This is a genomic window from Streptomyces sp. NPDC003300, from assembly GCF_040610915.1.
Lineage (GTDB): Bacteria > Actinomycetota > Actinomycetes > Streptomycetales > Streptomycetaceae > Actinacidiphila.
In genome coordinates this window covers 57672-115342 of the sequence record NZ_JBEXNE010000008.1, presented here as the reverse complement: position 1 = coordinate 115342, position 57671 = coordinate 57672, and the positions used below count along the sequence as shown (strand labels likewise).

At 69.2% G+C, this 57671-nt stretch carries 46 protein-coding genes (2 of these 46 cut by a window edge); 13 read left to right on the top strand and 33 right to left on the bottom strand.

What is annotated here, in order from left to right:
- Positions 1–2813 carry the start of a polymorphic toxin-type HINT domain-containing protein gene (locus ABZX65_RS14560; protein ID WP_355338340.1) on the bottom strand. Its footprint begins 4198 nt before the window's first position, so the window shows 2813 of its 7011 coding nt (coding positions 1–2813); its start codon is at positions 2811–2813; its stop codon lies off the left edge, out of view.
- A gap of 503 nt (positions 2814–3316) precedes the next feature.
- Between ABZX65_RS14560 and ABZX65_RS14555 the strand changes: the two genes are divergently transcribed.
- A complete protein-coding gene (locus tag ABZX65_RS14555; RefSeq protein ID WP_355338337.1) occupies positions 3317–6436 on the top strand; it encodes a hypothetical protein in 3120 nt (1039 codons plus the stop codon).
- Between the two features lie 190 nt (positions 6437–6626).
- Positions 6627–7448, top strand: a complete 822-nt coding sequence (locus ABZX65_RS14550; protein ID WP_355338334.1) for a hypothetical protein — start codon at positions 6627–6629, stop codon at positions 7446–7448.
- Here ABZX65_RS14550 and ABZX65_RS14545 read toward each other — a convergent pair.
- From ABZX65_RS14545 to ABZX65_RS14530, 4 genes are all read right to left on the bottom strand, one after another.
- Positions 7432–7776 (bottom strand): hypothetical protein, encoded by a 345-nt coding sequence (locus ABZX65_RS14545; RefSeq protein WP_355338331.1) that lies wholly within the window; start codon positions 7774–7776, stop codon positions 7432–7434. The genes ABZX65_RS14550 and ABZX65_RS14545 overlap by 17 nt on opposite strands.
- Positions 7777–7793: 17 nt before the next feature.
- Entirely contained in the window at positions 7794–8345 is a 552-nt protein-coding gene (locus ABZX65_RS14540) for a hypothetical protein (protein WP_355338328.1), read from the bottom strand.
- A 65-nt stretch (positions 8346–8410) separates the two neighbouring features.
- Positions 8411–8791 (bottom strand): hypothetical protein, encoded by a 381-nt coding sequence (locus ABZX65_RS14535; protein WP_355338325.1) that lies wholly within the window; start codon positions 8789–8791, stop codon positions 8411–8413.
- A gap of 116 nt (positions 8792–8907) precedes the next feature.
- On the bottom strand, positions 8908–9435 hold the full coding sequence (locus ABZX65_RS14530) for an ATP-binding protein (protein WP_355338322.1): 528 nt from the start codon (positions 9433–9435) through the stop codon (positions 8908–8910).
- Positions 9436–9668: 233 nt separating this feature from the next.
- Between ABZX65_RS14530 and ABZX65_RS14525 the strand changes: the two genes are divergently transcribed.
- Positions 9669–11042, top strand: a complete 1374-nt coding sequence (locus tag ABZX65_RS14525; protein WP_355338319.1) for a sporulation protein — start codon at positions 9669–9671, stop codon at positions 11040–11042.
- Positions 11043–11050: 8 nt separating this feature from the next.
- On the opposite strand, the gene ABZX65_RS14520 is transcribed toward ABZX65_RS14525, so the two are convergent.
- From ABZX65_RS14520 to ABZX65_RS14495, 6 genes are all read right to left on the bottom strand, one after another.
- On the bottom strand, positions 11051–11971 hold the full coding sequence (locus ABZX65_RS14520; RefSeq protein ID WP_355338316.1) for an aminoglycoside phosphotransferase family protein: 921 nt from the start codon (positions 11969–11971) through the stop codon (positions 11051–11053).
- Between the two features lie 162 nt (positions 11972–12133).
- Positions 12134–13864 (bottom strand): mobilization protein, encoded by a 1731-nt coding sequence (locus tag ABZX65_RS14515; RefSeq protein WP_355338313.1) that lies wholly within the window; start codon positions 13862–13864, stop codon positions 12134–12136.
- The gene (mobC, locus tag ABZX65_RS14510; RefSeq protein WP_355338310.1) at positions 13861–14529 is read right to left on the bottom strand and encodes a plasmid mobilization relaxosome protein MobC; all 669 of its coding nucleotides are present in this window, start codon (positions 14527–14529) and stop codon (positions 13861–13863) included. The genes ABZX65_RS14515 and mobC overlap by 4 nt, the downstream gene beginning before the upstream one ends.
- A gap of 381 nt (positions 14530–14910) precedes the next feature.
- Entirely contained in the window at positions 14911–15729 is an 819-nt protein-coding gene (locus ABZX65_RS14505) for a DUF2637 domain-containing protein (protein WP_355338307.1), read from the bottom strand.
- 396 nt (positions 15730–16125) lie between these two features.
- On the bottom strand, positions 16126–17280 hold the full coding sequence (locus ABZX65_RS14500) for a DUF3631 domain-containing protein (RefSeq protein ID WP_355338304.1): 1155 nt from the start codon (positions 17278–17280) through the stop codon (positions 16126–16128).
- 262 nt (positions 17281–17542) lie between these two features.
- Entirely contained in the window at positions 17543–17749 is a 207-nt protein-coding gene (locus ABZX65_RS14495; RefSeq protein ID WP_355338301.1) for a helix-turn-helix domain-containing protein, read from the bottom strand.
- Between the two features lie 137 nt (positions 17750–17886).
- Here ABZX65_RS14495 and ABZX65_RS14490 point away from each other — a divergent pair, with 137 nt between their 5' ends.
- The gene (locus ABZX65_RS14490; RefSeq protein ID WP_355338298.1) at positions 17887–18384 is read left to right on the top strand and encodes a helix-turn-helix transcriptional regulator; all 498 of its coding nucleotides are present in this window, start codon (positions 17887–17889) and stop codon (positions 18382–18384) included.
- Between the two features lie 21 nt (positions 18385–18405).
- Positions 18406–19545, top strand: coding sequence for a tyrosine-type recombinase/integrase (locus tag ABZX65_RS14485; protein WP_355338295.1), 1140 nt, complete (start codon positions 18406–18408; stop codon positions 19543–19545).
- On the opposite strand, the gene ABZX65_RS14480 is transcribed toward ABZX65_RS14485, so the two are convergent.
- From ABZX65_RS14480 to ABZX65_RS14470, 3 genes are all read right to left on the bottom strand, one after another.
- Positions 19528–22179, bottom strand: a complete 2652-nt coding sequence (locus tag ABZX65_RS14480) for a transcriptional regulator (protein WP_355338292.1) — start codon at positions 22177–22179, stop codon at positions 19528–19530. The genes ABZX65_RS14485 and ABZX65_RS14480 overlap by 18 nt on opposite strands.
- A gap of 71 nt (positions 22180–22250) precedes the next feature.
- Positions 22251–22658 carry a hypothetical protein gene (locus ABZX65_RS14475; protein WP_355338289.1) on the bottom strand — a complete coding sequence of 136 codons (408 nt, stop codon included), beginning with the start codon at positions 22656–22658 and terminating at the stop codon, positions 22251–22253.
- Between the two features lie 470 nt (positions 22659–23128).
- Entirely contained in the window at positions 23129–25249 is a 2121-nt protein-coding gene (locus ABZX65_RS14470) for a DNA topoisomerase IV subunit B (RefSeq protein WP_355338286.1), read from the bottom strand.
- 441 nt (positions 25250–25690) lie between these two features.
- Here ABZX65_RS14470 and ABZX65_RS14465 point away from each other — a divergent pair, with 441 nt between their 5' ends.
- Entirely contained in the window at positions 25691–25921 is a 231-nt protein-coding gene (locus ABZX65_RS14465; RefSeq protein WP_188286081.1) for a hypothetical protein, read from the top strand.
- A gap of 138 nt (positions 25922–26059) precedes the next feature.
- Here the strand turns inward: ABZX65_RS14465 and ABZX65_RS14460 are convergent, their stop codons facing one another.
- The 6 genes from ABZX65_RS14460 to ABZX65_RS14435 all read right to left on the bottom strand — a co-directional run bounded on the left by ABZX65_RS14460 (position 26060) and on the right by ABZX65_RS14435 (position 34670).
- Positions 26060–26923, bottom strand: a complete 864-nt coding sequence (locus ABZX65_RS14460; RefSeq protein ID WP_355338283.1) for a serine protease — start codon at positions 26921–26923, stop codon at positions 26060–26062.
- A 195-nt stretch (positions 26924–27118) separates the two neighbouring features.
- Positions 27119–28681, bottom strand: a complete 1563-nt coding sequence (locus ABZX65_RS14455) for an RNA polymerase sigma factor (protein WP_355338280.1) — start codon at positions 28679–28681, stop codon at positions 27119–27121.
- A 306-nt stretch (positions 28682–28987) separates the two neighbouring features.
- Positions 28988–29896: a FadR/GntR family transcriptional regulator gene (locus ABZX65_RS14450; protein ID WP_355338277.1), complete on the bottom strand. Its 909-nt coding sequence runs from the start codon at positions 29894–29896 to the stop codon at positions 28988–28990.
- A gap of 105 nt (positions 29897–30001) precedes the next feature.
- Positions 30002–31780 carry an ATP-binding cassette domain-containing protein gene (locus ABZX65_RS14445; RefSeq protein WP_355338274.1) on the bottom strand — a complete coding sequence of 593 codons (1779 nt, stop codon included), beginning with the start codon at positions 31778–31780 and terminating at the stop codon, positions 30002–30004.
- Positions 31781–31828: 48 nt separating this feature from the next.
- Positions 31829–32563, bottom strand: a complete 735-nt coding sequence (locus tag ABZX65_RS14440) for an NUDIX domain-containing protein (RefSeq protein WP_188286086.1) — start codon at positions 32561–32563, stop codon at positions 31829–31831.
- Positions 32564–32681: 118 nt separating this feature from the next.
- Complete coding sequence (locus ABZX65_RS14435) at positions 32682–34670, bottom strand: glycogen debranching N-terminal domain-containing protein (RefSeq protein ID WP_355338271.1); 1989 nt, start codon at positions 34668–34670, stop codon at positions 32682–32684.
- Positions 34671–34865: 195 nt separating this feature from the next.
- Here ABZX65_RS14435 and ABZX65_RS14430 point away from each other — a divergent pair, with 195 nt between their 5' ends.
- Positions 34866–36176, top strand: coding sequence for an alpha/beta fold hydrolase (locus ABZX65_RS14430; RefSeq protein WP_355338268.1), 1311 nt, complete (start codon positions 34866–34868; stop codon positions 36174–36176).
- Here the strand turns inward: ABZX65_RS14430 and ABZX65_RS14425 are convergent.
- A complete protein-coding gene (locus tag ABZX65_RS14425) occupies positions 36088–37326 on the bottom strand; it encodes a DUF4192 domain-containing protein (RefSeq protein WP_355338265.1) in 1239 nt (412 codons plus the stop codon). The two genes, ABZX65_RS14430 and ABZX65_RS14425, sit on opposite strands and share 89 nt — an antisense overlap.
- A gap of 133 nt (positions 37327–37459) precedes the next feature.
- Here ABZX65_RS14425 and ABZX65_RS14420 point away from each other — a divergent pair, with 133 nt between their 5' ends.
- On the top strand, positions 37460–39640 hold the full coding sequence (locus ABZX65_RS14420) for a DEAD/DEAH box helicase (RefSeq protein ID WP_355338262.1): 2181 nt from the start codon (positions 37460–37462) through the stop codon (positions 39638–39640).
- Between the two features lie 196 nt (positions 39641–39836).
- Positions 39837–40427, top strand: coding sequence for a hypothetical protein (locus ABZX65_RS14415; protein WP_355338259.1), 591 nt, complete (start codon positions 39837–39839; stop codon positions 40425–40427).
- A 3-nt stretch (positions 40428–40430) separates the two neighbouring features.
- On the opposite strand, the gene ABZX65_RS14410 is transcribed toward ABZX65_RS14415, so the two are convergent.
- The 5 genes from ABZX65_RS14410 to ABZX65_RS14390 all read right to left on the bottom strand — a co-directional run bounded on the left by ABZX65_RS14410 (position 40431) and on the right by ABZX65_RS14390 (position 44464).
- Positions 40431–41108 (bottom strand): hypothetical protein, encoded by a 678-nt coding sequence (locus ABZX65_RS14410; protein WP_355338257.1) that lies wholly within the window; start codon positions 41106–41108, stop codon positions 40431–40433.
- A 54-nt stretch (positions 41109–41162) separates the two neighbouring features.
- A complete protein-coding gene (locus ABZX65_RS14405; RefSeq protein ID WP_355338254.1) occupies positions 41163–41849 on the bottom strand; it encodes a ribonuclease HII in 687 nt (228 codons plus the stop codon).
- A 49-nt stretch (positions 41850–41898) separates the two neighbouring features.
- On the bottom strand, positions 41899–42804 hold the full coding sequence (locus ABZX65_RS14400; RefSeq protein WP_355338251.1) for an ADP-ribosylglycohydrolase family protein: 906 nt from the start codon (positions 42802–42804) through the stop codon (positions 41899–41901).
- Positions 42805–42873: 69 nt separating this feature from the next.
- Positions 42874–43536, bottom strand: coding sequence for a histidine phosphatase family protein (locus ABZX65_RS14395; RefSeq protein ID WP_355338248.1), 663 nt, complete (start codon positions 43534–43536; stop codon positions 42874–42876).
- 58 nt (positions 43537–43594) lie between these two features.
- The gene (locus ABZX65_RS14390; RefSeq protein ID WP_355338245.1) at positions 43595–44464 is read right to left on the bottom strand and encodes an SDR family NAD(P)-dependent oxidoreductase; all 870 of its coding nucleotides are present in this window, start codon (positions 44462–44464) and stop codon (positions 43595–43597) included.
- Between the two features lie 72 nt (positions 44465–44536).
- Here ABZX65_RS14390 and ABZX65_RS14385 point away from each other — a divergent pair, with 72 nt between their 5' ends.
- The gene (locus ABZX65_RS14385; protein ID WP_355338242.1) at positions 44537–45268 is read left to right on the top strand and encodes a TetR/AcrR family transcriptional regulator; all 732 of its coding nucleotides are present in this window, start codon (positions 44537–44539) and stop codon (positions 45266–45268) included.
- On the opposite strand, the gene ABZX65_RS14380 is transcribed toward ABZX65_RS14385, so the two are convergent.
- The 4 genes from ABZX65_RS14380 to nrdR form a co-directional block, all read right to left on the bottom strand.
- On the bottom strand, positions 45231–46067 hold the full coding sequence (locus ABZX65_RS14380; protein ID WP_355338239.1) for a sigma factor-like helix-turn-helix DNA-binding protein: 837 nt from the start codon (positions 46065–46067) through the stop codon (positions 45231–45233). The two genes, ABZX65_RS14385 and ABZX65_RS14380, sit on opposite strands and share 38 nt — an antisense overlap.
- A 161-nt stretch (positions 46068–46228) precedes the next feature.
- Positions 46229–46834, bottom strand: a complete 606-nt coding sequence (locus ABZX65_RS14375; RefSeq protein ID WP_355338236.1) for a YdbC family protein — start codon at positions 46832–46834, stop codon at positions 46229–46231.
- A 156-nt stretch (positions 46835–46990) separates the two neighbouring features.
- Entirely contained in the window at positions 46991–49888 is a 2898-nt protein-coding gene (locus ABZX65_RS14370; RefSeq protein ID WP_355338233.1) for a vitamin B12-dependent ribonucleotide reductase, read from the bottom strand.
- Between the two features lie 120 nt (positions 49889–50008).
- Positions 50009–50521 (bottom strand): transcriptional regulator NrdR, encoded by a 513-nt coding sequence (nrdR, locus tag ABZX65_RS14365; protein WP_355338230.1) that lies wholly within the window; start codon positions 50519–50521, stop codon positions 50009–50011.
- A 505-nt stretch (positions 50522–51026) separates the two neighbouring features.
- Here nrdR and lexA point away from each other — a divergent pair.
- On the top strand, positions 51027–51800 hold the full coding sequence (gene lexA, locus ABZX65_RS14360) for a transcriptional repressor LexA (protein WP_355338227.1): 774 nt from the start codon (positions 51027–51029) through the stop codon (positions 51798–51800).
- Positions 51801–51986: 186 nt separating this feature from the next.
- Here the strand turns inward: lexA and ABZX65_RS14355 are convergent, their stop codons facing one another.
- Complete coding sequence (locus ABZX65_RS14355; RefSeq protein ID WP_355338224.1) at positions 51987–53969, bottom strand: ATP-dependent DNA helicase; 1983 nt, start codon at positions 53967–53969, stop codon at positions 51987–51989.
- A gap of 103 nt (positions 53970–54072) precedes the next feature.
- Between ABZX65_RS14355 and ABZX65_RS14350 the strand changes: the two genes are divergently transcribed.
- Together ABZX65_RS14350 and ABZX65_RS14345 are read left to right on the top strand one after the other, a co-directional pair.
- The gene (locus tag ABZX65_RS14350; RefSeq protein ID WP_355338221.1) at positions 54073–55242 is read left to right on the top strand and encodes an FHA domain-containing protein; all 1170 of its coding nucleotides are present in this window, start codon (positions 54073–54075) and stop codon (positions 55240–55242) included.
- Positions 55243–55281: 39 nt separating this feature from the next.
- Positions 55282–56481 (top strand): serine/threonine-protein kinase, encoded by a 1200-nt coding sequence (locus ABZX65_RS14345; protein ID WP_355338218.1) that lies wholly within the window; start codon positions 55282–55284, stop codon positions 56479–56481.
- Here the strand turns inward: ABZX65_RS14345 and ABZX65_RS14340 are convergent.
- Positions 56459–57040, bottom strand: a complete 582-nt coding sequence (locus ABZX65_RS14340) for an FHA domain-containing protein (protein ID WP_355338215.1) — start codon at positions 57038–57040, stop codon at positions 56459–56461. The two genes, ABZX65_RS14345 and ABZX65_RS14340, sit on opposite strands and share 23 nt — an antisense overlap.
- 101 nt (positions 57041–57141) lie before the next feature.
- Positions 57142–57671, bottom strand: partial view of an IucA/IucC family siderophore biosynthesis protein gene (locus ABZX65_RS14335; protein ID WP_355338212.1) — the 3' end only. 1237 nt of this gene lie beyond the right edge of the window; 530 of the gene's 1767 nt are visible here — the last part of the coding sequence; its start codon lies off the right edge, out of view; the stop codon is at positions 57142–57144.

Below are 57671 nucleotides of genomic sequence, written 5' to 3'. Positions count from 1 at the left end.
ACACGGTTGGTCGTCAGGGTGCGCCAGCTCGTGCCGTCGTCCGTCAACGTGCTGGCCTTCTCGGTGACGGTTCCCGAGTGGCGGGCGAGAGCGGCAGGCAGGGAGGGCCCGGGGACACTGGGTTTGTCGGGGTCGGTGACGCCAGTGACCGGCTGAGTGGCGGTGGGGTCGGACTCCCACGGCAGGTAAGTGGATTTGGCGACGACCTTGCCGCCGGTTCCGTCCTTGTCGAAGGTGCGGGCTTCGGCGATACGGCCGGAGAAGTCGTTGCGGTCGGCGATGCCGTTGACCGTGTGGACCGTTCTGGGGCTGCCGTTGGCGAGGGTGTCGCCGGACATACCGAGGAAGTAACTGGTCTCGGTCTTTGTGCGGTTTGTCGCGCCAGTGAGGGTGCGAACCAGACCGTAGCCGCGGAAGTCACTCCAACTGCGGTGCTTGTCGACAGTGAACTCGGAGGTGTCACGCCGCCAGTTCGGGCCGCTCTCGTACTGGTATGTGGTGGTCGTCGATGGCGAACCACTGCCGGCGGTGGTGTCGTCCTCGACGATCTGGGTGACCACGTACTTGTGGAACCAGTCCTTGACCGGGTCAATCGCACCGTCCGGCGTCCACCAGGACGGATAGCAGCGCTTGGTGTTCTGGTCAGGCGTGGGCAGGTCGGTCGGGGTGCACTCGGTGGGGCTGTAGGTAATCAGGATCTGACCGCCGGTCTCATTGGTGACCTGCCCGAGGCGGTACTTGTTCAGCGGAGGGCGGCCTTCGGCAGCGTTCACCCGGTTGGGCATCGGCCCATTCCCGAAGCCGAAGGTCGTCTTCGGCAGCGTGATGTCGGGCAGTGATCCGGCCTTGGCGGTGTGCTGGATCGAGTCCAGCCACAGTGTGGGAGTCGAGACATCCCCGGTGGGCGGGAAGGACTGAGCAAGCGTCCAGGTGTCGACCGGTTGCAGAGTGCTGCCTTGCAGCGCGAAGGTGTTGATGTCCGTCAGTCGCTTACGGGACCAGAACGAGGGTCCGGTTTGCAGACACTGTGTGCCCGCAGTGCAATTCAGGTCGACCGGCACGTCCGGCCAGTTTGTGGAGTGGGCGGCGTCGAAGGTTCCGCAACTGGCCAGGCAACGTTCGGTGGTTCCGAAGGTGACCCGGCCAGCGGGGTTGGTGGTGGAGTAGACGGCACCGACCCGCAGACCGTAGTCGATGCGGTTCAGATACCCGCCGCGGATGTAGGAGACCGGTGTGGCGATCTTGCCGTTCTGTGCGTAGTAGCCGGTCTCCTTGGCGTAGTAGAGGGCCATGGCGTCGTTGTGCGGGTCCACCACATAGTCGAGGTTCCAGCGCCAGCCCTGCGTTTCGGCCGACGAGGCGAAGTCCGCGCCGTGACCAGGCTCCCCGGTGTGGTTGCCGTAGACCGGAACGGTGAAGACGGAGTTCGTCTCCTCCTTGCCGCTGGTCCAGTTCGGCAGGCGGTTCTTCCCGAACCAGTACTGCGTGCCGTCGAGCGCGGTGACCTTCCAGTACTCGTTGTCCGCATCCCCGTTGACGTCTCCGGGTGAACTGCCGAAGACCTGCTCGACACGGGAGCCGTCGTCGTTGGCCAGTTTCCAGGTGTTCTTGCCCGCGTCCCAGACGAGGGCGCTGGACTTGCCGTTCAGCGAGAGTGTCGCGTTCGGCGATTTCCAGCACAAGTCGCCGACCTTGGCCGTGTTGTTGCCGCCCTGTTTGTCGTTCTCGCACGAGGCATAAGTGCGCTCGATGAACCCCGGTGAGTACTCCCAGCCCTCACCGATCCACGAGGTCTGATTGTTGGTCGAAGAGGTGCGACCGTCCACAGAGGAGGAGCTGTACGACAAGGCCACGTTCGGCTCCAAGGAGCCGGGCACGGGCGGAACGGCCAGCGGCATGTCCCAGCCGAACGCGCCGGAGTTACCGCCTGCCGACCACGATCCGGCCTGAGCCAGCGACGTCGCCTTGAACGACCCCTCGTCGCCGCTCGTTCCGGCGGTGGCGGCCAGCACCACCATGCCGCTGTCGGCGGCGGTGCGCTCAGCACCTGACTGGTTCGGTGGGAACGAAACTGTCGAGGTCAGGGTCCGGGCCGCGCTGTCGTTGTCGGTCGGCAGGGGGAGGCTGGTGAGGCATCCGACCTTACTTGGCGTGGTCAGCGCGCAGGCAGGCATCTGGACCAGCCGCAGCCGAGACGACCATCCTGCGGCGAACGCCGACTCCACATCGGAGTAGTCGACTTGGACATCGGCCGCGGCGGTCGCCGGGACACTGCCCACGGGCTGAAGTGAGAGCAGCAAGCCCTGGACACCGGCCCGTTCCGCGGTCCCGTGGTCGGCGAGGGTGACGTGGACGCGGTCCGGTGCGGCGGTGGCGCTGCCGAGGGTGCGTGCGGACCGGGCATCGGCCTTGGCTCCCGCGGCAGGTTGGGTGGGGCGGCCGACGCTGATAGGTAGCGTCCCGGCCCGAGCCCGCTGGCTGCCGACTCCCTTAGCGGTGCCAGTCGCCACCACGGGCACCGTGACATCTGCCACGCCGCCGACTGGCCAGTCGGCCTTCTTCAGCGGTTTCCATGATTCGTGCTGCGGCGGCACGGTGGGGGCAGGCGGGACAAGGTCTTTGCCCGAGACCGATGCGGTCTTCGGTACGGGCCGGACCGTGAACCCGTCGCCAGGTTTGGCCCACGCAGGGGCGGCGAGCAGTGACAGCCCGAGAGCGGCGGAAAGCGGACCGACCATAACGGAGCGAAAGCTGAATCGTCCGACCGGCGAATGAGCCGAAAACGGCATGCCAAAGCCACGGCGGAACATCATGGAATCCCCACCCCTAGAGCCACACCCGTAAAGAACCTGTAAAGCAAAGCGGATTCAATGGTGTCTACGCAAGACCCAGAGAGCCAATGCCCGAATCATGATGATTTTTTCGCAGGATCAACTGCCGTAGACCGAACAAATAACCCTGGACGGCCATTTATGCCTACCTGCTAATTAATCGGACAAGTCACCCCAAAATATCACCTCCACTGGAAGGGCAAAGTGGAATTTTTCATTCCGTTGTCTCGGCATTCACTACCCTGGAGCACTTTAAAAATGTGGGGAGTTCCGAATAACCTGCGGGTCCCACGTATTCTGCGTGCGCTCCAGAAAGGCGCCTCATGAGAGACCCCCGACCGAAGGCCCAAAGAAGAGGGCGCCCGGTAGCGTTCCTTCTCGCCCTTGGACTATCGCTGACTGCCGTCGCCACGCTGGCACTGCCTGCCGCAACCGTCGCTGCCGCCGACGACGGACCCCCGGCAAATCCGCCGGCCTCCGAGGCCATGGCGTTCGACACCGCGGCGGAGACCGGACAGCGCGTCGAGATCGAGGATCTACGGGAAGCGTCATCCGAGGTCTTCGCCAACCCAGACGGCACGGTCACCCGACGCGAGTACTCCACTCCGATGTGGTCGCGATACGAGGGCGAGTGGAAGAGGGCAGACGCCACCGTGATCCAGCACCCCGACGGAACCGTGGGCCCCGTCTCACCAGCCTTCGGTATCACCTTCTCCGGCGGCGGCACCACAGCGTTGGCAACCATGACCAAGGACGACAAGGTCCTGTCCTTGTCCTGGCCCACCGCGCTGCCGCAGCCCGAGCTCAGCGACAACACCGCCTTGTACCGGTCGGTTCTTCCCGACGTGGACCTCCAGGTCATCGCCGAAGTCGACGGGTTCACCGAACACCTGATCATCAACACGCCCCAGGCCGCTGCGAACCCCGAGGTGCAGAGCATCAAACTCGGCGTCGCCACGAACGGGGTCACCCTGACCAGCGACGCCGAGAACAACCTGACCGCCACCGACACAGACGGCAACACCGTCTTCAGCGCTCCGCCCCCCAAAATGTGGGAGCAGCCCGCCAGTACCGACGAACGGCCCGCCGGAGCAGCTCCGCACACCAACGACATTGCCCGCACGACCACGTCCGACGCGGATGTTGATCAGCCACGAACCGCTCCGGTGGGCGCCACGGTCAGCGACGGCACTCTGGTCTTGACCCCGGATCCCACATTGTTGGCCACGGCCGGCCAATTCCCACTCGTCGTCGACCCAGTGTTCACCGGTGGGCAACGCACAAAGTGGGCAGTTGTGTACTCCGCCACCCCGAGCGACTCCTACCCGAACGGTTCCGGCTGGCACTCCGGCACGCCGAGTGACGAGCCGCGGGTCGGTTTCAACGGAACTGGCCGCACACGGTCGTTCTTTGCTGTGAACACCGATGGCCTGGCCGGTGCGAACATCCTCGACGCGACCTTCGCCGTGGTCGAAACCCACTCATGGGGGTGCGACAAGTCCGTCGCCGGACCAACCGAACTGTGGTCAACCGGCAGTATTGACACCACCCCGACCTGGAACAGCCAGCCTGGATGGGCGGCCAAACTGGACTCCGCCTCCTACGCCCACGGCAACCCCACATACTGCCCAGGCAACCTAGGGCATGACTACCACTCCACAGCGCTCACCAACTACGTTCAGCAGGCGGCCAACAACGGCTGGAAGGCGTTGGCCTTCGGTATGCGTGCCGGTGACGGCTACGAGGACAACCAGAACAGCTTCAAGCGTTTCAAGAACAACCCCGCGCTCGAAATCACCTACAACTACAAGCCGACCGTCGACAGCCACGCCGCGTGGGAAGGCTCATGGAGTCCGGGAGGCGACGGCAACAAGGTAGTCGCGTGTGGCAGCCTTATCGGAAACAGCGGCATCACGCTGACCGCGAAACTTACCGACAAGGACCGCGGAACGGTCACCGGCGAATTCTCCGTGGCCACATCGGGCGGCGCCGCAGTGTCCTTCAGCCCCTCCACCGACACCGTCTCCAGCGGCCAGACAGCTTCCGTCACCGTTCCCGCGTCAAAACTAACCAACGGGTCCTACACCTGGAAAGTCCGTGCCAAGGACCAGGAGAACACCTATAGCGCCTATACGGCCTCCTGTGGGTTCCAGGTCGACCGTATCGGCCCCGCAGCAACCGTTGTCGTCACCAACACCGACGGCACCGCAGCCGACGAGCCCACCGACAAATACCCGGCCCGCAAGGCCGTACAGCTCAAGCTCTACCACTCCGCTAACGACGTTGCCGGTTTCTGCTGGAGTATGGACCAGTACCTGTCGGCCGCCAGCGATCGCTGCTCGAACGGCGCCTGGGTGAACGTCGGTACCGACCATCACACCGCCACCATTTCCGTGGTCCCCAGCGGCTGGCCGGTCAGCATTCTCCATGCTCTGGCCTACGACCTCGCTGGCAACCATTCTCCTCTCGACAAGATAACCGACGCGACAGTCCTCAGCACTACACAGCCCGAGTTCGTCTACGGTCCCGGGAAGGACCCCGGTTCCGGTCTGGCGACCGGTGACCTCGCAGGGGACCTCGACGGGGACGGCTACCCCGACCTGATCGCCACAGACAGCGAGGGCAAACTACTGCTGTACTCAGGAGATGGCACCGGCAAGGTCGCCGCAGCCAAGACAGTCGGACTCTCCGGCTGGAGCGGCGCCCTCATCGCCCACCGCGGCGACCTGCGCGGCTTCGCCAGCTCGACCGCAGCGCCAGACGGCTACGAAGACTTCGTCGTGCGCCTGAGCAACAACAGACTCTACGTCTACGGCAGTAACGGCCTGGGCTCTCCCAACTACGACACCCGCCGCGAACTCGTCCACACGAATGTCGACGACGCCGCGGACTGGATCCGTATCCGGCAGGTCATCATGCCCGGCGACATAGACCTGAACACTACGCAGGGCCACGAAAGAGGAAACGACCTCATCACCATCGAGTGCACAAGCGCCGCCTGCAGTAACGCCAATCTGTACCTCTACACCGGAAACACCGTCGGCAGTGGAACCGCCGCATCGCAGAACCAAGTCGAGCCCTTCGAACTGGGCAATCGCGTGACCATCGGAAACGGCGGCTGGAAGGATTACACCAACCTCGCTGTCGGCGATCAAAACGGCGACGGCATCCAGGATATTATCGCCCGGGACCCTAGTACCGGCCAGCTCTACCTGTATCCCGGCCAGCTCATCAACGGGAGTTACTCACTGGGCGCTCGCACCGTCTACGGCACCGCAAGCTGGCAGCTACGTCCGTATCTGGCCTCCCCCGGAAACGTCCAGGGGACCGTCACCACCGCCACCTACAGCGACCCTGACGCCGGCGCCGACATCGCCTATCGCCAGTTCCAACCCACCGACGGCGAAACCTACGGCGACCTGTGGGCCACCACGCCAGCCGATGCCAACGCCACCATCAACTACGTCGACGACGCCGGCGCGGCCATGAGTACCAACTGCCCCACCGGCTGTCTCCTGTTCTACCCAGGAGGACCCACCGCCCACCGCAGTCCCCACCTCGTGGGCACCGCCGCCTGGGCCACCCGCATCACCGGCATCTTCTGACCTGCCAGGAGCATGAACCACAGTGCACGGGCTGAACAGAGCTGACTGCAGAGCCTGTTCAACCACTGTTCAGCCCGTGCAGTCAGCGACACCAGGTCGATACCTGCCGCAAACGGCCCTAAGATCCGTACGGCCGTTTACAACGGCAGCCGGGGCACAGCTGTCTTAGAGCAAGAATGAGACATTGAGCATGAGAACAGAGAACACAGTGAGCATTGGCAGAGCAAGGCCCAGCCTGGCAACGATAGGAGTGCTCGCCGTATTGGCTGCGGTCTCCAGTTGCGGATCGAATGGCACCCCTCGCGGCGACAACGCCACGAAGGGCGAGGAGACTTCATCGGCAGCAGCGCCTTCCGGAGCGACACGTGCCCCTTCGTCGGTACTTCCGCCGAAAGCGCCCGGCGGCGTCCTCGATCAACACGGCCTGGACACGGCTGCTTTGGATCCCTCGGATCTCATCGGCTACGAGATCCTGACCATCGGCGGCAAAGGAAAACCTGTCGGCCTGCTCGACACAAGCCAGCGCATCCCCATCGCACCGGCCGCCTGCCAGCCTGTCTGGGACGTGATCAGGTATCGAACGGCTTACCCCGCTACCGGCCGCGTCGTCCAAACCGCCGAGGACACGTCACAGGACAACGGTCAACAGACCTCCATCATCCTCGCCTCCTACACCCCGACAACCGCGAGCCAGGCGATCTCCGACCTCCGCCAAGCGCTCCGCAAGTGCACAGCCTTCAAGGGAATACCAGGAGACACCGAATACACCTATAACAACCTCAAGGAACTACCTGACCCGCACCTCGGCGACGAGGCGATCTCTTACCGAATGACACGGACACTCCGCGGAAAAGCAGCCACTATGGTGCCACCGACACAACACTCCTACATCGTCGTCCGCATCGGAGCGACCCTGATCACCTTCTCCTCGTTCGGAGTCTCGAAAGAAAACGATAAAGACACCCAAATCCCTCTGCCAGTCCTTGCTGCACAGATCAAGAAATTGACCTGACGCCCCCGACCGGCGCTTCGTGCTTCACGCCGGCCATCGTCAGGGTCGGCGTCCGGCAGTCGTACGTCTCGGCCGCGGACCAGGCGACGCAGCGCAGGGCGTTGCCGCACATGCTGGCCGCGGAGCCATCGGCGTTGAAGCACGCCACGTCGAGGATCAGGGGATCAGTGCTCGTCACGGCGGTGAGTACGAGGCCGTCCGCTCCGATACCCGTGCGCCGGGCGCATAACTGCCGCGCCATCGCGGACCAGTCCTTGTGTACGTCGGGGTGAGGGCGCGCGAGCAGGACGAAGTCGTTGCCGGCGCCATGGAGTTTCTGGAAAGACACGGGGGTACCTCTCTCCTTCAACTGCGGACAGGCGAGGCGTGGTGGGCCGCCCAGTCGGTGCGGGCGCTGAGCAGGAGGGGCCGCACATCGTTCTCGATGCGACTGGCGAGCGTCCGAAGGGTGGCGGCGAGGGCGGCGAGCGCGTCCGGGTCGAGTCCGGTCATCCAGCAGTCGGGGGTGATCTGGACCTCGGCGAAGGGGAGGTGCGGCTCGGAGGAGTCCGGGAAGGGGTGGCACATGATGCTGCTGGCGAAGACCATGACCTCCTCCGGCAGGCTCATCGCTCCGCCCGTCCCGGCGGTGTGCGCACGGACGGAGGCCCCCTCGAAGTCCGCCCAGTGCGTGATGTCGGCCATGCGGGCCGGAAGTTGATCGGCGGGGATACCGTGGGTGGTGGGGTCCTCCTGCGCCCAGTCGGGCAAGTGGCCCGCGACGACGGAGCCGTCGTCCGCGGTGATCATCCAACGGTTGGAGATCGTGATCGTCTCCGATGCGGGGGGTGAAGTGGGAGCGTCGAGCGCTTTGGGTGCGGAGCTACGGCTCAGCGTGGCCGTGGCAGCAGAAGGCATGGCAGTGAGTCCTTCGTGGGGTGGGAATCATGAGAGCCGAGTCAGGCGTCGGGCTCTGCCAGCGATCAGGCGGAGCGCTCGGGCGCTAGGAGGCGCGAGTCAGCCAACTCCCAGCTGTGGCCGCCCGGGTGGCCCTCGAACTCGCTGCACGCTTCCCCGAGCCGTACGGCCGGGCAGTCCGGCAACTCGACGACGGTGCTCGGCTCCGCGCCGTCACACCACACCGTCCACAGAGACCCTGCGTGCGGACCCCGGAGGCCCAGAACAAGCGCCTGGTGCTCCGAGTTGTCGTGGTCGATCGCGCATACGAGTTCCTGCTGGGCGTCGTCGTCCGAATACGTCCCCGGCGTGAGGGCGTTGGCCATGGTGAGCGCGGCCTTTACCAGCGCCGGCGGTGAGACCACCCGCCGGCCGCAGATGAGCCGTTCCTCCTGGGCACCGGGCATGAATTCGTGTTCCTTCGGTGAGTGGAGCCGCTTTCGGCGGCATACGGGCGGGCGGCTGCCGACTCGCGGTCATGGCGACCGGCACGCGTCGGGTGCGGCGCGGTGGGTCAACGGCGTCATGTCCCAGCTCCGACAGCAACGACGGACCGCGGCAACTGGTCAGCTTGATCGGCGGCAGGCACGCTGTCCGGCGCCACCCCGTCCGTTGCCGCGCGTGGCAGGGAGAGTCGGGCCCAGACGAGCTTCCCTGCGCCGTGAGTGGCGTAGACGAAGCCCCAGGCACCTTCAGTCAGAGCCGCGACGAGCAACAGCCCGCGTCCGTTCTCGGCGTCCTCGGACAGAGGCCGGAGGATCGGTGCCCGCCGACTTGCGTCGTGCACCACCACGTAGAGGTGGCCAACGACGACCCGCAGTTCCAGAACGGAAGACAGCGGCGAGTGACGCGGACGCGACTCCCCGGTCTCGGCGTGCCGGATGGCGTTGGCGACCAACTCCGTCACGATGCTCAGCGCGTCGTCCAACACCTCTTCGGGCATCCCCCACTCGCCGAGGACATCCCGCGCGTGACGCCGGGCGTCGCTGACGCCAACCAGCTCGTGCCCGAGATCGAGTCGACTGTGAAGAACCGCCGTTGCGGAAATCATCGCTTCACCTCCCTGCTGCGACATGCACCACGGAGCCGGCCTGTCAGCCGCTCCACCGGGTGTGCTCGCCAGTCAACGGCGACGGCAAGGAGAGCGGCAGCGTTCACCGGGGAGTTCGCGAGTACGAGAGGTTCACCGCGCGTCGAGGGGGTTCACTCATGAACCCCCTGCCCCAGCCGACCGGAGCGTGACAGGATTGCCACTCGCCGTCACCACCCGATGGCAGGGGGACCATGGACAGAGAACCCAACCGCCGCCTCGCCGCGTTGATGGCCGAGGGGGGAGCGTCCAACAAGGGCCTAGCCCGCCGCGTCCGCGACGTTGCGCTGCGGCACGGCGTCCGCGTCGGCACCACCCACGTGTCAGTACAGCGGTGGCTCGACGGCGCCGGCATCCAGGCCGAGAACGCGGCGTTCGTGGCAGAAGCGCTCGGCGCCAAGTTAGGCCGCAGGATCACAACCGCCGACTGCGGCTTCTCCAGCCCGACGCTCAGCCCCGCTCCGAACGGTACGACCTACGCGGCGACTCTCGCCGCGGCCCTGGGCGTACTCGACGGACTGACGCAGCTGCGGCCCGAGGACAAGCCACCGGCAGTCGAGTTGCTGCACGACAACGAGGTCAACTCCGCCGTGCTGTCCTGGCTCGTCACACGACCCGACGGGATTCCCTCTGACCGGGCCGCGTCCCGTCGCATCGGAATGCGAGATGTCGCCGCCGTCCGGACCGCAGCGGAGATGTTCATGCACCTGGACTTTCTCTACGGGGGAGGTCACGGTCACAAGGCGCTGCGTCACTACTTCCGGCACGAGGTCCTGCCATTGCTGGACGCCGGTTACAGCGAGCGCGTCGGCTTCGCCCTCTTCAACGCCGCTGCCGAGATATCCCAACTCCTCGCGTGGACCGCCTACGACAGCGGCCACCACCACCTCGCGGATCGGTACCTCCTGTCGACGCTCAGGCTCACGCAGGTGACCGGCGACCGGATGATGGGGTCGCGCATCCTCGCCAACATGAGCCACCAGGCCAATTACCTCGGGCAGGTGCCGCGAGCGGTTCGGCTGGCCAGGGCCGCGGTCGAAGGCGGCGGCAACGGTCGGGCAACTCCGCGCGCGATGGCAATGTATTCGGCTCACGAGGCACGCGCCCTTGCGACGGCCCGGGACGTGAAAGGCGCGCAGCGCGCCATGCTCGACGCCGAGAACCATCTGGCTCACGTGGGTGACGCAGGTGATCCGCCCTGGCTTGCCTACATGGACGAAGCCGAGCTCGTGGGCGAGTTCTGCCACTGCTTCCGTGACCTCGGCGCATCGGCCCAGTCCGTCAACTATGCCGAGCATGCGGTCGCGCTCACCGATCCGAAGTACGCCCGGTCGCTGGGTTTCTGCCGGATGGTGCTCGCACAGAGCCAACTCCTGGACGGGCAGTTGGAAGCGGCCGTCACGACCGCCGGCCTCGCGGTGACCGCAGGAGACGCACTTCAGTCGGCTCGCTTCCAGCGCTATGTCCTGGACTTCCAGCGCGAGGTCTCGGTGCACGCCGACAACCCAGAAGTGCAGCAGTTCAACGACCACGTACGGACGGCGCTCTCCGGCCTGGACGACCAGTAGCGGCGACGTCAGCCCGGATGCCAGTCCCGGGGCGCCTGATCGTCGCGGAGCGAGGCGATACGGCGCGCGTACTCACTGGCGACCTCGTCGCTCTCGCCGACGTTCTGCATGAGCCAGGTGGTCATCTTGAATTCCTGGACTGCCCGCAGCGTCGGAAAGCTTGGCCAGTCGCGCAGATCGCGCCCGTACGCGCCGACGAACTCCGCGTACTGGTCGGACGTCTGCCAACCCAGGCTGTCGTACTCCGTGGCCGTCACCATCAGATCCCATTCGGGATGATCGCGGCAGAAGACTTCGAAGTCGATGAGGATCACGCGGTCGGAGCGGTCCACCATCAAGTTCTGGACGTGTGCGTCGCCGTGGACGGGACCGACCGGGGAGGCGAACGACAACTGCCCGATCTCACGTTCCAGTTGCCGGTGGCGTTCCCGCAGGAATTCCCGGTCGGACTCGGAAATGCCGGTCGCCTTCTCGATCCTCAGGACCGACCGGCCCATCGGCTCGAACCTCGGAAGGACCAGCGTCTCCGGCATCCGCAGCGCGTGCAGTTCGCGCAGGATCGAACCGAGCTCGCCGTACGTCGCCGCCCGACCACTCTCCTCGATCCGACGCCAGAATGTCACCGGGTGACCGGACACAACGACCGCCTGCTCAATGTCCTCCACGACCTGTGCCGCCGGGAAACCCTCGTCCGCCAGCCACCGCGACACTCCTACTTCCCGGCGCGCGGAATCCAGGTACCCCTCCGAGCGCGCGATCCGTACGATCACGGGCTGGCGTTCCAGCCGGAACAAGGCGTTCTCGCCGAGGCGGATCAGCCGCGCTCCCCCGGAGTCCAAGCCCGCCGCTCCACATGCCTCCACCATGACCTGGCGGGCGCGCGACGAGGTGAAGCCCTCGTGACCGCGCCCAGCACCGGACATCGGCATTACGCGACCACTCCCCAGCTTCGATCAAAGGCATACCACGGACGGCAGCCAAGCCGCCATGCCATACACGGCGGACTGCGCCTGCCATCCCGACGGTATAGAAGCGCGAGCCCAGGCTCGTACTTGGACGGGCGTCGGATGGTCATGGTCGTGGCTGTGCGACTACCGATGAGACCGGGCGCGGTCCGGAGACGGGGCGGGAGGTGAGGAGATCGGTGGAGCGGCCGTCACCGAAGGGAACCCTGGAGACACCGCTTGAGAGCGGAGGCGGGCTGCTTCGGCGCGGGGGTTGGGTGCGGGGTTGCGGGTGGTGTGTTGGATGCGGCCGAGGAGGACTTGGGCGGGGTGGTGGGCTGAGTCAAGTTCGCGGCGGGCGGCGGCTTCGGTCAGGAGGGTGCGGGGTGGGTGGCCGGCGGCTTGGGCGTCGGCGAGGACGGTTGCGAGGGCGGGCCAGGTGGGGTCGGTGAGGATGCGGTCTGCGTGGTCGGGGACGGCGGTGCGGACCTGTGCGGCGAGGGTGTGGGTGATCTCCATGGTGGGCTGTCGGTGGGCGAGGGCGGCGAGGTGGGGGGCGGCGGCCTGGTCGTAGGCGGCTTGGAGGTGGGTGACGGTGGCGCGGGCTGCTTCGGCTTGCTGCTGATGGCCACGGGCTTGGTGCCAGCGGGCCGCCAGGATCGCTGACCAGACCAGGGCGGTGAGGAGGACGGCGAAGGTGCTGCCGTCGGGGCCGTCGCCGGCGTGGACGATGTCGCGGGCAGCTTGGCGCAGTCCTGCTGCGGTGTGGTGGTCGGCGCGGATGCGGGAGCGCTGGGCGCGGGCGAACTCCCGGCTGGCGGAGCGTAGTTGGTTGCGCAGTTCGGCGGGTCCGGTCTGGGCGGTGGCGTCGATGATCTCGCCGAGCGCGGTGATCTGCGCCTGCGCCCGCGCGTCGTCCCAGGCGTCCGGGTGCTGGGTGAGACGGTCATGGAGGGTGTCGAGAGCGCTGGTGGTGCGCTGCCAACAGGTAGCGGGCCGGTCGCGGCGGGCCGTCGGCTGCTCCTCAGGCGCGCTCCCCGCGAGGCGGTCACGGAGCTTGGGGAGGGTCAGGTCGGGGGCGATTTTCCCGCCGGGGATGTAGAGCTGGGTGCCGTCGGCTTTCAGGTCGCCGGGGCGGCCGACGCTGTAGCCCTGGAGGTCGCCCGACGGCAGCCGGCGGACCTTGACCTCGACACCGTCGGACTCCAGATAGGCGAACAGCTCCTCCACGCTCGCGGCGTGCGGGATGGCGGCCCGGATGCGCTCCTGCAGCCAGGCACGGCTGGTCTGCTCCCAGCCGAGCCGGTCGGCCTTGTGCATCTCGGCCTGGGTCGGGCGGCGCTCCCCGGTCCGGTCGCCGGGCACGACCTGGTGCAGGCCGAGTTCGGTCTCGATCAGGCGGGCTTCGGCCTGGGCGCGCATGCCGCAGTTGTGGATTTTAGGGCGGCGGCCGTCCTCGCGGACAGTGGTGGCCAGGATGTGGATGTGGTCATCCGCGTGGCGCACGGCGATCCACCGGCAGGCCAGCGGGTCACCGTCGGGGGCGATGCCCGCGGCGTGGACGATACGGCGGGCGATCTCGCCCCACTCGGCGTCCGACAGGTAGCGGTCGCCGGGCGCGGCGCGCACGGGGCAGTGCCACACGTGATCGGTGACGGACTTGCCGAAACCTTCGTTGCGGAGGCGGACGGGGGCATCGAGGACCTGGCCAAGCTGGGTGAGGGTGGCGTCGGGGTCGCGGCCGGGGTCGGGCAGGCCCAGGGGGCTGAAGGAGGCCACGATGTGCGGGTCGTAGTGCTCGTCGTGCCGGCCGGGCCCGTAGAGGTAGGCCAGCAGCCCACGGGTGTTCCCGCCGGGCTTCTTCACCGACGGGATCACGCGTCCTCCCCGTCCGTGCGGCCGGCGGCCTCGGCGGGCAGGAGCAGGGCGCGGGCGATGTGGGTGAGGAGGCGGTCGAGGCGTTCCAGGCGTTCGCGGATGTCCGGCTCGATCCGGTCGTCGCGGTGCAGCACGTGCACCATCTGGTTGATGTTGACCCCGATCCGGTTGATCTCGTACCGGATCTGCGCGCGGAACTCCTGCGCCGCCTGCCGTTCGGTGTGCAGCGGAAGATCGACGGTGAACGCACCCCGGATGAACGCCAGCGCGATATCCGCCAGATACCCCGACAGGGTGCCCTCGTAGCCGTGCCGCCCGGCCGCGTCCAGCAGCTCGGCGTGCTCGAACTCGGTGAAGCCCACCGGCCCGACCCGCAGCCTGCGGCGCTTGCCGTTGAACCGGCGGATCTTACCCTTGGGCATCGTTTGGGTGCCGGCGGGTACGGCGAGCGGCGGCACATCGAGCGCGGGAACGTTGGCGTGGATGAACGCTGTGTCCACCTCACCGGGCTGACCGGCGGCGCTGGTCGGCGCGGTGGCGTGTTCGCCGGCGCGCGCGGCAGTTAGGACGTTGCGCTGTACGGCGTCGAGCTGGTCCGTGTCGGGGCCGCTGGCGGCGCCTGCTTCTCCGCCCGGCGCGCCCTCGCGCCGGGCCTCCTCCGCCACCCCCGGGGCGGAGGACCCCAGACTCCGGCCAACAGTCGGAGACTGGGTACAACTGGCTCCGCCCGGGGCCGTGCTGGTGAAAGGCCCGCCGCCACAGACCAGCCAGTTTACGGGACTTGGCGGCGGGTCCGGGGCTTTCCTCGGCGGCCGTGCCGGTGTCAGGGGTGGGCTTCACGGTGGGCTCCAGCCGGGCGTTTTCGGTATGACGGATGACGGTGCGGGTCCTCTCGTTGCACGGGTCATGGTCCGGACGGGTGGCGGTTTGGCCGAGCCGCGTTCGGGGTGTACGGGGAGCGGCGTCCGGATGTGCGGAAGTCCCATCCGGGACTTCCGCACATCCGGATCGCGGACATGCGCGAGCGCTGCTCGCCGGAGCTTTGGTCAGGCGTCCGCAGGATGCGTCCGCGCCGGTTCCATCGCTTCGGCGGCGGGGGCGTGTTCGTCCTTGAGGTGCTTCATCAGCTGGGTCAGCCGGGAGCTGGCGACCGGTGTACCGGTGTCGCTTATCGCCTGCTTGACCACGGCCAGACTGACGCCGTGCTCGGCGACAGCGGGGCGGGCTATCGCGAGGAGCTGGCCCATGGTTGCCGCCGGCGGTCGGCCGGTGCGTTTGCCGGTCGGGGCGCGCTTGGCGTTCTCCGGTCGGCTACGGGCGGGTGCCGGTTGTCGGTCCGGGGCTGTGGCCTGTGCACGCTCCGGCTGCCGGACCGTAGCCGCGACCGCTGCGTCGGGTGCGCGACCGGCACTGGTCAGAGTCGTGTCCGTGACGGTGGGTGTGTGGAGGTGGCGGAGCAGAGTGGGGCCGACGGCACCCCAGCCGAGAAGCAGTGCCGGGGCGACGGTGTCCAGGGCGGCGCGGCCGTAGTGCCTGGCCAGCAGGGGTTCGGCGGTGTTCAGCGCGACGGTCAGGAGCCCGCACAGGTGCATGAGGCGTGTCGCTGAGCGCAGGTGGACGGGGTCGGTGCCGTGGGCGGCCAGGTGGTGCAGGGCGACGAGCAGGCCGACGACGGACAGGTCGACCATCGGGGCGATCAGCGGGGCGATCGGGCGCGGTATGCCGAGCCGGAGTGCGAGGGTCCAGACGTTGCCGAAGGAGAACACGAAGGCGAGTGCGGCGATGACCGCCATCACGACGGTGATCGTCGTGCGGGCGAACGCACCCGTGGCGACCGGGTCGGCGTTCGGTGGTGTGCTGGGCATGCGGAAGAACATCCTTACGGACGTGGGCTTGCTGGAAGATCCGTCTTGCCGTCTTGGCCGTTGCAGCCGCAGGTCAGGACGGTCACGGCAGTGGGCCGACGGTGCCGTCCTGGGAACGGCAGACTGCCGTCACGGAGCTGCCCGCCGGGACGGCGGCGTGCTGGGACGGCGAGGTGCGGTGCTGCCGTCCCAGCCTCACCCTGTGTGACCTGCGGCGGTACGGCGGAGACGGCCAAGACGGCACGGGACGGGTATCGGCGCCGTCCCAGGGCGGCAACGCGACCGGGCGATGATCGCGTTGCCGTCTTGGACCCGGTTGCCGTCTCGCAAAGACCCTTGTTGGCCTGCGGTGTTACGGCAGGGACGGCAAGGACGGCAACCGGGGGGCGGCTGGGCTCAGCCCGTACCGGATGCTGGGCTGCCAGCGCCGGGGTGGACGGTGGGGCAGTAACGGCGCCATGGGTCGAGGAACTTGCCGCGCGTGTAGCCCTTGCGCTGGGTGCCGTCGGCGATGCGGACGTTGCCCGAGACGATCCCGAACTCCCGCAGCAGCGAGCCGAGGTCTCGTGCGGACAGTCCGGCCCTCCCCCACTCCCCCCATGGCGCCTCAGGATCTGCGCGGAGTTCAGCGAGGAGGTCGGTGGTGGTCAGGCTGTCCGGCTCGCGGCGGGCGAAGAAGATCCGCCGGATGTCCGCGAGGACCCTCGCGCCGCCGGGGTTGTCCTCCTCCGCCTGGGCTTCGGCGGCGACCATCCGCACGCATGCCTGCCGGGCCAGATCCGGCCACGGGCCGCCCGCGAGGTCAGCGACGATGACCAGCGGCTCCCAGGTGTCGGCGGCGCGGTCCTCCACCGGCAGCTCCGGCTCCAGGTCCGCGGCCGTGTCCACCAGCGGTCCGGACCACGAGACGATGCGCTCCCGCAGGGCGTGGAGAGCGGGGGTGTCGCGCCTGGACCGGAACGGGTGGACCCACTCGCCCTCGGCCCGGCGGCGCATCCGGATCACCACCGACCGGTCCATGATCGTGTCGGGGAGGTCGCCGATCCCGGCGAGCGCGGCCATGGCGAAGGTGGCGAACCGGTGCGGGGTGTGGTCATTGCCGACCACGCGGGTGACGTAACGGTTGCGCTGGTGACCGGCGTTGAGCAGGCCGCGCAGCTCCTCGTTCTTCTCCGCGACCTTCACGCTGCCGAATATCGTGTCGGCTTCGTCCACCAGTAGTGTCGGCGGCTGGTCACCGATGGACCGGAAGACCGCGGCCGGCGTCGTGTTGACCGTCAGCATCGGCTCGTGAACCGTCTCGGTCAGCACGTCCAGCAGACGGGACTTGCCGCACCGCTTGGCCGGGCCGACCACTGCCAGGCGTGGGGCGTGCTGCCAGGCGGCCTGCAGGTGTGTGGCCGCTACCCACAGCGTGGCCGCGTCCAGAGCGTGCGTGGAAGGCAGGATGACGAAGCGGGCTATCTGCGAGCGCAGTGCGCCCAGCAGCCGCGAGCCCTCGGCAGTACCCCAGTCCAGGGGCTTCGGCGCTGCGAGAGGCGGTACCTCCACCTGCGCTTCGGCCCGCTCGACTGTCTCGGTGGGCGTCTGTCGGATCTGCTGGCCCGGCACGGCGACCGGTGGCCATGGAGGCAGCGGGGATGCGCCGTCGTGAGTCGGGGGCGTAGCATTCACGCTGAACTCCTCTCTGTGAGGCTGTGGCTGGCAGGCCCGCCTTCACTGTGGTGAATCGATAGCTCGGTTGCTGGGACGTTCACGAGGCCCTCGGCGTTGGTAGCGCCGGGGGTCGTTTCGTTTTCCGGGGCTGTGCGCATCAGGCCCCCAGGGTCCAGTCGTCGCGGCTGGGGCTCTGCTGGGCCAGGCGCTGCTCGAACCGGGTGAGTTCGGCCTCGCTGTACAGGACGCGGCGGCCGATCCTCACCCCCTTGGGCCCGTATCCGATGTGGCGCCAGTAGCGCACGGTGCTGTCGGCCGTGCGGTAGCGCTGGGCCACCTCGGCGGTGGTCAGGTAGCGGTCCATCTCTCCTCTTCGACTAGGTAGCTAGCGGTTTTGAATAATGGTCCCACACAAAGTGCCGTTATGCAAACCGCATAATCCGTGGTACATTTTGACTAGACCCTGGGGAACCCGACCACACCGGAGAGGAGACACGAACGATGGCCGCGACCGACCACGGCAGCGCCCCGCTGCTGTACAGCGAGGGCAACGCCGCCGCACGCATCGCCCTGGAACGCGAAACGAGAGGCTGGAGCACCACCGAACTGGCCGCCCGCATGACCAAGGCCGGCGTCCCGATGAACCAGACCGCCGTCTGGCGCATGGAGAACGGCAAGCCCCGCCGCAAGATCACCCTGGACGAAGCCCTCGGCTTCGCCCGGGTCTTCGAACTGCCGCTGGAGGAGCTGATGTCGCCGCCGCTGGACGGCATCGACCTCGAAGGGCGGCGGTTCGTCCAGGAGGCCGTCGAAGCCTTCTACGAGTCCCGCGACGCCCAGGACCGGCTGCACAGAGCCGTCGTCACCATCGCCGCCTACCTGAAAGCCCACCCCGACAGCTCCACCGCCATCCACCAACAAGCCCTCCGTCTCATGGGCGAAGAGCGCGACGCACGCGCCCTGACCGAGTACATCGACGACGGGGGCTACTACCACTGACCCACAGGAAGAGAACCTGACTTGGCCAACATCCAAAAGCGCCCCAACGGCAAGTGGCGCGCCCGATACCGCGATCCCAACGGCAAGGAGCACTCCCGCCACTTCGACCGCAAGGTCGACGCCCAGCGCTGGCTCGACGAGGTCACCGCAAGCGTCCTCACCGGCCACTACGTCGACCCGAAGTCGGCGAAGAAGCCGTTCAAGGAGTACGCCGAGCAGTGGCGCGCCGGCCAGCCGCACCGCCCCTCAACCGCACGAGCCGTTGAGCAGCACCTCCGGTGTCACGCCTATCCCGCCTGGGAGGGACGGACCTTGGGAGGCATCAAGCCCGGCGACGTCCAGAGCTGGATCACCGGCCTGACGACGACCCACGGTCTCGCTGCCAGCACGGCACGCACCGTCTTCAACACCGTCAACGCCGTCTTCACCGCGGCTGTCCGCGACCGCATGATCCCCATCAACCCCTGCACCGGCGCCAGGCTGCCGACAGTGCCGAGGAAGCGGATCGTGCCACTGACTGTCCCCCAGGTGCGCAACCTCGCCGGGCAGATAGCCCCGCCCTATAAGGGCCTCGTCCTCCTGACGGCAGCCACCGGGCTGCGGCCAGGCGAGGTGTTCGGTCTCCAGCGTCGGCACCTGGACCTGCCCCAGGCGGCCCTCACTGTCGACCAGCAGGTCCAGCAGACCAAGCACGGGGTGTTCGTGGGCCCGCCCAAGACCGACCGCTCCTACCGTGTCGTGCCGCTTCCGAGGATGGCTACCGAGGCCATGAAGGCGCATCTCAAGATGTTCCCGGCACCGGCGCCGCAGGACTGGCTGTTCACGGCACCCCAAGGCGGCGCCGTGGCGTACAACGAGTTCATGAAGCGGGTCTGGCGCCCCGCGTGCCGGAAGGCAGGCATACCGGACGGGATTGGCCCGCACGCGCTCCGACATCATTACGCCAGCCTGCTGATCAAGCACGGCGAATCCGTGAAGACCGTCTCCGAGCGCCTCGGCCACACCAACGCGGCCATGACGCTGAACATCTACACCCACCTGTGGCCCGACTCCGAAGAGCGCACCCGGGCCGCCGTCGACACCGCCTACGCGGACAGCCCCGACGAGTGGGAAGCGGAGTCCACCGAAGCACATAGAGGCCGTTCAGTCTTGGCCGGGTGAGCGCTCGTGGTCTGTGCTTCCGGGCCACGGAGGTGAGGGGCTGCCGTCGGGCTCGAGACCGTGGGGCCACAGCGTTCGCCAGACTTCAGGCGAGTTGCGGCGCTTGCCGTCGTTTCCTCGGTCTGCCGATAGGTGTGCGAGGCGCTCGGCTATGTCCAAGCGTCCGTCCTCGAGGTAGTACCTCGCCAGTGTGTCCAGAGCAGTGAATTCTCCGTGCCGAGTCGCTTCGATGGTGAGGCGTTCAGCAGCAGCGTGGTCTTCGCCTTCTTTACGCAGCATTGCGAGTGCAACCAATGCCTGGGGGTTCCTGTACCGCGCCGCGTCGAAGGCAAGACGTTCTGCTTCGGCAAAGCGTCCGGCTTCCTCATACTTCTCAGCGAGAGCTCCCAAAGTTGCAGCGTCGCCGTGGCGAGCTGCTTCTCTTCCGAAAACCTCGGCCTCGTCGTTATGTCCTGTTGCGGAGCGCAGCCGAGCAAGCGTGCCCAGTGCGGTGCCGCTTCTGCGGATTTGAAGAGCCGTGTGCGCCAGTCGTTCAGCTGTGCTCGCATCGCCGTCGGCAAGCATCATACGGCCCAAGTAGTCCAGCCCTTCGGTGTCACCATGTTCGGCAGCTTTGAGGGCGAGACGCTCGGCCTCAGCTGTCTCGCCAGCGGCATGCCGCTGGCGAGACAGGCTGCACAGCGCCTTGGTTGCGCCGCTATCGGCCGCTTTCGCAGCGAGGTGTTCGGCATCGACCCGTTGTCCGGCTCTGTCACGCAGTTCTGCCAGATCGACAAGCACTTGTGTCTGAACCTCTGTCCCCGAGGCCAAACGCTCTGCGTCTTCCTGACGCCCGCTCTTCTCATAGCTGGTCGCCAAGGTGATCAGCGCCCAGGGAGCTCCATGCTCAGCTGCTGTGAGTGCGAGACGTTCGGCTTCTGCGAAATGGCCAGCCTCTGCCTGCTCGCCAGCCAAGGTCGCCAATACATATGGGCTGCCATATTTTGCCGCTTCGAGCGCCAAGCGCTCGGCCTCCTGACGATGTCCGGCGCTGCTCAAGCCTGAAGCTAGCCTCGACAGTCCGTACGGAGCACCCTGGTCGGCGGCCTTCAGAGCGAGGTGTTCCGCGTCCTGGAATCGGCCGGCTTCCACACGTATCTTGACGAGGTCGGAGACGAGATGGCTGTCGACACGGAGCGCTTCCAAAGCAACCTTGTCAGCTTCGGTTGCGCGCCCGGCCTCCTCGTGGCCCAGACAAAGTCGGTGAAGAGCCGGGCCGTGCCCGCGAGCGACTGCCTCTGCCTCAACCTCTTCGGCCTCCAGGGTCTGCCCAGCCGCATGAAAAGTGGCTTGCCTTGCGATGAGCTGGCGATCTGGGTCCTGCTGGTCAGCGGCAAGACGGAGCAAGTGGGCATGACGCAGCCTCCACCTCGTCCTGGCTGAACGCTCAAGAGCCGTAAGGGTTTGAGCATCGTCGATATGTGCCAGGGCGGCCCCCCAGAAGGCCTCGGGTGGGCAGATGTCCTGGCGAACCTGGTGACCGTGCTGCTCAAGGTAGTCCGCAAGCCGGTAGGTGGGGCCGTTTGCAGGACTTGGCTGGCCAGGGCGATGACGGATTCGCCGAAGAGGTGCTGTTCCGCCGTGCACGGGGCGGGCGGTGTAAGAGAGCGCCTGTTCAAACCAGTCGTCATCGAGTGCGTGGAATTGCTCATCGGTCATGTAGCCCGTTGCGGCCTGCTCGAGAAACCCGATCGGCAGGTCGGCACTGGCCCGAAGACGGCGGGCGTCAACTGCGGCGTCGAGCACGGCTCGTGCCGCGACGGGCGCATGCTCGTAGCGCTTGGCCAGCTCCTGCGCTCCAGCAAGAAACTGCGCAATCCTGCCGCTGCCCGCGTGGGACAGTGCAAGAGCAAGGCGGTTGTCCCCCCGGGCCTTCTCCTCTGCGACCTTCAGCTCGTCACCGGTGAAGGCGTCGGGCACGCGCAGATCCCGCCCGGCCAACAGCTCGCGTGCCTGTGCGTATGCGTCAAATTCATGGGCAGCGGGCAGAGCGGTGATTGTGTCCCAGTACCGCGGCCACAGAGTACCAAGCACGAGAATGGGAGCTCTCTCAGAGGCGCTGAGGAGAGATCGAAGGGCCGCAGAGATACGCTCGCCCATGCCGTCGGGCATGAGGTAATGCTGTGCCTCGTTCAGCCAGACCACTGTCTTGGAGCCTACAGATTCCAGTCCAGCAAGGGCGGCACCAGCACGAGTCGGATCAAAGGGATGCCACAAAACCCAGCCGTCGGCTGCGAGGGCTTGAATCGCCTCCCAACACGAGCGTGTCTTTCCAGTTGATGACTCGCCCACCAACATGAGGAGACGGCTCTGGCCGGCAACTGCTGCTACTACTGCGTTGCCAAGGGCCTCGTCGTGTGGGCGCGCGACATACGAGGGCAGCACGGTAGCCGGCGGGAACGAAGGATCGGCAACGTTGATTGCGTGGTGGACTTCCAGCTCGAATGGGTCGCACTCACTAATCAGTCGAACGTGGGGCGCCCCGTCAGCGGGGCTGGTTGGGACCCTCTGGCCGTTGACGTACACCGTATTGTTGCTGCCTTCGACGTACGCCCCGAAGTCACCACCAGCCACCACTGAATCACTTGCAGTCACCACCGTCGCCTCGCGCTGCGCCCGGTTCGGCGGAATCGACTTTCCTCCGCCCTGCCACCATCTCCGCGCAGTCATGTGGTGTTGCCGTCGCCCGTAATGACGTCACCGACATTTCCTGCGGCGGCTGCACTGCCGCTTCCATCCGCGCGGACGGAGCCAATGCTCGGCGTGTGGCTGGCGGGAGGCGGCTGGGCAGTCGGCGACGAAGTGAGACTGTTGTTGTTGCCTCGCACGACGCGCCCGATGCTGCCGCCCGCGGCCACGCCCCCGTCCGACGCCTCCACGGCCGTTACGGGCGAGTGCAGCAAGGCCCAGACAGATACCGTGAATCCAGCCAGGCTGACCACCGCTCCGATGAGGCTGCCTACCTGGTTCGCGGTTGCCGTATCCACGGCTACGGCCAAAACGGTCAGTCCCACAGCAGCTACAGCACACACGACGGTGCACATGATGACCGCGGTCTTCTTCCACCCCTGCATGGTTCTATCCAACACCCTGGCCGGCACTCTGTCCTGCGCTGCGCTTATACCTCGGATCCGAACTGGTCCTGGTGGCAGACGCACGCTCCTAAAGCGGAGGCCACAAGAAACAGCGGCAGGCCGGATCCCGTCCAGTCAGGAACTTCTCGTGATCATCACGGGCTGACAGCGTTGATAACAAAACGCAATCGGTTCAGTGCACTGCGGGCACCAAGTTCGTCAAGCGTGACGCGATGGAGCCTGGCCCGATCGGTTCCGGTTGTGTTGGGGCAACCGCCGGTGGACCGGGGGACAGCCGGACCAAGGTACGGCGCGAGCTGCCACCAGGTGTGGCCCGTAGTCGTACGGAGAGGAATGCCCCGCAGACCTGGTGGCTTCAGCGCTCCGACCTGACCTCACGTCAGTTTGGTTGCGCACTGTGTGCGGACCGCAGAGGTCCTCCTGAGCCCACCCGCCCGCTCCGCCGCAGGTCAGACGTCGATCCGCGACCGGTCCAGGGTCGTGGCGGAGTTGGTGATGAACTCCTTGCGGGGGGCGACCTCGTTGCCCATCAGGAGGTCGAAGGCCTGCTCGGCGGATTCGAGGTCGCTGATGTTGATGCGGCGCAGGGTCCGGTGGCGGGGGTCCATGGTGGTTTCGGCCAACTGGTTCGCGTCCATCTCACCGAGGCCCTTGTAGCGCTGGATGCTGTCCTTGTAGCGGACGTTGCGGCGCTGGAGGTCGAGGAGGGTCTGGCGCAGCTCGTTGTCCGAGTAGGTGTAGACGTACTTGTCCTGGCCCTTCTTGGGCTGGACGAGTTCGATGCGGTGGAGCGGGGGGACGGCGGAGAAGACCCGGCCCTGCTCGACCATCGGACGCATATAGCGCTGGAAAAGGGTGAGCAGGAGGCAGCGGATGTGGGCGCCGTCGACGTCGGCGTCGGCCAGGAAGATGACCTTGCCGTAGCGGGCCTGGTCGATGTCGAAGGTGCGGCCGGACCCGGCTCCTATGACCTGGATGATCGCGCCGCACTCGGCGTTCTTGAGCATGTCCGAGATGGACGACTTCTGGACGTTGAGGATCTTGCCGCGGATCGGCAGCAGTGCCTGGAACTCGGAGTTGCGGGCCAGTTTGGCGGTGCCGAGTGCCGAGTCGCCCTCGACGATGAACAGTTCGCTGCGGTCGACGGCGTCGCTGCGGCAGTCGGCCAGCTTGGCGGGGAGCGAGGAGGTCTCCAGCGCGGTCTTCCTGCGCTGCGCCTCTTTGTGCTGCCTGGCCGCGATGCGGGTCCTGGCGGCGGCGACGGTCTTCTCCAGGACGGCGCGCGCCTGGGCCTTGGCGTCCCGCTTGGTGGAGGTCAGGAACTCGCGCAGTTCGGTGGCGACGACATTGGCCACGATGCGGTTGGCGGCGGAGGTGCCGAGCACTTCCTTGGTCTGGCCCTCGAACTGCGGCTCGGCCAGACGCACGGTGATCACCGACGTCAGGCCCTCCATGGCGTCGTCCTTGACGATGTCGTCCTCGGCGACGCGCAGCAGTTTGGCCGAGCGCAGCACCTCGTTCATCGTCTTGGTGACGGAGCGCTCGAATCCGGTCACATGGGTGCCGCCCTTGGGGGTGGCGATGATGTTCACGAAGGACCTGGCGGTCGTCTCGTAGCCGGTGCCCCAGCGCAGCGCGATGTCGACGCCCAGCTCGCGGGTGACCTCGGTGGGGGTCATGTGGCCGCGGTCGTCGAGGACGGGCACGGTCTCCTTGAAGGTGCCGCTGCCGGACAGACGCAGGACGTCGCAGATCGGCTTGTCGGGGGCGAGGAACTCGCAGAATTCGCTGATGCCGCCGTCGAAGTGAAAGACCTCCTCGACGGGCTTGTCGGTCTCGATGCCGCGCTCGTCGCGCACCACGATGGTCAGGCCGGGCACCAGGAAGGCGGTCTGGCGGGCGCGCTGGTGCAGGTGGTCCAGGGAGAGCTTGGCGTCCTTGAGGAAGATCTGCCGGTCGGCCCAGTAACGCACGCGGGTGCCGGTGCGGGTCTTGGGGACCCGCTTGGCCTTGGTGAGCCCGCTGGCGGGGTCGAAGGGCGCCTCGGCGCCGGATTCGGTGAAGATTCCGGGGACCCCGCGGCGGAAGCTGATGGCGTGCGTGGCGCCGTTGCGGTCGACCTCGACGTCCAGCCGGGCCGACAGCGCGTTCACCACGGACGCGCCGACGCCGTGCAGACCGCCGGAGGCCGCGTACGAGCCGCCGCCGAACTTCCCGCCGGCGTGCAGCTTGGTCATGACGACCTCGACGCCGGACAGGCCCGTCTTGGGCTCCACGTCCACCGGGATGCCGCGGCCGTTGTCCCGGACCTCGACCGAGCCGTCCTCGTGCAGGATGACCTCGATGCGGTCGCCGTGACCGCCGAGCGCCTCGTCGACGGAGTTGTCGATGATCTCCCAGACGCAGTGCATCAGACCGCGACTGTCTGTTGACCCGATGTACATACCGGGCCGCTTGCGAACCGCTTCCAGCCCTTCGAGGACGAGCAGGTGCCGCGCGGTGTAGTTGGAGCCGTCGCGATCTGCACCCGTCAGCAGCGCAGAGGACGGCACGGATGTTTCGGCGGTCACGCGGGCAGCTCCTCGATCAGGAATGTTCTGAAGTTTTTTCAGCCGTGTCGGTGAGAGGGTACCGATGCCGGGAGGGGTGACAGCGCCGCGACCCGGTATCCGGGCCTCAACACGGCCCTCGTCCCCGCTTCCATGCTAGCCCTCTTCGAGCATGCGTTCGATAACCCGCGCGAGTGATACACATGTCACGTTCCCAAAGAGGCATGAACCATTTAGGCTCCGGGCACGTCCTCAGCAACAACCGGCAAGCCAGCCGGGAGCAAGTCCGGACAACAGCTCCATAAGCGACATCTGACGCAACTGACTCCTATTCGCCGCCAATCGGTAACATCCAGTCACCCCGAGGTCGGTTTTCGAGGAAAAGCTGAGAGCGGGAACGTTTTCGGCCTGGTTGGATGTTGACCCTGGTACGACAGCTCGTCGAGCTAGAGAAGAGGCGACGTGACTACTGTTCTGACCCCCGCGAGTCCGCTGACAGCGGCAGACCGCTGCGACCGCTGCGGCGCTCAGGCATACCTGCGCGTTGTCCTCATCAGCGGTGGTGAGCTGCTCTTCTGCGGACACCATGGACGCAAGTTCGAGCCGGAGCTCAAGAAGATCGCTTCGGAAATACAGGACGAGACCGGACGGCTGACCGACACCCCGGCAACGGCGGGAGAAGACGAGCGCTGACACTTCGCATCAGCGACGAATTCGAGTCGGCGGGCGGACAGACCCCTCCAGGGGGTGTCCGCCCGCCGTCTTCCGTTCAACCGCGGCCCGCCGCAGCTCAGCTGGTTCTGCCAGCCTTCGACCGCGCTGCGCCAGCGCTCAGCTACTGTGCGCCGCCACCAGTGAGGCCATCGCCGAGACCCGCGTGTAGACCCCTGGATAAGCCGCCTCCGCGCAGCCACTGCCCCACGAGACCAGACCGACGACCCGGTCCCCCACGACCAGCGGGCCGCCGCTGTCGCCCTGACAGGCGTCCCGGCCCCCGCCCTTGGCACCCGCGCACATCATCGAGGCGCGCACATAAGTGCCGTCGAAACTCCCCGGATACGCCTGCGCGCACACCGTGTCCGCGAAAACCGTGACCGTCGCGGAACGCAGCGTGTTCGAGTACGTGCCGCGGCCGGTCGTGTCACCCCACCCGTAGACCTGCGCCTGAGTGCCCGCCCGGTAGTCCTGCTCGTCGGAGGAGTCCGCGATCGGGATAGTGGCGCCCTTCGGCAACGCGGTCGCCAGCGTGATGACCGCGATGTCGCCGGAGTTCGTCGTCGAGTCGAAGCCGGGGTTGACCCACACCTGCGACAGGCCCAGTTCCTGCCCACGACCGCCGCTGAGGTCCGTACGACCGGCGATCACACGCAGGTCGGGCAGTTGGTGCCAGTCGCTCGCTCCGAGCGCCTCACGGCCGAAGCAGTGGGCCGCGGTGATCACCGTACGAGGCCCGACGGCCACCGCGCCGCAGAACTGGCCGGACCTGCCGGAGCCGAAGCGCTTACGGCTGGCCAGGGCCATCACCCATGGCGTGCTGTCCGTGCTGGCCGGGTTGCCACCGATCACGACGCCGTTGGCGGCGGCCGGGGTCGCGGGCGCGGCCAGCGGGACGGCCAGCACCGGCAACAGCGCCGCCGCGAGACCGCCGATCACAGCACGACGACGACCGGTCACGGCACGGAAGGGGAAACGCATGCGGCCTCCTGACCCTGTGAAGCACTCTGGACACCCAGAGTGATCGATAGGGCCGGAGGCCGCATCCGCAAAGAGGCCATGTCGCCCGAAAGACGTCCGCGGAGTTCTCCGGAGGCCCGAAGGACTCCGGGTCTCCGGAGGCCCGAAGGACTCCGGAGAACTCCGCGGAAATGACGTCGGGTCAGCCCGGCCGGGTCAGTCCAGGTAGTCGCGCAGCACCTGGGACCGCGACGGGTGACGCAGCTTGGACATCGTCTTGGACTCGATCTGCCGGATCCGCTCGCGCGTGACCCCGTAGACCTTGCCGATCTCGTCCAGCGTCTTCGGCTGCCCGTCCGTGAGGCCGAAGCGCATGGAGACCACGCCCGCCTCCCGCTCGGAGAGGGTGTCGAGCACCGAGTGGAGCTGTTCCTGCAGCAGCGTGAAGCTGACCGCGTCGGCCGGCACGACCGCCTCGGAGTCCTCGATGAGGTCACCGAACTCGCTGTCGCCGTCCTCGCCCAGCGGCGTGTGCAGGGAGATCGGCTCGCGGCCGTACTTCTGGACCTCGATGACCTTCTCGGGGGTCATGTCGAGTTCCTTGGCCAGCTCCTCCGGGGTGGGCTCGCGGCCCAGGTCCTGGAGCATCTGGCGCTGCACGCGGGCCAGCTTGTTGATGACCTCGACCATGTGCACCGGGATACGGATGGTGCGGGCCTGGTCGGCCATCGCGCGGGTGATCGCCTGCCGGATCCACCAGGTGGCATAGGTGGAGAACTTGAAGCCCTTGGTGTAGTCGAACTTCTCGACCGCGCGGATCAGACCCAGGTTGCCCTCCTGGATCAGGTCCAGGAAGAGCATGCCGCGACCGGTGTAGCGCTTGGCCAGCGAGACCACGAGGCGGAGGTTGGCCTCCAGCAGGTGGTTCTTGGCCCAGCGGCCGTCCTCGGCGATGATCTCCAGCTCGCGCTTGAGCTTGGGGGCGAGCTTGTCGGCCGCGGCCAGCTTGTCCTCGGCGAAGAGACCGGCCTCGATGCGCTTGGCCAGCTCGACCTCCTGCTCGGCGTTGAGCAGCGGGACCTTGCCGATCTGCTTGAGGTAGTCCTTGACCGGGTCGGCGGTGGCACCGGCGACGGCGACCTGCTGTGCGGGCGCGTCGTCCTCGTCGTCGTCGGAGAGCACGAAGCTCTCGGACTCCGACTTCTCGGTCTCCTCCTCGCCGCCCTTGCCCGCGGCGGCCTCCTCGACCGTCTCCTCCGCGTCGACGGCCTCGTCCTCGCCTGCGGCCGTCTTCTTGGCCGCCACCTTCTTGGCGGGGGCCTTCTTGGCAACGGTCTTCTTGACGGCGGCCTTCTTCGCCGACGCCTTCCTTACTGGGCTCTCCGCCTCCACCGATGGCTCCACCGTGGTCTCGGCCTCGGCCTCCACCTCCGGGGCGGCGGCCTTGGGCGCAGCGGTCTTCTTGACAGGGGTCGCCCTGGAGGCGACCGTCTTGGTGGCAGTACGCTTCGCCGGGCTCTTGGCTGCGACGCTCTTACGGGTGCGCTTGGGCGCCTCAGCGGCAGTCACCATCAGCGTCACACCCTCCTCGTCGAGGACCTGGTTGAGGCTGCGCAGAACGTTCTTCCACTGGGTTGCCGGAATCTGGTCCGCTTCGAACGCCCGACGCACGTCGTCGCCGGCGATCTGCCCCTGGGCCTTACCCTGCTCGATGAGCGCCATCAGAGACTCGGACTCGGCGATCTCGGACGGGAGCGTACGGGATGTGCTGGCCGACACGAACAACCTCTCGGAACGATGGGAACGACTCGGTGGAACCGCACAGCCACTCAGCGTCAAAATCGTCGCTGAATATTCCTTGTGCCGTGGCCACCTCTTAAGTCATCGCGCTGCCTCGCCAAGCGTTACGCCCACCCTACGTGGCCCGAGTCACACCCTAAATCGTGCAGATCGGTCATAAATCCGGACACATGACCCGTTCGGTCGTGCGAGGGCGCGGGAGAGCGGCCGGGAGAGCCACGGGGGACCACATGGGACCGCCGCCGACCCCAGGTGTTCCGGGGCCCGCGGCGGAGGGCGACACGGTCAGTGCTGCTCGCGCGGACCGGGGACGACGTGGTCGGCGGGAGCGGACTCGGGCTGCTCGGGCAGGACGGTGAGGAGCTGGCGCATCGCCGCCTCCGCCGTGCCGCCGTCGCTCTCGGCGAGCGCTTCGACGATCCGCTGGTGCAGGCCGACCGAGGTGTCGCCGGGGCGGTCGCAGCCGGTGACCGGGCCGCCGGACACGTGCAGCGCGGAGGAGACGATCCCCGACAGGTGCTCCAGCATCCGGTTGCCCGCGACCTGGAGGAGCAGGGCGTGGAATTCGGCGTCGGCCCTGGAGAAGGTCAGCGCGTCGCCCTGTGCGGCGGCGTGCGCCATGATCTCCGCCATGTCGGCGAGGCGCTGCTGTACGTCCTCGCGGCCGTGGCCCGCGGCGAGCCGGGCGGCCAGCGGCTCGATCGTCCAGCGCAGTTCGAGCAGTTCGCGGCGCTGGTCGTCGCGCTGCGGCCCGAAGGCGCGCCATTCGATGATGTCGGGGTCGAGCAGATTCCAGTCGCTCACCGGGCGGACCCGGGTACCGACGTTGGGCCGGGCGCTGACCAGGCCCTTGGCCTCCAGCACGCGCAGGGACTCGCGCACCACGGTGCGGGAGACCTCGAAGCGCTGGCCGATCTCCTCGGGGACCAGCGGGCGGTCGGCGCCCAGATCGCCGGAGACGATCATCTGCCCGAGCTGCTGGACGAGTTGTCCGTGCAGTCCCCGGCCACGGCTGCCGCCGGCCCGGCGGCCCATCCGGTTCATATCCGGTTCCATGCCCTCCCAGGACGTCAGTCCAGGTCGGTCGGTGCCAGGGGCTTCGGCGTACGAATAGCGGTCCAGCTCGCCCGATCCGGCGATTCCGGAGTCGGCAGAACGAGCCGCGGTCATCATGGTGTGCGCAAGGGTACTCACGCATCCTTTGTCGGCGATGCCGATGCGCGCCTTGAGGGCTTTGCTGAAAAGCACACGAAAGGGTGAGCGCTCATCACCTCATAATTGACGTTTTATGGCGATGAATCATCCCTTCTTGCTGGTAAGCGGCGCAGTTCGGCTGACGCGTGGGGCAGTTGGGCGGCGCCAGCGTCGCCGTCCGCGCAACGCGGTTGCCAGATAGGCGCAGACCAGCACGGTGAGTGACAACGACAGCGCGGAGACCACCGGTTGGGCGGCGAAGCGCAGCAGTCCCTCGACCGTTCCGCCGCCGCCCTGCGAGACCCCGCTGACCACCGACCACAACGCTCCGCCCGCGTCGGCGAGTTGTCGTGCCACCGGCCCACCGAACAGTCCCCGTACGGCCGGAGCGACCAGCAGCGGTACGGCGAGGACGGCGGCCACACCGAGCGCGGTGGTACGGAACACGCCCGCCGCGAGCACCCCCGCCCAGGCGCAGCCGACGGCGAGCGCCGCCCACCCGCCGAGCGCGGCAGGAAGCGTCGTCAGATCCGGCGCCTTTCCCGGGCCGAGGGTCAGCCGCAGCGCCAGGGTGTCGGCGACGGCGGCGAACGCGGCGAGCAGCAGCGCGCAGACTCCGCTCACGGCGAGTTTGGCGCCGAGCAGCCGCAGGACCCGCGGCTCGGGGCCGTACCCCGGCGCGAGGGCGGGGTAGCGGAACTCCTGCCCGTAGGCGAGTGCGCCCAGCACGCCCGCGCCCACGGCCGCCGCGGGCAGCGGCAGCCGGACCGCCCATCCGGAGATCAACCGCAACGGCGGTACGGACACAGCCCCGGTGCGTGCCATCAGGACCGTGCCGAGCACCGAGCCGACCAGCGCCGCTCCGGCGATCGGCCACGGCGTGAGGACCCCGAAGGCGCGCCGCAGTTCGTACCGCAGTGGCCGGACCGGGCCGTGCTGCCGTGCCGGACGCCGCCGCGGCTGCGGCAGGGCGGGCGGTACGGCGGCCGCCACGCCGCCTTCTGCCTCGGGGGTGGCGTCCGGGGTTGTGACGCCGTTTCCGCTCTCGTCGGCGAGGTGGTGCAGCAGGATGCCGTGGCGGTAGGCGGTCTCCCCCACCGCGGCAGAGTTGGTGCCGTAGACGGCGATACGGCTGCCGGTCGCGGCGATCACCTCGGCGCCGTCCTCGGTGAGCAGCGTGGCCAGGCGCTCGGCGTAGGGCGAGCGGACGGCCACGTACGGGCGCATCCTCGTGCGGGCGAAGTGCGCGGCCGACTGGTCCGCGACCAGGCGCCCCTTGTCGATCGCGATCACGTGGTCGGCGGTACGGGCGAGGGCTTTGGTATCACGGCCGGTGAGCAGGACCGCGCCCCCGGCGGCGACGTGCCGTCGTACGAGCGCGTGCACCCAGGCGGCTTCGCGGGCCGGGAGTTCGCGCACCGGGTCGTCCAGGACCAGCGCGCGGGGGTCGGCGAGCAGGGCCGCGGCGAAACCGAGACGGCGGTCCATGCCCAGCGAGTACGTGCCGAGCCGCTGTTCGGCGACCTCGGCGAGGCCGACCTGGTCGAGCACCTCGTCGGCGCGGGCGGCGGGCAGTCCGAAGGCGGCGCAGAGCATGCGGAGGTGGCTTCGGGCGGTGCGTCCGGGATGTCCGGGCACGTCACCCAGGAGGGCGCCGACGACGCGGGCCGGGTGGGGGAGGTCGCGCAGCGGCCGGCCGTCGACGAGGGTGGCGCCGCGTCCGCCCTCCAGCCCGAGCAGCAGGCGCAGGGCGGTGGACTTTCCCGATCCGGCGGGACCGAGCAGGCCGGTGACTTCACCGGCCCTGATGTCGAACGTGAGGTCGGTGACGGCGGGCGGGGCGTTGCGGCGGGGCATGCTGGTCAACCCGATGGCCTGGATCACCCTTGCACCATAGCTCCGCAAATGGGCGTTTTGCGGAAGGAGCCGGTTCTACACCTCGGGCCGCAGCATCGGCGGATTGAGCAGTGCGGCCCCGCCCGCCCTGAACAACTGCGCGGGACGGCCGCCCTGACGGGTCGTCGTCCCCCCGGTCGGCACGAGGAAACCGACCGTGCCGGTCACCTTGCGGTGGAAATTGCGCGGGTCGAGCGCGACACCCCACACCGCCTCGTACACCCGCCGCAGCTCCCCCACCGTGAATTCGGGCGGGCAGAAGGCGGTGGCCAGCGACGAGTACTCGATCTTCGACCGCGCGCGCTCGACCCCGTCCCCCAGGATCCGGGCATGGTCGAACGCGAGCGGCGCCGTCTCCCCCGCGTGCTCCTGTCCCCCTTCGCCCAGCAACGTCCCGACCGGCGCCCAGCGCGCGCTGCGGGCGTCACCGCCCGCCCGAGGCGCGGGCAGGTCGGGCGCGAGCACCAGATGCGCGACGCTGACCACCCGCATCCGCGGATCGCGCTGCGGATCCCCGTAGGTGGCGAGCTGCTCCAGATGAGCGCCGCTCTGCGCCCGGAGCCCCGTCTCCTCGGCCAGTTCCCGCGCCGCGGCCTGGGAAAGGTCCTCGTCCTCGCGGACGAATCCGCCGGGCAGCGCCCACCGCCCCTGGAAGGGCGGCTCGCCGCGCCTTACCGACAGTGCGCACAGCGCGTGATGTCGCACGGTCAGCACGACCAGGTCGACGGTGACGGCGAAGGGCGGGAAAGCCGACGGGTCGTAGGGCGACATGGCGCGATCATAGTCGTCTGCCTGACGATAATCAGCCGGATCGGGAGCCTGATCCCTATCGGATCGATACGTTTTCCCGTCCCTCTCCGCTCGGTCTCCGCTCGGTCCCCGCCCATGGTCAGGTCCCGAGGTGCAGTCCCGGCGCCGCCTCCTCGATCATGGCCATCCCCAGACGGCTGACCCGAACGGAGAACGGCTGCTCCGCGACCCGCAACCCCGTCAGATGCACGGCTCCCAGCGGCACGGCGCTGATCGGCCGGACCGCCACCGTGCCGCCCGGCGCGTCCGGCCGCACCCCGGCGAGCGCCGTCAGCAGATGGACGGCCCCGGCCGCCGCGACCGCCGCCGGACGGCACGCCATGGGGTGCGGGCATGGCGCACCGCCCGCATAACGCTGCTCGCCCCCGTATATCTCCGGCATCCGCAGTCCGAACTCCGCCGCAGCGTCCAGCACCCCGCCCACCAACGCGGACGCCTCCTTCTCCAGCCCCGCCGCGGCGAGGCCGGACACGGCGAGCGCCGTCTCACGGACGCGCACCGCACCTCCGCGGTGGCCGAAGGGGCTGAAGCCGGGCGTCTTCGCCGACATCGTCCGCAGGCCCCAGCCGGAGTTCATGTCCGGCGCGGCGAACAGCTTGCCGAGCTGTTCCGTCTGCCCCTTGTCCAACAACCCGGGAGCGAGCGCCCCTTCGCCGAGCAGCCCGGTGTCGAGGAGGTGCGCGAGCGACGAGGACAGCACCGGCACCGGTCTTCCCCCGGCGGCCAGCGCCAGCGCGGGCCGCCCACCGCCCGGATCCTCCAGCCAGAATCCCCGCCGGAAGCCCGCCCGCAGCGCCGCCGCGTACTCCCGCCAGCCGTCCGTTCCACTCCGTTCGTGGGCGTCGAGCAGATCCGCACCCTGCACCGCCGCGCGATACGCGTACGCCTGTACCTCCGCCCGCACCGGACCCTCCGCCGACGGGTCCACGACCAGGCCGGAATCCGTCGTCGCCGCCCGCATCCAGCCGAGGCACCGCTCCGCCGCCGGGAGCAACGGCTCCACCTCGCGGGCCGGAAGCCCCCAGCGTCGGGCCTCGGCCAGCACGGTCACGAAGAGCAGCGTCGCCTCCACGCCCGAGTCCAACGGCGGCAGGTGCGGTCCGGAGTGCCGCGGCACTCCGGGCACACGGCCCGTCGCGGGGTCCTGCAACCTGGCCAGCATGCGGAGCGTGCCCGCCGCGAGCCGCGTGCCGAACGGCAGCAGCATCCGCGCCGCCCACAGCGCGTCCGCGGGCGCCAGCCCCATCCGCCAGGGCGCCCCGGCCGCGACGTAGAGGTCGGCCGGATATTGCGGCGCGCGGAGCAGCAGGGCCTGTGCGTCCCCGAGCGAGGCGTCCAGCAGGGCACCGGCTCTGGGGTCGTCGCCCTCCAGCCGCGCGTCGGCCCACATCGGCGGCGGTCTGTCGCCGACCGGTGCCCGCGCGCTGCCCGCCGTCGTGGCCGCCGGTGCCGGCTCCACCCGCAGCTCGATCGTCCGTGCCGCTCCGGGCGCCACCTCCAGGCCCCACCTCAGCAGTCCCGACGCGCCCAGCGCCGCGTCCGGCGCGGGAGTCGCGGTGACCCGCGCCGATTCCCCGCCGCTCGACCAGCGCAGCCCCGAGCCGCTGACGCCGGCCGTCAGATCCGCCCCGGCCTGCCCTGCGGCCACCGCGGAGAGCGCCGCGAGATCCGTGCCGAACGCGATCTCGACGGGCAGCGCCACCCGTACCGGCCCCGCGTTGGCGAACGTGATCCGCTCACCGCCCTCGGCGGTCCTGACACGCTCTACCGTGACGACCGGGTCGGGGCCACGGTCGCCGGGTGTCCGGACGACCGCCAGGAAACGTGCCCGTCCCGCGTCGAGCAGCCTGGCCTGCACGGTCACCGGTTCGGCTCCCGCGACCGTCAGCTCGCAGCGGCTCAGCAGTCGCCTGCCGTCGCGGTAGAAGCCGTCCAGACCGTCGCCGCGCATCTGCCCGTGCTGTGCGGACACCGCGAGGGCCGGCGCCGCCACGCAGATGACGGCGTCGTGGACGGGTACCGGGCCGGGTGCCGCCCGGCGCGGTGCGACGACCGGCGGCGTGCTCACCGGGCTCCGTCCTTCGCCGCGCGCGCGGCCCGGGCGACGGCCGGAGCCGCCGCCCGCTCGTACGGGATTCGTCTTCCGGGAGAGTGCTGCACGCCGGGTGAACGCCCCGCCGAGCGCACAGGTCACGGCCCGTCTACCGTTCCTGAACGGGAGCCCCGGCTCCCCGCACGGCCCGCACCCCCGAAAAGAGACTCCATGACCGTCCACCGCCAGCCAGGCACCGTCATCACCGACCACACGTTTGCCGTACCGCTCGATCACTCCTCCCCGGACGGGGAGCGGATCGAGGTCTACGCCCGCGAGGTCGTGGCGGCGGGCCGGGAGCGCGAGTCGTTGCCTTGGCTGCTGTATCTCCAGGGCGGTCCGGGCTTCGGCTCGCCGCGCCCGCTGGGACGGGACGGCTGGCTGCCGCGCGCGCTCGACGACTTCCGGGTGCTGCTGCTCGACCAGCGTGGCACCGGGCGCTCCACGCCCGCCACCCGCCAGACGCTGCCCACCCGTGGCGACGCCGCCGCCCAGGCGCACTACCTGTCGTACTTCAGGGCCGACTCGATTGTCCGGGACTGCGAATTCATCAGGCGTCAGCTCCTCGGAGAGGACGCGCGCTGGAGCGTGCTGGGCCAGAGTTTCGGCGGCTTCTGCGCGGTCACCTATCTGTCGTCGGCGCCCGAAGGTCTGCGGGAGGTGTTCCTCACGGGCGGCCTGCCGGGTCTTGATGTGACCGCCGAGGCCGTCTACCGCGCCGCCTATCCCCGCATCGAGCGCAAGAACGCCGGTCACTACGCCCGTTACCCCGAAGACGTCGAGACGGTGCGCACCATCGTCCGCCGCCTGCGCGACGAGGCGGTGTCGCTGCCCGGCGGAGGCCGCCTCACACCTGAGGCGTTCCAGTCCCTCGGTCTGATGCTCGGCACCGGCACCGGTTCGCACACCCTGCACTACCTGCTGGAGTACGCGTTCGTGACGGGTCCCTCCGGTCCCGTCTTCTCCGACTCCTTTCTCTCCCAGGTCCAGCAGCATCTGTCCTTCGCCGCGAATCCCCTTTACGCGGTGCTGCACGAGTCGGTCTACGGACAGGGGTCCGTCTCTCCTCACGGCACCGGCTGGGCCGCCGAGGCCGTCCGTGGTGAATTCCCGCGGTTCGACGCCGAGCGCGCGCTGGCAGGGGACGCTCCCGTGCTGTTCACGGGAGAGAGCATCCATCCGTGGATGTTCACGTCCGATCCGGCGCTCGCACCACTGCGCGAGACGGCGGAGCTTGTCGCGCGCCGCGAGAAGTGGCCGGACCTCTATGACACCAGCCAGTTGGCGGCCAATGAGATTCCGGTGGCGGCGGCGATCTACCACGACGACATGTACGTCGACACTGCCCACTCGCTGGCCACCGCGCGTGCGGTGCGCGGGCTGCGGACCTGGGTCACCGACGAGTTCGAACACGACGGTCTCCGGGTGAGTGGCGGCCGGGTCCTCGACCGGCTGATCCGACTGGCCCGCGGCGAGCTGTAGTCGAGGCGATCACGCGCTGCCGCCGCTCCTGCCGCAGGCTCCGCCGCAACAGCTCAGGGTCCAGACCCTCGTTGACGGAGTGGTGGAGCAACCGCGCGAAGGTGTAGTGGGGTTCGAGGTCCAGTGCGAGGCCGAGGGCGACCCGCGCCTCGGCCTCGTCCCCCGAGGACCAGGCGACCCAGCCCGCCAGGGCGAGCGGGGCCGCGGCATGGTCCGCGTACGGTCCTGCGCAGCGCCGAGCGAGCGCCCGCCACAGTCGAAGGGCGGCGTCCGCCTGCGCGGGCTCCATCCATTCGGCGGCGCGGTCGCGTGCCGTGCGGTCCTGGAGGCCGAGGATGACCGCCGCACCCTCGTTGTCGGCGAGGAGCCGGTCGTCCCGCCGGTCCGCACGTGCGGGATCGTCGATCCGGGGCGCGGAGCGGAACTTCTCAAGTGCCGCACGGGCCAGGGCGAGTGTTCGCTGCCGGACGCTCTCGCAGTCACCGTCGTCGAGCATGCGGGGCACCAATTCGGCGCAGGCCGCGTCGAGGGCGATCTCGTGATCACGATTCCGCGCCTCGGACGGCTTCAGCCTGGCTTCCATGTCCCGCAGCGAACCCGGCGCCGGGATTCCCGCGTAGGCGCTGGCCGCCGCCATCGTGGACCGGCCGGGCGGAGCCAGGACCGTTCCCTCCGCCGGGACGGTCTCCGCGGGGCGGCAGTAGGACCACCAACGGCCGGCCGAGACGCACAACGCCTCGACGACGGGCACGTCCAGCGCCCCGCAGGCCACCCGGATCCGCTGGGCGAGCGGCCTCAGCCTTTCCATCACGGCCGAAGCGCGCTCCCCTTCACGCGGGTCCCGGCACAGGAACAGCACGATGGCGTCGGGTCGCCCACCGCGCCGGGTGCTGTTCCTCACGAGGCAGTCGGCGAGTTGGTCGGCGGTCTCCGGCCACTCACTCGGGTCCTCCGGCAGGCCCAGTCGCAGTCGGCCGCCGAAGCGGCCGTGCTCGCCGTGCAGTGCGACGAGCACGACGGAGTCATTGGGATGAAAACCCATCAAGTACGGCAATGCGTCGGCCAGGTCGGCGGGCCCGCGCAAGGTGACTTTGGCGTCGGCCGCTTCGGATGATGACTCTCCGTGCTGAATCTCTCTGCTCTGTGTCATGAGATCGACGATGCCGTAATCGCGCGAATCACACCAGACCCCCCAAAAACCTGTGGATAACTTTCGGTGGAGTTATCCACAGGCCACGGAGCGGGGTTGGCGCGATGTCGGTGCGATCAGGTTGCATGGGGGCATGACCGAGACCCCCACCGCGCTGCGTTCCGCGGCCGACACCGTACTGAGCCGACTCGTCGGCGCCGAGCCGGGCACCGCACGGCTCCGCGAGGACCAGTGGCTCGCCGTCGAGTCGCTGGTCGCGCACGGCCGCAGAACGCTGGTCGTCCAGCGCACCGGCTGGGGGAAGTCGGCCGTGTACTTCGTGGCCACGGCGCTGCTGCGCGAGCGGGGCAGCGGCCCGACGGTCATCGTCTCGCCGCTGCTGGCCCTCATGCGCAACCAGGTGGAAGCCGCCGCACGCGCGGGCATCCGGGCCCGCACGATCAACTCGTCCAACACCGAGGAATGGGGCGAGATCGAGGCGGAGGTCGCGGCGGGCGAGGTGGATGTCCTGCTCGTCAGCCCGGAACGCCTCAACAACCCGGACTTCCGCGATCAGGTGCTGCCCAAGCTCGCCGCCACCACCGGCCTGCTCGTCGTCGACGAGGCGCACTGCATCTCGGACTGGGGTCACGACTTCCGCCCGGACTACCGACGGCTGAGGACGATGCTCGCCGATCTGCCGCCCGGCGTCCCCGTGCTGGCGACCACGGCCACCGCCAACGCCCGCGTGACCGCCGACGTCGCCGAGCAGCTCGGTACCGGCGCCACCGGGGCCGATCAGGAAGGCGCCCTCATCCTGCGCGGGCCGCTGGACCGCGAGAGCCTGTCGCTCGGCGTGCTGCGACTGCCCGACGCCGCCCACCGGCTGGCCTGGCTCGCCGACCACCTCGAAACGCTTCCGGGCTCCGGCATCATCTACACCCTCACCGTGGCGGCGGCCGACGAGATCACCGCGTTCTTGCGGCAGCGCGGCTTCCCCGTCGCCTCCTACTCGGGGAAGACCGAGAACGCGGACCGGCAGGCGGCCGAGGCGGATCTGCTCGCCAACCGTGTCAAGGCACTCGTGGCCACCTCGGCCCTGGGCATGGGCTTCGACAAGCCCGATCTCGGATTCGTCGTGCACGTCGGATCGCCCTCGTCGCCGATCGCCTACTACCAGCAGGTGGGCCGTGCCGGACGCGGCGTCGACCACGCCGAGGTCCTGCTCCTGCCCGGGCGCGAGGACGAGTCGATCTGGCGGTATTTCGCGTCGCTCGCCTTCCCGCCCGAGGAGCAGGTGCGCCGCACCCTGGAAGTGCTCGCGGCCTCCGACCGCCCGGTGTCCATCCCCGCGCTGGAAACACGCGTCGATCTGCGCCGCTCCCGCCTGGAGATCATGCTGAAGGTGCTGGACGTCGACGGCGCGGTGCACCGGGTGCGCGGCGGCTGGACCGCGACCGGGCAGCCGTGGGCGTACGACACCGAGCGGTACGCGTGGGTGGCCCGCCAGCGCGAGACCGAGCAGCAGGCCATGCGGGACTACGCGACCACCACCGGATGCCGGATGGAGTTCCTGCGCCGGCAGTTGGACGACGAGCAGGCCGCGCCCTGCGGACGCTGCGACAACTGCGCGGGCGCGCGCTTCCCGCTGGAGGTCTCGAACGCCGCGCTGGACGCGGCACGCGCGGCGCTCGGGCGCCCCGGAGTCGAGCTGGAAGCACGCAAGATGTGGCCGACCGGTCTCGAGGCGATCGGCGTCGCGCTCAAGGGGCGTATTCCCGCGACGGAACAGGCGTCCACCGGGCGGGCGTTGGGCCGTCTGTCCGACATCGGGTGGGGCAACCGGCTGCGGCCGCTGTTCGCCGAAGGAGCCGTCGACCAGCCGGTTTCGCCGGAAGCGGTGGACGCCGTGATCCAGGTGCTCGCCGACTGGGCCAAGGGGCCCGGCGGTTGGGCCAGCGGCGCGCCGGACGCCCCCGCACGCCCGGTCGGCGTGGTCGGTGTCGCCTCTCGCCGCCACGGCGTGCTGGTGGAATCGCTCAGCACCCGTATCGCCGAGGTCGGCAGAATGCCCCTGCTCGGCCGGGTCGAGTACGCGGATCAGGGAGACCCGGGCGGCGTACCGCGCAGTAACAGCGCACAGCGGGTACGCGCCCTGCACGGGGCTTTCGTCGTACCGCAGGAGTTGGCCGCGGCCCTTCAGGCGAATCCCGGTCCCGTGCTGCTGGTCGACGATCTCTCCGACACGGGCTGGACACTGGCGGTCCTGGCCAGGCTGCTGCGGCGGGCCGGTGCGACGGCTGTCTTCCCGCTGGTCCTGGCCGTTCAGGGGTGAATGTGCGTGGCGAGGCGCCGGACGGGACAGGATCTAAGCGGCGGACAGGTCCATACCGGTCGGCGGCTTCAATTGCCCGTTGCCGCGGGGCAATACGGGAGCGAGAATTGATGCCGGATCCCCTATCGGCTCATCGAGCCATCTGACCGGCGTGCGCCCGCGCCCGGTCTACGGGTGCATCCATGAAAGGAGGACCGTGACCATCGGCTTCGTTCCGGAGACGTCCTCCGCCGCAACTTCCCTCGCGTCGCGCACTCTGGAGCCGGCCGAATGGGCAGGCATCGGCGTACCTTTGCTGGCCAATCCGCGTGACGTGATCAAGGACCTGCACGCCCGGCACCTGCCGTCCCCGTCCACCGCGGTGATCGCGGTGTACGACCCGGACGGCCGGATCCGGGCCAGCGCCTCCTTCACCGCCCGCAGCGGGGTGGTCGACGGCTGGGAGCGGCGCAATGCGCTGCTCTCGCACCTGCGCCGCGTCATCCCGCACGATCTGCGACTGCGCAAACCGGTACGCACCGCTGTCCTGATGGTCTGCCGGGACGGTGGTCCCGGCTGGACCGAGGAGGACGGGGCGTGGATGTGGGGGCTGCGTGACGCCTGCACCCTGCACGGCCTTCGCTCCGGGTCGTACGTCACCCTGACCGCCGACGGCTGGAATGTCATCGGCGAGAACCGCGTCGGCCGCACACCGAACGCCGCTTCCTGGTCGCGGCGGCCGGGCGACGCGGCGCACGGCATCCCCGGAGGGACGACGCAGGCTCTTCGCCGCGCGGCCGCGCGCTGACGGTCAGGCGCTGGCGCCCAGCAGGGAATTGACCCTGGCCGGGTCGCCGCAGACGATCAGCAGCACGCCCGCGTTGGCCAGTGCGCCCGCCAGCGCCCTCGGCAGCGTGTCGTCGCCGCCGCCGTTGACGGCGACGACCACGACCGGTCGCCCGGTGGTGCGTTCGGCGGAGATGTCTGCGTAGAAGACGTCGTCGGCCACGTCGTACTGCGCCCAATAGGACGCTTCGCCGAAGGTGAGTTCGTGCGCCGCCCACGGGTGCTGGTCGCCGGTGGTGAGGACCAGGATCTCGCCGGGTGCCCGACCCGTGTCAAGCAGCAGGTCGACCGTCTCGTCGGCGGCGTCGAGCGCACCGTCGGTCGGCGCGGGGATGAGTTGGATCTGGGCGGCGGCGGGCTCTTGGGCGCGCTGCTGCGGCACGGTGGGAGGAACCGCCGTCGCGGCCGGGGTCACCGGGCCGGAGGGTGCGGCGGGACCAGGGGTACCGATGGGACGGGCGGGGCCGTGACGGCCCGGACCGACGCCTGCGGCGGCTTCCCTCGGCGGCGCGGGACGCGGCGCTGCGGGCCGCGGCGGACCGGGGACAGGACGGGGGGTCGACGCACTGCGGCCGGTGGCCGGAGCTGTACGGGGACCCGGGACGCTCTCGTGAATCTGAGGCTCCTCGGGGATGAGAGGCATGAGTTGATGTCTATCAAATGCCGCACGGATGCGCAGCGGGGGGTGGCGTGTGGATCAGAAATCGAAACCGAGTTGTTCCCCTGACTCGACCGGCTGACGGACCTTCTTGAGGTGCTGCCAGCGGGGCAGCGCGTCCAGATACGACCACGACATCCGGTGCTGCGCGGTGGGCCCCAACTCCTCCAGGGCCGCACGGTGAACAGGTGACGGATATCCGGCGTTGTCGGCGAAGGCGAACGGCGTGTAATCCGCGCCGAGTTCGGCCATCGCCGTGTCCCGCTGCACTTTGGCGATGACGGACGCGGCGGCGACCGCGACGCAGGACTGGTCGCCCTTGATCACGGTCCTGACCTTCCAGGAACCGCCGAGGTAATTGTGCTTGCCGTCGAGGATCACCGCGTCCGGCCGTTCCGGCAATCCCTCCAACGCGCGTACGGCCGCCAGCCGGAGCGCGGCCGTCATCCCGAGGTCGTCGATCTCCTCGGGTGAGGCGTGCCCGAGGGCGTAGGAGGTGACCCAGTCGCCGAGGACGGCGGCCAGCCGGGCCCGGCGCTTGGGGGTGATCAGCTTGGAGTCGGTCAACCCCTCCGGCGCGCGACGCAGTCCGGTGACAGCGGCGCACACGGTGACGGGTCCGGCCCAGGCGCCGCGGCCGACTTCGTCCACACCCGCCACGGTCCGCGCCCCGAGGGTGGCACGAAGGGAGCGTTCGACGCTGTGGGTGGGTGGTTCGTACGGCATGGCAGTACCAAGCCTACCCCGCTGCTTCGCGCCGTCCCACGGCGGTCGGTCAGTCGGACAACGCCCAGTCCGGGAGGACTTCGGTCCGCTCCCGCCAGTCGCCCGGCGGTTGGCCGCCCGGCCGGGACGCGACGATGCCGCCGACGATCGCGCAGGTCGTGTCCACATCGCCACCGGCCCTGGCGGTGGTCCAGAACGCCTGCTCGTAGTCGTCGAGATGGCGGGCCGCCGCCCACAGGGCGAAGGGCACGGTGTCATGGGCGCTGGTGCGCCGCCCGCAGCCCAGCACGGCGGCCACCGTGGCGACGTCCGCGTAGTCGAGCATGTCCCTGGCCCGTCGGATACCCGCGTGCACCGCGCTGCGCGGTACGAGGTCGAGAACCGCGCCGAGAAGGTCGGACGGGGCCTGGGGTCCCGTGGGGTCGGCGACGAGGGCCGCCGCGGCGGCGACCGCCATGGCCCCGACGACCGCCTCCCGGTGCTGATGCGTCGTGTAGGCGGAGATCTCCGCCTGGTGGGTGGCCTGGACGGCGTCACCCGCGTACCAGGCACCAAGGGGCGCGACCCGCATCGCGGCGCCATTGCCCCACGAGCCCTGCCCGTTGAACAGGCCGGCCGCGAGTTCCCGCCAGTCGCCGCCTTCCTGGCGGATCAGCCGCAGCATCCGGTTGACAGCCGGGCCGTAGCCGCGGTCGAAGTCGTGGTGCTCGGCGAAGGAGTGGGCCAGGGCGTCCTGGTCGACGCGTCCGTGCTTGATCAGCACGGAGACCACCGAGCAGGCCATCTCCGTGTCGTCCGTCCACCCCCATGTGCCGGGTGGCAGTTGGCCGTTCTGAAGTGCCGGGTAGTTGGCGGGGACGAAGAACTGCGAGCCCAGGGCGTCGCCCACGGCCAGCCCGCGGAGGCTGGCCACGGCGCGCGCGGCGCGGTCGGTTTCAGTGGTGTGAGGGGTCATGGCGTCGGAAACTCTGACATCGTGTTCAATCCCGGTCAATCTCCGTGTGCCCAAAGTCACCGGCCGACTTCACCACTCCCCGCCGCCAGGCGGGCCGGGCGTCCGCCACCTCGCGAACGGCCGGTCCAGGGTATAGCCGCCGGAGGGGCCGAGCAGGAGTGTGCGGGTCTCGGCGTTGTCGGGGTTGGACAGCGCCTCGAACTCCTCCACCGTCCAGTGGAACCAGCGCATGCAGAACAACCGCATCGTCAGCCCGTGGGTGACCACCAGCACGTTCGGCGGGAAGTCCTCCTTGTCGAAGGCGCGGTACAGCGTCTCCAGGAAGGCCCCGACCCGGTCGTAGACGTCCGCGCCGCTCTCCCCCATCGCGAAGCGGTAGAAGAAGTGGCCGTAGGCGTCGCGGGCTTTGCGCTGCCGCTGGATGTCCTCGACGTCCTGCCAGTTTCCCCAGTCCTGTTCCCGCAGGCGCGGCTCCTCCTTGGCCCGGGTCAGCCGGGGGTCGAGCCCCAGTGCCCGGAAGGTGCGCCAGGTGCGGCGGTACGGAGAGACGAATGCCTGGACCCGTTCCTCGCCGAACAGCTCACGCAAGCCCGCTCCCGCCTCCCTCGCCTGTTGAAGGCCGGTGGCGGTGAGTTCCAGGGCGTGGTCCGGCACCCGCTCGTAAATGGTGTCGTCCCTGTTTCCCTGGGACTCGCCGTGCCGGATGAGCACAATGCGGCGAGGGCGTCCCATGACGATCAGCCTATTGCGCGACTGTCGCTCCGGCGCGCTGATCCGGGGGTCATCCGCCTCACAGTCGCGCCGTCAGCTCCTCCGACAGCTCCCGCAGCCGACGTCGGGCGTCCCCGTCGTACGCCTGCCGGTCGGCCCTGGCTTCCCGGGTGCCGTTGAAGTACCGGCCGGTGCCGACATCGGTGCCTTCGATGAGCCGCAAGGTCGCCTCCCCGCCCTCCTCCACCGAGCTCCACGGCGCTATGCCTCCCTCTCTGACCATGGTGGTGTCCATGTACGTGGCCGGATGCAGCGCGTTCACCGTCACACCGGTGCCTTTCAACGCCTCGGCCAGGTCGAAGGTGAACATGACCTGTGCGAGCTTGCTCTGCGTGTACGCCCGCCCGCCCTCGTAGTCCTTGGTCAGCATCGGGTCGCCGAAGTCGATCGCCTGCTGACCCGCGGAGGCGACGTTGACGATGCGGGACGGCGCCGACGCCGTCAGCAAGGGCAGGAGCCGGTGCGTGAGCCGGTACCCCGCCAGGTAGTTCACCGCGAACCGCCGCTCCACGCCGTGCTCGTCCGCCTCCCGCGCTCCGCCCGGCGAGGCGGTCCCGATTCCCGCGTTGTTGACCAGCACGTCCAGCCGGTCGGCACGGGCCAGCACCTCGTCGGCGAGCCGGTCGACCTGCCCGAGATCGGAGACGTCGGCGAGCAGCACCTCCGCGCGGTCCTCACCCGTCGCCTCCCGTATGGCGTCGCGAACCTCCTCGGCCCGGCGGGCGTCGCGGCCATGGATCAGCACACGGGCTCCGTCGGTCGCGAGGCGTATGGCGAGCCAGCGACCCAGGCCGTCAGTGGAACCGGTGATCAGGATCGTCCGCCGGGAGTCGGTTTCGGCCTTGCCCTCGGGGCGCTCCCCCCGGCCGCCGACAACGCGTTCGTTCATTGCGAGCTCCATTTACGAGACATGCTGACTCGTTAAGAGTATGCGAGACACCATGCCTTGTAAAGTGGATTCGTGGACGAGACACCCGCGCGGGGCAGACCCCGCAGTGAGACCGCCCGCCGCGCCGTGCTCGACGCGGCCCTGCGGCTCTGCCAGGACGGCGGTTATCAGGCCCTGACCATGAAGGGCATCGCGGAGAACGCGGGGGTCGGCCGCCAGACCGTGTACCGCTGGTGGCCCGCCAAGCAGGACGTCCTGCTCGACGCCCTGCGCGACCTGGGTCTGCGCAAGGCGGAGCACCTGGATCCCGACAGCGGCGACACGCTGCGCGACGTCCGTACGCTGCTCGACGCCACCTTCGTGCTCACCCGCAAGCTCACCGGCAAGGCCCTGGTCGGACTGATGGCCGATGCCCAGCACGACCCGGACCTCTCACAGCGGCTCCAGTCCACGGTGATCGGGCCCCGGCGGCAGGCGCTCCGCGCGCTCCTGGCCCGCGGGGTGGAGCGCGGTGAACTGGCCGGGGAGGACCGGACGCTGGACCTCGCGGTCGACTTCGCCTTCGGCGCCATGTGGTACCGGCTGATCAGCCATCACGCGCCGGTGGACGCGAGCCTGGGGGAACAGATCACCAGCGCCCTGGCGAAGCTGCTGAGGCCGGACGGACCCACCGGGGCACGGGCGACCACAAGCGTAGACGCGCGCACAGGCGCGGCCTCATCGGCGAACGAGCAGGTGAGCGCGCAGGCGAAAGAGCAGGCACCGGTCAGCGCCACAACCCCCGCCGCGCCCACTGTCGGTTGAGGAACACCAGTCGTCCCGGATCGGCCACCGTGCGGATGCCGACCAGCCCCTGCGGCCCGAACTCCGGTGCCACGACGGCCACCACGACATTCCCGGTCGTCGCCAGCACCGCCGCGTCGCCGTTGATCTCGACGATCCGGCCGCGCGTTCCCGCAGGTGCCTGGCTGATCAGTCCGGCCAGAAAGCGGGCCACTTTGGCGGCTCCCAGGGCGGGGCGCCGGGCCGTCCCGGGGACCCCGCCGCCGTCCGACCAGGCCACGACATCGTCGGCGAGCAGTTCCGCCAGCGCCTGCTGGTCCGCGTGCGAAGCGACCCGCATCAGGTCCTCGGCCAGCTGCCGCCGCTGCGGCCAGGGCAGGTCAACGCCGGTGGCGGACTCCCGCACCCGTTGCCGTGCCCGGCGCCGCAGGGCGCGGCACTGCACTTCGGGCAGTCCGAGGACGACGGCGGTTTCCGCCGACCCGTAGCCGAAGGTCTCCCGCAGGACGTACGCGGCCCGCTCGGCCGACGACAGGCGTTCCAGCGCGACCAGCCGCGCCATGGACACCGATTCCCGGCTCTCGACCGTCTCCAGAGCGCCCAGGGCGCCCATCGCGCCGCCCTCGGTGAGCACCGGTTCCGGCAGCCAGGAGCCCGCGTGCGCTTCACGCCGGTGCCGCGCCGCCTGCTCGGGCACGGCCCGTATCGCGCCGAAGACCTCGCGGACCAGCTCGGGCAGCGCGTCGCCCGCGCCGGTGTCGGCCGTACGGGTGAGCGCGTGCCGTACGACCTCGTCCGCCGCGCACGCCGATCCGAGCATCCGATAAGCGGCCCCGAAAAGCCGCACCTGGTGCGGGGAAAGGGCTTGCGTATCGTCGGCCGCCACCGCTGTCACAGCGGCGACTTCCGCCCCACCCGTGACAGCGCGGCCTATATCCGGCGCGTGGTCGGCACCACCCGTGTCACCCGAGCCATCCGCTCTCAGACCGTCCACGCCTGCACCACATCCACCACGTCACCCGCCACGGACACCACATCGGTGTCGAGTTCGGCGCGCTCCGACAGCCGCGTCACCGCTCCTTCGCGGTATTTACCGCGCTCCGTCGCCGAATTCCACATGGACAGCACCAGGAAGTCGTTTCCCGGACCCTGACCGAAGACGCCGCGCAGCATGCCGGGAGAACCCGCCATGGCGGGATTCCACACCCGTTGCTGCATCGATGTGAAGTGGTCGACACGGTCCGGCCGCACTTTGCACAGGGCGACGCGTAGGACGTCGACGTCGGCGAAGGTCGGTTCGAAGCCGACCTTGACGTCCAGCCGGTGCTCGAAGAGATTCACCGCGAGCATCTCGTAGGTGTCGCCCTGCGACGCGGCGATCCCGTCGTGCGGCCCGGCCATGAAGGCGTCGTAGGACCGCCGGCTGTCCCAGAAGGCGAAGAGATGCGCCATTCCGGGCTGGGCACGGCTCCAGCCGCCGCCCTGCCCTCGGAAGCCGGGCTGGTCCTTGAGCGCCGCCCACCTGCGCTGCCCCCGGTCGAACCCCGCCTGATCCACAACCCCGCAGCGCATCCACTTCACCAACACCGCGCCATCGTAGTGGCGTTGACGCCGGAGATCGTCCCTGTGCGGGGGAGGCAATCGCGTGAGGGACCGGAAGGGCCGGAAAAGGGCGGTGGCACCGGGTCGCCCCGGTGCCACCGCCCTGACCAGTCAGTTCAACAAACGGGCCGCGCCCGGATGTCAGCTACAACCGCTCGTCGATCCGCAGCCCTCGCACAGGTAGCAGCTCCCCGCGCGGCGCATCTTGGTGCCGCAGGAGAAGCACAGCGGCGCGTCGGCGTTGAGGCCGAGCTGGATCTCCAGCAGTTCCGTGGAGTTGTGCGCTTCCTTGGGCGCCGGTACCGCCGCCGCGCCCGCTTCGGGCTTGGCCACGGCCAGCGGCTTACGGGGTTCTGCCTCGCGGACCTCGCGCGGCGCGGACTGCGCCAGGCCCTCGACGTCGACCTCTTCCTCGGCGGCCTCGTAGGATCCGGTGTCCAGGTGGCGCTGCCGCTCGGGCGCGGAGTGGATGCCCAGCGCGGAGCGGGTCTCGAAGGGCAGGAAGTCCAGCGCCAGGCGGCGGAAGATGTAGTCGACGATCGACTGCGCCATCCGTACGTCCGGGTCGTCGGTGAGACCGGCGGGCTCGAAGCGCATGTTGGTGAACTTCGAGACGTAGGTCTCCAGCGGGACGCCGTACTGCATGCCCACCGAGACGGCGATGGAGAAGGCGTCCATCATGCCCGCGAGGGTGGAGCCCTGCTTGGACATCTTGAGGAAGACCTCGCCGAGGCCGTCGTCCGGGTAGGAGTTCGCCGTCATGTAGCCCTCGGCGCCGCCGACCGTGAAGGACGTGGTGATGCCGGGACGGCCCTTGGGCAGGCGCTTGCGGACCGGACGGTACTCGACGACCTTCTCGACTGCGGCGGGCGCCTCGGCGGCGGCCTCGGCCGGCTTCTCGTCCTTCTTCTTGGCCGAGAGGGGCTGGCCGACCTTGCAGTTGTCGCGGTAGATCGCGAGCGCCTTCAGGCCGAGCTTCCAGCCCTCGAAGTAGACCTCCTCGACCTCTTCGACGGTCGCCGTCTCCGGCAGGTTGACCGTCTTGGAGATCGCGCCCGACAGGAACGGCTGGGCGGCGGCCATCATCCGTACATGACCCATGGCGGAGATCGCGCGCTCACCCATGGCGCAGTCGAAGACCGAGTAGTGCTCGGGCTTCAGACCGGGGGCGTCGATCACATTGCCCTGCTCGGCGATGTGGGCGACGATCGCCTCGACCTGCTCGGCCTGGTATCCGAGCCGCTTGAGGGCCGCGGGCACCGTGTTGTTGACGATCTGCATCGAGCCGCCGCCGACGAGCTTCTTGAACTTGACCAGGGCCAGGTCCGGCTCGACGCCCGTGGTGTCGCAGTCCATCATCAGGCCGATGGTGCCGGTCGGCGCGAGCACCGACGCCTGCGCGTTACGGAAACCGTTCTTCTCGCCCAGCCGGACGACGTCCTGCCAGGCCTCGGTGGCCGCGGCCCAGACGGGGGTGTCCAGGTCGTCCACGCGGGTGGCGGCGCCGTTGGCGTCGGAGTGCTGCTTCATGACGCGCTTGTGGGCGTCCGCGTTGCGGGCGTAGCCCTCGTACGCGCCGACGACCGAGGCCAGTTCGGCGGAGCGCTTGTAGGAAGTGCCGGTCATCAGCGAGGTGATGGCGCCGGCGAGGCCGCGACCGCCGTCGGAGTCGTACGCGTGGCCGGTCGCCATCAGCAGCGCGCCGAGGTTGGCGTAGCCGATGCCGAGCTGGCGGAAGGCTCGGGTGGTCTCGCCGATCTTCTGGGTCGGGAAGTCGGCGAAGCAGATGGAGATGTCCATCGCGGTGATGACCAGCTCGACGACCTTGGCGAAGCTCTCGGCGTCGAAGGACTGGTTGCCCTTGCCGTCGTCGCGCAGGAACTTCATGAGGTTGAGCGAGGCGAGGTTGCAGCTCGAGTTGTCGAGGTGCATGTACTCGCTGCACGGGTTCGAGGCGGTGATCCGGCCCGTCTCCGGCGAGGTGTGCCAGCGGTTGATCGTGTCGTCGTACTGGATGCCCGGGTCGGCGCAGGCCCACGCGGCCTCGGCGAGCTTGCGGAAGAGCGCCTTGGCGTCGACCTCCTCGATGACCTCACCGGTCATCCGGGCGCGCAGCCCGAACTTCGAGCCGGACTCGTACGCCTTCATGAACTCGTCGTTCACACGGACGGAGTTGTTGGCGTTCTGGTACTGCACCGACGTGATGTCGTCGCCGCCCAGGTCCATGTCGAAGCCCGCGTCGCGCAGGGCGCGGATCTTCTCTTCTTCCTTGACCTTGGTCTCGATGAACGCCTCGACGTCGGGGTGATCGACGTCCAGGACGACCATCTTGGCGGCGCGGCGCGTGGCGCCGCCCGACTTGATGGTGCCCGCGGAGGCGTCCGCGCCGCGCATGAAGGAGACCGGTCCCGAGGCGTTGCCGCCGGAGGAGAGGAGTTCCTTGGAGGAGCGGATCCGGGAGAGGTTCAGGCCGGCGCCGGAGCCGCCCTTGAAGATCATGCCCTCTTCCTTGTACCAGTCGAGAATCGACTCCATGGAGTCGTCGACGGACAGGATGAAGCAGGCGGAGACCTGCTGGGGCTGAGCGGTGCCGACGTTGAACCACACCGGGGAGTTGAAGCTGAACACCTGGTGCAGCAGCGCGTAGGTCAGCTCGTGCTCGAAGATCTCGGCGTCCGCGGGGGAGGCGAAGTATCCGTGGTCCTCGCCCGCCTTGCGGTAGGTGAGCACCACTCGGTCGATGAGCTGCTTCAGGCTCTTCTCGCGCTTGGGGCTGCCCACCGCGCCGCGGAAGTACTTGCTGGTGACGATGTTGACCGCGTTCACCGACCAGGAGTCGGGGAACTCGACGCCACGCTGCTCGAAGTTGATCGAGCCGTCGCGCCAGTTGGTCATGACGACGTCACGGTGCTCCCAGACCACTTCGTCGTACGGATGCACGCCGGGGGTGGTGTGGATGCGCTCGATGCGCAGACCCTTGCTCGCCTTGGATCCCTTGGTACGGGAACCGCGTGCCGGGCCACTCGTCGTCTCTGTCATTCCGCCTCCCTATACGGGCGAAAACGCCCTAATGTGCGCGGATCTTCCCGCAACACGGTGATGTCTGCCGCCTCGGCGCACCTGGCGCTCCGGCAAATCTGTGGGTCCCCGCCGTTCCGCTCAGTCGGCGGCGACTGCGGGCGCGGGGACTCCGAGGTCCTCGTCGAGCCCGCCGGGAGTGGTGGGTGGCAGCTGCTCGCGCAGCTCCGTGATGGCCGTCTCGAAGTCGTCGAGCGAGTCGAACGCCCGGTAGACCGAGGCGAAGCGCAGAAACGCGACCAGGTCGAGGTCCTGAAGCGGACCGAGTATGGCCAGTCCCACGTCGTGGGTCGACAGCTCGGCGCTGCCGGTGGCCCTCACCGCCTCCTCGACGCGCTGCCCGAGCTGGGCGAGGGCGTCCTCGGTGACGGGGCGGCCCTGGCATGCCTTGCGCACGCCCGCGATCACCTTGCTGCGGCTGAAAGGCTCGGTCACTCCGCTGCGCTTGATGACCATCAGTGACGCGGTCTCGACCGTGGTGAAACGGCGACCGCAGTCCGGGCACTGCCGACGGCGGCGGATCGAGGTGCCGTCATCGGTGGTGCGGCTGTCGACGACGCGGCTGTCGGGGTGCTTGCAGAAGGGGCAGTGCATGGTTCCCGGCTCCCTTCCTCACCCGTGGTGAGCGCACGACAAAATGGCCTTCGGGGAGCCTTGCCGGCCCCTCGAAGCAGTCCCAAGCATAGGCGATCCCGCGGAGTTTGCGGCCGCCGGCCCCCCGCGAAACCACTACGGGTGGTGGCTGGTGCATATACAACCACTAGATCTGGGGGCGGCGGGCAAACACCGTCGCTCCGCGTGTCGCGCGTGCGGCCGGAGGCGAGCCTAGGGGAAGTGTCGTGACGGCCCGCCGCCGGGGCACGGGTGGCAGACTGAGCCGCACGGAGCCCCCGGGACGCTCGGCAGGCCGTGGATAATCGAACTTCCATTCGACCGATACACCCGATACCTTGATCACGTCAGCGGATTTACGCAGATTCACTCGAACGTGTGTTTGGCGCAACCTTTCGAAACCCACTACCGTTGTACTAACTGCCCGCGACTGCGAAGCGGGCCGGCCGCAGTCCATGCGGTGGGAGAACATCGAAAAGGGGCCGCCGTGACCACCACCGCAGACAGCGCCACATTGACCGCCCATGACCGCTCCCAGGATCGGATCGGCCCGTTGGACGTGACAGGCGAAGACAACAGCCCGAAGCCCGCACGATCGCTCCCCGGGCGGCCCCCCGGTATTCGTGCCGACAGCTCCGGGCTCACCGAGCGGCAGCGCCGCGTCATCGAGGTCATCAGGGACTCCGTGCAGCGTCGCGGATATCCGCCGTCCATGCGCGAGATCGGCCAGGCCGTCGGCCTGTCCAGCACGTCCTCGGTGGCCCACCAGCTCATGGCCCTGGAGCGCAAGGGCTTCCTGCGCCGCGACCCGCACCGTCCCCGCGCGTACGAGGTCCGCGGCTCCGACGGCGGCCACCCGCAGCCCACCGACACGGCGGGCAAGCCCTCCGCCTCGTATGTGCCGCTCGTCGGCCGGATCGCGGCGGGCGGCCCGATCCTCGCCGAGGAGTCGGTCGAGGACGTCTTCCCGCTCCCCCGCCAACTGGTCGGCGACGGCGAGCTGTTCGTGCTCAAGGTGGTCGGCGACTCGATGATCGAGGCGGCGATCTGTGACGGCGACTGGGTGACGGTACGCCGTCAGCCCGTCGCGGAGAACGGGGACATCGTCGCCGCGATGCTGGACGGCGAAGCCACGGTGAAGCGCTTCAAGCGGGACAACGGCCATGTGTGGCTGCTTCCGCACAATGCGGCGTACCAGCCCATCCCCGGTGACGAGGCGACGATCCTCGGCAAAGTGGTGGCGGTGCTCCGCCGGGTCTGACCGACCCCAACGAACGGGCCCCGGGACCTCTGCGCCGGTTCCGGGGCCCCGCCATGCCCGCTGAGCGGCCGTCCTCCTGTCGACTGAGCCGTACGACTCCCCTGTCAGCCGCCAGCCTGAAGCCCCGCTCCGGTCGGCCCTTTCCCCGTCCTGTCCCTGCCCTGTCCCCGTCCTGTCCCCGTCCTGTCAGCCGACGACCGCCGCCGTCGCCGCCGCGTCGATCGCCGCCAGAGAACGCCGGACCTGATTGCGGTCGGTCGTGTACCAGAGGTCGGGCATCGAGGACCGCAGGAAGCTGCCGTAGCGGGCGTTGGCCAGCCGTGGATCGAGTACGGCGACCACGCCGCGGTCGCCCATCGCCCGGATCAGCCGTCCCGCGCCCTGTGCCATCAGCAGGGCCGCGTGGGTGGCGGCCACGGCCATGAAGCCGTTGCCGCCGTGCTCCTCGACCGACTTCTGCCGGGCGCTCATGAGCGGGTCGTCGGGCCGCGGGAACGGGATCCGGTCCATCACCACCAACTGGCAGTTCACACCCGGCACATCGACGCCCTGCCACAGCGAGAGCGTCCCGAACAGACACGTCTTGGCGTCCTGCGAGAACGTACGGATCAGCTCACCGAGCGTCTCCTCGCCCTGGAGCAGCACCGGGTGGTCCAGGCGGCCCCGCATGGCCTCCGCGGCGGCCTGGGCGCCGCGCATGGACGAGAACAGCCCGAGGGTACGGCCGCCGGCCGCCTCGATCAGCTCGGCGAGTTCGTCGAGCATGTCCTCGCGGTTGCTGTCCCTGCCCGGCTGGTTGAGGTGCCTGGCGACGTAGAGGATGCCCTGCTTGCGGTAGTCGAAGGGCGAGCCGACGTCGATGCCCTTCCACTGCGGGACGTCCTCGCCCTCGGTGCCCTCGGGGGCCAGGCCGAGCGAGGCGGCCACCCCGTTGAAGTCGCCGCCCAGCTTGAGGGTGGCGGAGGTGAGCACCACCGAGCGCTCGGTGAAGAGCTTCTCGCGCAGCAGCCCGGACACGCTCAGGGGGGCGACCCGCAGCGAGGCCCCGTACCGGTCGTGCCGCTCGCACCACACCACGTCGAATTCGGAGCCGAGCACCAGCCGCTCGCTGACCCCGTGGATGTGCTCCACCGCGGCGAGTGCCTGCTTGCGGACCGCGTCCTCGTCCTGCACGGACTTGTCGCGGGTGTCGCCGATGGCGGTGATGACCTGGCGGCAGGCGTCGCGTAGCGCCGCGAGGACGTACCCCAGATCCTCGGGGATCTCCTCCAGGCGTCCCGGCAGGGCCAACTCCATCACGCGCTCGAAGCCCTCGGCGGCGGTGAGCAGGGCGTCCGCGGCCTTCTCGTTGACCAGCCGGGACGCCCGCTTGACCGCGCGGTTGACGGCGCCCGGGGACAGCTCGCCGGTGGCGACCCCGGTGACGCGGGAGACCAGTTCGTGCGCCTCGTCGATGATCAGGACCTCGTGGCCCGGCAGCACCGGGGCGCCCTCGATGGCGTCGATCGCCAGCAGCGCGTGGTTGGTGACCACCACGTCGGCCAGTTTGGCGCGCTCACGGGCGGCCTCGGCGAAGCACTCGGCGCCGTAGGCGCACTTGGTGGCGCCCAGACACTCGCGCGAGGTGACCGACACCTGGCTCCAGGCGCGGTCGGAGACGCCGGGGGTGAGGCCGTCCCGGTCGCCGGTCTCGGTCTCGTCGGCCCAGTCGCGCAGCCGCAGCAGGTCCTGGCCGAGCTTGCTGGTCGGCGCGGCGGCCTCGAAGGGGTCGAAGAGACCGTCCTCCTCGTCCTGCGGCACGCCCTCGTGCAGGCGGTGCAGGCACAGGTAGTTGGATCGGCCCTTGAGCATCGCGTACTGCGGCTCACGGCGCAGCAGCGGCTTCAGGGCGTCGACGGTGCGCGGCAGGTCGCGCTCGACGAGCTGGCGCTGGAGCGCGAGGGTGGCGGTGGCCACCACCACGCGCTCGCCGTGGGCGAGCGCGGGCACCAGATAGCCGAGCGATTTTCCGGTGCCGGTACCGGCCTGGACGAGCAGATGGGACTGGTCGTCCACGGCGGCCTCGACGGCTTGGGCCATGGTGACCTGACCGGCCCGCTCGACACCTCCGACGGCGGTGACGGCGGCGTGCAGCAGGTCGGTGAGCGCGGGTGGGGGCGTGGCAGTCATAGGGAGGCAAGCCTAGAGGGCCGCACTGACATCGCCGTCCGCGCCAGGTGCCGCGGATCGTTCGGCGGACCGTTCAAGTCGGGCGGTGATAGCTTCTGGACACATGCCGTTCGAGCGCCGCCTGACTCTGGATGCCTCCGCCGCGGAATATGTGATCGACGTCGCGAATGTGGTGCGTGAACCGGCGCTCGGCGGGGAACGGGCGGCGGATCTGGCCCGGTTGTCGGGTCTGCTGGACGCACTGGCGGAATTCACCCGCGATCCCGCCGTCCAGGTGTACGCGATCACCGACCGTTCCCTGCTGACCGACGGCCGTCTGACGCCCGAGGAGCGGCAGCGCCTGGACCGCTGGTATCTCGAAGGGCTGCTGGAGGTCCTGCCGAGGGCGGACGACCGCATCCTGGAGCTGGCCGACGCGCTGGAGCTGCGGGTGGTCAGCGCGGACAATTTCCTGGACTTCCACCGCGCCTATCCGTGGATTCCCGGCAACCGGGACCGTTTCCTGCGGCCCTTCCTCCAGCCGGACGGCGTGATCGGCGTACGGCCGCGGATCATGCCGGTGCCTCCCGAGTGGCAGGTCTCCCGCAAGGAGGAGGAAGGGCTGCTCCTGGAGGCGGGCGTGTACCGGCGCTGGGACCGGTCGGCGCACCGGGCGGTCCTCAGCCGTGACTGGCGTTGTCCCGAGGCCGACTGCCCGCTGTTCGGCGCCGCCGACCGGCCGAGCACCGCGCTCCCCCGCCGCCGGAAATCCCAGGTTCTCTGCCCGACGCACGGGCTGCCCCTGGCGGACGCGGGTCCCCGTCCGTCCCGCGCGCAGGTGAAGGTGGTCATGGACGGGACGGTGCGGGGCCGCTTCATGGTGACGGCGGGCGAGCCGCTCGCGGTCGGCCGGGCGCCCGCCGACGGCGGTGTCGTCCTCGGCGCCTGGATCGACGACACCGAGGTCGAGTCGGTGAGCCGTACCCATGTGATGGTCAGTTACGACGGCACAGGGCTGAGCGTGGTGGACGAGCGCAGTGCGAACGGCACCTGGGTGCGGCGCCGCCGCCCCACTGGTGACGAGTTGGTGCCGCTGCCGCACGGCGCGCTGTGGCATCTGCGCCAGGGGGATTCCGTCGTCCTGCACGAACGGCTGGAACTGCTGCCCAGCGGCCGTCAGTTCGTCTTCGAGGAGGACCCGGCGGAAGGTACCGTCGGACCGCGGGTGAGCGCGGACGCGGCGGGTCCCACCATGATGGCCGTACCGTGGCCGCCGGGGCAGGAGCCCGGGTGAACCGGGCCGCGACGGCGAACGAGCGGGGACGAGGACGACGTGTCGGGGGAGATCGGGATCGGTACGGTCCTCAGCGACCGGTACCTCCTGGAGGAGTCGCTGGGCGGCGGCGGGTACGGGCAGGTCTACGCGGCTCTCGACCGGAGTCTGGGGCGGCGTGTCGCGGTGAAGGTGCTGACGCTGCGCGCCGATTGGGGCGACGGCGAGCGTGACGAGCGCCAGGGTCGGTTCCGCAGGGAGGCGATGGCCGCCGCCGCGCTGAGCCATCCCAATGTGGCCACCGTCCATGACGCGGGCGAGCACCGGGGCAGGCCGTTCATCGTCATGGAATTGCTGCGCGGCGCGGACTTCCGCCAAGTGCTGCTGGACCGCGGCGGACTGCCGGTGGCCGATGTCATCGCCTATGGCGCGCAGATCAGCGCCGGGCTGCGGCACGCGCATGAGCGCGGGCTCGTCCACCGGGACATCAAGCCGGAGAATCTGATGCTTCTCCCGGACGGCGTCGTCAAGATCTGCGACTTCGGCCTGGTGGCGCACCGCGACGACAGCGCCACGCGGTACACCGATCCGCGGGCGGTCATGGGCTCACCGCCGTACTTCTCGCCCGAGCAGGCGCGCGGCGCCGAGGTGACCGCACGGTCCGACCTCTATTCGCTCGGCTGCGTGCTGTACGCGATGCTCGCCGAGGGACCGCCCTTCTCGGCCGGGACATCCGTGGGATACGCGTACATGCACGTCCACGAGGCGCCGGAGCCCATCGAGCGGCGGCGCCCCGAGGTGCCCGCCGGACTCGCGCGCCTGGTGCACCGGATGCTCGCCAAGAAGCCGGACGACCGGCCCGCCGACGCCGGGGAGGTGGCCGAGCGGCTGCGCGCGCTGATGCGGCCCGCTCCCGTACGGCGCAGTCCCACGGTGCTGGCCCGGAGCGCCGGCCATGTGCTGTGGGCGCTGCTGGAGGACGCCGAGGGGCTGCTCGCCGCGGACCGGTTCACCGACGCGGACGAGCGCTACTGGCAGGCGCTCCAGCACATCGCGCGCCAGGGTGCGGAAAACGAGGCCGCACCATTTGCGGCGCTTTTCGGCCGGGCGCGGGCCCTGGAGGGTCTGAACGGCACGACCGCCGTCGTCCGCCGCTTCGAGGAGCTCTCGGCCGACGCCGCGCAGGCGCTGGGCCCCGAGCACCCGCTGGCCCGTTGCATCGCCGCCTACGCGGAGGTCAGAGCAGTACGCGGACGGTGACGTCGGCGGCGAGCCGGAGGGTGTCGCCGGGGCGTAGGGGCGCCCGCTCGCCGGGCGCGAGCCGGTAGCCGTGGACGAAGGTGCCGTTCGTGGAGCTCTCGTCGGAGATCCAGGCAGAGCCGTCGGGCTCGACGCCGATCATGGCGTGGATACGGGACAGATTGTCGTGCGCGGCGAGGAAGGGCACGGCGGGGCAGTGCTTCGGGTCGCGGCCGAGCCGGATCGAGTTGGCCGGCTCCACCGCGACGATCTCGCCGCTGGGGAACCGCAGTCGCAGCGCCCGCGGCGGTGCGTCCCTGCGCGTCTCCAGGGGTCGGGGCAGCGCTCCGGGGATCACGTTGATCACTCGGGTGTGTTCGGAGTCGGCGCCGTGGGCGCTCGGCAGCAGCGCGGTCGGTTCCGGGGATGCCTCGGGGGCGGCTCCCTGCGGCGGGGTCTGCGCGGCGCGGGCCGCGGCCATCAGCGAGAAGGGCACGAAGCAGCCCTGGCAGAGCAGTTGTCCCGGCCGCGTGGCCGTACCGCACTCCGGGCAGGGTTCGACGCCCGCTGCCTCCCGCATGGCCGCCCCCACCTTTCCGCGGTGATTCCCGTACGCGTTCCGTACGGGATTCCGTACCAGGTCCCCGTGCTCGGATCGTATCGGCTCGGCCGCGGCGCGCCTCAGGGACGGGGAAGGTGGAGGGGGTTGGCGACCGTGCCGTGCACGGCGGCGTGCGGGCGCTGCGACCGGTCACGGTAGCCGTCGAGGTGCAGCCGATTGCGGTTGAGGCAGAGCCGGTCGATGCGGGGCGTAAGGAGGTCGAAGGCGGCGAAACGTTCCTTGAGTTCGGGAAAGCGCTCTTGGTGGCGGACGATCTCGTCCCGCACCAGGGTCCAGAATTCGGCTTCGGGCACGTCCAGTTGTGCCTCGCACAGGGGCGCGAGATAGCGCAGGACCCCGATGAAGAGGCCCGCGTGGATGAACTGGGTGAGGAATTCGGGCCGTTCGGTGAGCAGCACCTGGCGTACGTCGTCCGGCATGCCGTCGTGTTCGGGAAGTGGGTCCGCGGAAACGTTGATGTCGTCGACGAAGTCCTTCACCGCGAGGCGTACCGGGATGTCGTGCTCGTCGTAGACCACGATGGTGTTCTCGCCGTGCGGGGAGAAAACCGTGCCGTATTGGTAGAGAAAACGCAGGAGGGGCGGTAGCA

Excerpts from the sequence above, each read along its gene's own strand:
- ABZX65_RS14555 (WP_355338337.1), top strand. The coding sequence starts at position 3,317 with ATGGCGTTCGACACCGCGGCGGAGACCGGACAGCGCGTCGAGATCGAG.
- ABZX65_RS14550 (WP_355338334.1), top strand. The coding sequence starts at position 6,627 with ATGAGAACAGAGAACACAGTGAGCATTGGCAGAGCAAGGCCCAGCCTG.
- ABZX65_RS14540 (WP_355338328.1), bottom strand. The coding sequence starts at position 8,345 with ATGCCTTCTGCTGCCACGGCCACGCTGAGCCGTAGCTCCGCACCCAAA.
- ABZX65_RS14535 (WP_355338325.1), bottom strand. The coding sequence starts at position 8,791 with ATGCCCGGTGCCCAGGAGGAACGGCTCATCTGCGGCCGGCGGGTGGTC.
- ABZX65_RS14530 (WP_355338322.1), bottom strand. The coding sequence starts at position 9,435 with ATGATTTCCGCAACGGCGGTTCTTCACAGTCGACTCGATCTCGGGCAC.
- ABZX65_RS14525 (WP_355338319.1), top strand. The coding sequence starts at position 9,669 with ATGGACAGAGAACCCAACCGCCGCCTCGCCGCGTTGATGGCCGAGGGG.
- ABZX65_RS14520 (WP_355338316.1), bottom strand. The coding sequence starts at position 11,971 with ATGCCGATGTCCGGTGCTGGGCGCGGTCACGAGGGCTTCACCTCGTCG.
- ABZX65_RS14505 (WP_355338307.1), bottom strand. The coding sequence starts at position 15,729 with ATGCCCAGCACACCACCGAACGCCGACCCGGTCGCCACGGGTGCGTTC.
- ABZX65_RS14495 (WP_355338301.1), bottom strand. The coding sequence starts at position 17,749 with ATGGACCGCTACCTGACCACCGCCGAGGTGGCCCAGCGCTACCGCACG.
- ABZX65_RS14490 (WP_355338298.1), top strand. The coding sequence starts at position 17,887 with ATGGCCGCGACCGACCACGGCAGCGCCCCGCTGCTGTACAGCGAGGGC.
- ABZX65_RS14475 (WP_355338289.1), bottom strand. The coding sequence starts at position 22,658 with ATGCAGGGGTGGAAGAAGACCGCGGTCATCATGTGCACCGTCGTGTGT.
- ABZX65_RS14460 (WP_355338283.1), bottom strand. The coding sequence starts at position 26,923 with ATGCGTTTCCCCTTCCGTGCCGTGACCGGTCGTCGTCGTGCTGTGATC.
- ABZX65_RS14440 (WP_188286086.1), bottom strand. The coding sequence starts at position 32,563 with ATGTCGCCCTACGACCCGTCGGCTTTCCCGCCCTTCGCCGTCACCGTC.
- ABZX65_RS14430 (WP_355338268.1), top strand. The coding sequence starts at position 34,866 with ATGACCGTCCACCGCCAGCCAGGCACCGTCATCACCGACCACACGTTT.
- ABZX65_RS14425 (WP_355338265.1), bottom strand. The coding sequence starts at position 37,326 with ATGACACAGAGCAGAGAGATTCAGCACGGAGAGTCATCATCCGAAGCG.
- ABZX65_RS14420 (WP_355338262.1), top strand. The coding sequence starts at position 37,460 with ATGACCGAGACCCCCACCGCGCTGCGTTCCGCGGCCGACACCGTACTG.
- ABZX65_RS14410 (WP_355338257.1), bottom strand. The coding sequence starts at position 41,108 with ATGCCTCTCATCCCCGAGGAGCCTCAGATTCACGAGAGCGTCCCGGGT.
- ABZX65_RS14405 (WP_355338254.1), bottom strand. The coding sequence starts at position 41,849 with ATGCCGTACGAACCACCCACCCACAGCGTCGAACGCTCCCTTCGTGCC.
- ABZX65_RS14400 (WP_355338251.1), bottom strand. The coding sequence starts at position 42,804 with ATGACCCCTCACACCACTGAAACCGACCGCGCCGCGCGCGCCGTGGCC.
- ABZX65_RS14395 (WP_355338248.1), bottom strand. The coding sequence starts at position 43,536 with ATGGGACGCCCTCGCCGCATTGTGCTCATCCGGCACGGCGAGTCCCAG.
- ABZX65_RS14390 (WP_355338245.1), bottom strand. The coding sequence starts at position 44,464 with ATGAACGAACGCGTTGTCGGCGGCCGGGGGGAGCGCCCCGAGGGCAAG.
- ABZX65_RS14380 (WP_355338239.1), bottom strand. The coding sequence starts at position 46,067 with ATGCTCGGATCGGCGTGCGCGGCGGACGAGGTCGTACGGCACGCGCTC.
- ABZX65_RS14370 (WP_355338233.1), bottom strand. The coding sequence starts at position 49,888 with ATGACAGAGACGACGAGTGGCCCGGCACGCGGTTCCCGTACCAAGGGA.
- nrdR (WP_355338230.1), bottom strand. The coding sequence starts at position 50,521 with ATGCACTGCCCCTTCTGCAAGCACCCCGACAGCCGCGTCGTCGACAGC.
- ABZX65_RS14355 (WP_355338224.1), bottom strand. The coding sequence starts at position 53,969 with ATGACTGCCACGCCCCCACCCGCGCTCACCGACCTGCTGCACGCCGCC.
- ABZX65_RS14350 (WP_355338221.1), top strand. The coding sequence starts at position 54,073 with ATGCCGTTCGAGCGCCGCCTGACTCTGGATGCCTCCGCCGCGGAATAT.
- ABZX65_RS14340 (WP_355338215.1), bottom strand. The coding sequence starts at position 57,040 with ATGCGGGAGGCAGCGGGCGTCGAACCCTGCCCGGAGTGCGGTACGGCC.